At 60.8% G+C, this 57,671-nt stretch carries 51 protein-coding genes and 3 pseudogenes (2 of these 54 cut by a window edge); 21 read left to right on the top strand and 33 right to left on the bottom strand.

Going from position 1 to position 57,671, the window contains the following annotated elements; genetic code table 11:
* From HUK73_RS23765 to HUK73_RS23750, 3 genes are all read left to right on the top strand, one after another.
* Positions 1 to 86: the 3' portion of an MFS transporter gene (locus HUK73_RS23765; protein WP_176594233.1), read on the top strand. It extends 1,237 nt beyond the left edge of the window; only the last 86 of its 1,323 coding nucleotides appear in the window; the start codon falls outside the window, past its left edge; the stop codon is at positions 84 to 86.
* Positions 83 to 529, top strand: coding sequence for a nuclear transport factor 2 family protein (locus HUK73_RS23760; RefSeq protein WP_176594232.1), 447 nt, complete (start codon positions 83 to 85; stop codon positions 527 to 529). The genes HUK73_RS23765 and HUK73_RS23760 overlap by 4 nt, the downstream gene beginning before the upstream one ends.
* A 217-nt stretch (positions 530 to 746) precedes the next feature.
* Positions 747 to 2,162, top strand: coding sequence for an ISNCY family transposase (locus tag HUK73_RS23750; RefSeq protein ID WP_176592847.1), 1,416 nt, complete (start codon positions 747 to 749; stop codon positions 2,160 to 2,162).
* A 168-nt stretch (positions 2,163 to 2,330) separates the two neighbouring features.
* Here the strand turns inward: HUK73_RS23750 and HUK73_RS23745 are convergent, their stop codons facing one another.
* The gene (locus tag HUK73_RS23745) at positions 2,331 to 2,993 is read right to left on the bottom strand and encodes an SDR family NAD(P)-dependent oxidoreductase (RefSeq protein ID WP_176594231.1); all 663 of its coding nucleotides are present in this window, start codon (positions 2,991 to 2,993) and stop codon (positions 2,331 to 2,333) included.
* A gap of 175 nt (positions 2,994 to 3,168) precedes the next feature.
* Between HUK73_RS23745 and HUK73_RS23740 the strand changes: the two genes are divergently transcribed.
* Complete coding sequence (locus tag HUK73_RS23740; RefSeq protein ID WP_176594230.1) at positions 3,169 to 3,969, top strand: SDR family NAD(P)-dependent oxidoreductase; 801 nt, start codon at positions 3,169 to 3,171, stop codon at positions 3,967 to 3,969.
* A 182-nt stretch (positions 3,970 to 4,151) separates the two neighbouring features.
* Here the strand turns inward: HUK73_RS23740 and HUK73_RS23735 are convergent.
* The 10 genes and pseudogenes from HUK73_RS23735 to HUK73_RS23690 all read right to left on the bottom strand — a co-directional run.
* Positions 4,152 to 4,637, bottom strand: a pseudogene (locus HUK73_RS23735) (phasin family protein); the annotation flags it as partial.
* Positions 4,638 to 4,764: 127 nt separating this feature from the next.
* Positions 4,765 to 5,526 (bottom strand): SDR family NAD(P)-dependent oxidoreductase, encoded by a 762-nt coding sequence (locus tag HUK73_RS23730; protein ID WP_176594228.1) that lies wholly within the window; start codon positions 5,524 to 5,526, stop codon positions 4,765 to 4,767.
* 16 nt (positions 5,527 to 5,542) lie between these two features.
* Positions 5,543 to 7,282 (bottom strand): FAD-dependent monooxygenase, encoded by a 1,740-nt coding sequence (locus HUK73_RS23725; RefSeq protein ID WP_255326521.1) that lies wholly within the window; start codon positions 7,280 to 7,282, stop codon positions 5,543 to 5,545.
* Positions 7,283 to 7,376: 94 nt separating this feature from the next.
* Positions 7,377 to 8,354 (bottom strand): fumarylacetoacetate hydrolase family protein, encoded by a 978-nt coding sequence (locus HUK73_RS23720; protein ID WP_176594227.1) that lies wholly within the window; start codon positions 8,352 to 8,354, stop codon positions 7,377 to 7,379.
* Positions 8,355 to 8,444: 90 nt separating this feature from the next.
* Positions 8,445 to 9,215: a TetR/AcrR family transcriptional regulator gene (locus tag HUK73_RS23715; protein WP_176594226.1), complete on the bottom strand. Its 771-nt coding sequence runs from the start codon at positions 9,213 to 9,215 to the stop codon at positions 8,445 to 8,447.
* A 174-nt stretch (positions 9,216 to 9,389) separates the two neighbouring features.
* Positions 9,390 to 9,536 carry a hypothetical protein gene (locus tag HUK73_RS23710; protein ID WP_176593311.1) on the bottom strand — a complete coding sequence of 49 codons (147 nt, stop codon included), beginning with the start codon at positions 9,534 to 9,536 and terminating at the stop codon, positions 9,390 to 9,392.
* A gap of 347 nt (positions 9,537 to 9,883) precedes the next feature.
* Positions 9,884 to 11,137 carry an acyl-CoA dehydrogenase family protein gene (locus HUK73_RS23705; protein ID WP_176594225.1) on the bottom strand — a complete coding sequence of 418 codons (1,254 nt, stop codon included), beginning with the start codon at positions 11,135 to 11,137 and terminating at the stop codon, positions 9,884 to 9,886.
* A gap of 1 nt (position 11,138) precedes the next feature.
* Positions 11,139 to 12,287, bottom strand: coding sequence for a VOC family protein (locus HUK73_RS23700; RefSeq protein ID WP_176594224.1), 1,149 nt, complete (start codon positions 12,285 to 12,287; stop codon positions 11,139 to 11,141).
* Positions 12,274 to 13,200, bottom strand: a complete 927-nt coding sequence (locus HUK73_RS23695; RefSeq protein WP_369805603.1) for a 3-keto-5-aminohexanoate cleavage protein — start codon at positions 13,198 to 13,200, stop codon at positions 12,274 to 12,276. The genes HUK73_RS23700 and HUK73_RS23695 overlap by 14 nt, the downstream gene beginning before the upstream one ends.
* A gap of 58 nt (positions 13,201 to 13,258) precedes the next feature.
* The gene (locus tag HUK73_RS23690; RefSeq protein WP_176594222.1) at positions 13,259 to 14,269 is read right to left on the bottom strand and encodes an NADP-dependent oxidoreductase; all 1,011 of its coding nucleotides are present in this window, start codon (positions 14,267 to 14,269) and stop codon (positions 13,259 to 13,261) included.
* Between the two features lie 238 nt (positions 14,270 to 14,507).
* On the opposite strand from HUK73_RS23690, the gene HUK73_RS23685 reads away from it, so the two are divergent.
* The gene (locus HUK73_RS23685; protein ID WP_176594221.1) at positions 14,508 to 15,629 is read left to right on the top strand and encodes an aromatic ring-hydroxylating dioxygenase subunit alpha; all 1,122 of its coding nucleotides are present in this window, start codon (positions 14,508 to 14,510) and stop codon (positions 15,627 to 15,629) included.
* A 273-nt stretch (positions 15,630 to 15,902) separates the two neighbouring features.
* Here the strand turns inward: HUK73_RS23685 and HUK73_RS23680 are convergent, their stop codons facing one another.
* The 5 genes from HUK73_RS23680 to HUK73_RS23660 all read right to left on the bottom strand — a co-directional run bounded on the left by HUK73_RS23680 (position 15,903) and on the right by HUK73_RS23660 (position 21,805).
* Complete coding sequence (locus tag HUK73_RS23680) at positions 15,903 to 16,640, bottom strand: SDR family NAD(P)-dependent oxidoreductase (protein ID WP_176594220.1); 738 nt, start codon at positions 16,638 to 16,640, stop codon at positions 15,903 to 15,905.
* Entirely contained in the window at positions 16,634 to 17,077 is a 444-nt protein-coding gene (locus HUK73_RS23675) for a nuclear transport factor 2 family protein (protein ID WP_176594219.1), read from the bottom strand. The genes HUK73_RS23680 and HUK73_RS23675 overlap by 7 nt, the downstream gene beginning before the upstream one ends.
* 55 nt (positions 17,078 to 17,132) lie before the next feature.
* The gene (locus HUK73_RS23670) at positions 17,133 to 19,451 is read right to left on the bottom strand and encodes a TonB-dependent receptor (RefSeq protein ID WP_176594218.1); all 2,319 of its coding nucleotides are present in this window, start codon (positions 19,449 to 19,451) and stop codon (positions 17,133 to 17,135) included.
* Positions 19,452 to 19,588: 137 nt separating this feature from the next.
* The gene (locus HUK73_RS23665) at positions 19,589 to 20,842 is read right to left on the bottom strand and encodes an FAD-dependent monooxygenase (protein WP_176594217.1); all 1,254 of its coding nucleotides are present in this window, start codon (positions 20,840 to 20,842) and stop codon (positions 19,589 to 19,591) included.
* A 21-nt stretch (positions 20,843 to 20,863) separates the two neighbouring features.
* A complete protein-coding gene (locus tag HUK73_RS23660) occupies positions 20,864 to 21,805 on the bottom strand; it encodes an amidohydrolase family protein (RefSeq protein ID WP_176594216.1) in 942 nt (313 codons plus the stop codon).
* A 553-nt stretch (positions 21,806 to 22,358) separates the two neighbouring features.
* Between HUK73_RS23660 and HUK73_RS23655 the strand changes: the two genes are divergently transcribed.
* From HUK73_RS23655 to HUK73_RS23645, 3 genes are all read left to right on the top strand, one after another.
* Positions 22,359 to 23,180 (top strand): SDR family NAD(P)-dependent oxidoreductase, encoded by an 822-nt coding sequence (locus HUK73_RS23655; protein ID WP_218036701.1) that lies wholly within the window; start codon positions 22,359 to 22,361, stop codon positions 23,178 to 23,180.
* A gap of 145 nt (positions 23,181 to 23,325) precedes the next feature.
* Positions 23,326 to 24,618 (top strand): TonB-dependent receptor, encoded by a 1,293-nt coding sequence (locus HUK73_RS23650; protein ID WP_218036700.1) that lies wholly within the window; start codon positions 23,326 to 23,328, stop codon positions 24,616 to 24,618.
* 66 nt (positions 24,619 to 24,684) lie between these two features.
* Positions 24,685 to 25,743, top strand: a complete 1,059-nt coding sequence (locus tag HUK73_RS23645; protein WP_176594214.1) for a TonB-dependent receptor — start codon at positions 24,685 to 24,687, stop codon at positions 25,741 to 25,743.
* 106 nt (positions 25,744 to 25,849) lie between these two features.
* Here HUK73_RS23645 and HUK73_RS23640 read toward each other — a convergent pair whose 3' ends face one another.
* The 3 genes from HUK73_RS23640 to HUK73_RS23630 form a co-directional block, all read right to left on the bottom strand.
* The gene (locus HUK73_RS23640) at positions 25,850 to 26,266 is read right to left on the bottom strand and encodes a DoxX family protein (RefSeq protein ID WP_176594213.1); all 417 of its coding nucleotides are present in this window, start codon (positions 26,264 to 26,266) and stop codon (positions 25,850 to 25,852) included.
* A gap of 86 nt (positions 26,267 to 26,352) precedes the next feature.
* Positions 26,353 to 27,198, bottom strand: a complete 846-nt coding sequence (locus HUK73_RS23635; protein WP_176594212.1) for a pirin family protein — start codon at positions 27,196 to 27,198, stop codon at positions 26,353 to 26,355.
* Positions 27,199 to 27,395: 197 nt separating this feature from the next.
* Positions 27,396 to 28,244 (bottom strand): aldo/keto reductase, encoded by an 849-nt coding sequence (locus HUK73_RS23630; RefSeq protein ID WP_255326520.1) that lies wholly within the window; start codon positions 28,242 to 28,244, stop codon positions 27,396 to 27,398.
* A gap of 271 nt (positions 28,245 to 28,515) precedes the next feature.
* Here HUK73_RS23630 and HUK73_RS23625 point away from each other — a divergent pair, with 271 nt between their 5' ends.
* From HUK73_RS23625 to HUK73_RS23615, 3 genes are all read left to right on the top strand, one after another.
* The gene (locus HUK73_RS23625; RefSeq protein ID WP_176594211.1) at positions 28,516 to 29,412 is read left to right on the top strand and encodes a LysR family transcriptional regulator; all 897 of its coding nucleotides are present in this window, start codon (positions 28,516 to 28,518) and stop codon (positions 29,410 to 29,412) included.
* A 103-nt stretch (positions 29,413 to 29,515) separates the two neighbouring features.
* Complete coding sequence (locus HUK73_RS23620) at positions 29,516 to 29,815, top strand: hypothetical protein (protein ID WP_176594210.1); 300 nt, start codon at positions 29,516 to 29,518, stop codon at positions 29,813 to 29,815.
* 24 nt (positions 29,816 to 29,839) lie between these two features.
* Positions 29,840 to 30,283 (top strand): CBS domain-containing protein, encoded by a 444-nt coding sequence (locus HUK73_RS23615; RefSeq protein ID WP_176594209.1) that lies wholly within the window; start codon positions 29,840 to 29,842, stop codon positions 30,281 to 30,283.
* Positions 30,284 to 30,432: 149 nt separating this feature from the next.
* Here HUK73_RS23615 and HUK73_RS23610 read toward each other — a convergent pair whose 3' ends face one another.
* The 8 genes from HUK73_RS23610 to HUK73_RS23575 form a co-directional block, all read right to left on the bottom strand.
* Positions 30,433 to 30,810: a nuclear transport factor 2 family protein gene (locus HUK73_RS23610; protein WP_176594208.1), complete on the bottom strand. Its 378-nt coding sequence runs from the start codon at positions 30,808 to 30,810 to the stop codon at positions 30,433 to 30,435.
* Entirely contained in the window at positions 30,807 to 32,177 is a 1,371-nt protein-coding gene (locus HUK73_RS23605) for a DUF1214 domain-containing protein (RefSeq protein ID WP_176594207.1), read from the bottom strand. Before HUK73_RS23605 ends, HUK73_RS23610 begins: the two co-directional genes overlap by 4 nt.
* Positions 32,178 to 32,196: 19 nt before the next feature.
* Positions 32,197 to 34,458 carry a TonB-dependent receptor gene (locus HUK73_RS23600; protein ID WP_176594206.1) on the bottom strand — a complete coding sequence of 754 codons (2,262 nt, stop codon included), beginning with the start codon at positions 34,456 to 34,458 and terminating at the stop codon, positions 32,197 to 32,199.
* 63 nt (positions 34,459 to 34,521) lie between these two features.
* On the bottom strand, positions 34,522 to 34,971 hold the full coding sequence (locus tag HUK73_RS23595; protein WP_176594205.1) for an SRPBCC family protein: 450 nt from the start codon (positions 34,969 to 34,971) through the stop codon (positions 34,522 to 34,524).
* Between the two features lie 10 nt (positions 34,972 to 34,981).
* The gene (locus tag HUK73_RS23590; protein ID WP_176594204.1) at positions 34,982 to 35,752 is read right to left on the bottom strand and encodes an SDR family NAD(P)-dependent oxidoreductase; all 771 of its coding nucleotides are present in this window, start codon (positions 35,750 to 35,752) and stop codon (positions 34,982 to 34,984) included.
* Between the two features lie 125 nt (positions 35,753 to 35,877).
* Complete coding sequence (locus tag HUK73_RS23585; protein ID WP_176594203.1) at positions 35,878 to 36,657, bottom strand: helix-turn-helix transcriptional regulator; 780 nt, start codon at positions 36,655 to 36,657, stop codon at positions 35,878 to 35,880.
* 329 nt (positions 36,658 to 36,986) lie between these two features.
* Entirely contained in the window at positions 36,987 to 38,021 is a 1,035-nt protein-coding gene (locus tag HUK73_RS23580) for a metallophosphoesterase (protein ID WP_255326519.1), read from the bottom strand.
* Positions 38,022 to 38,043: 22 nt separating this feature from the next.
* Entirely contained in the window at positions 38,044 to 40,488 is a 2,445-nt protein-coding gene (locus HUK73_RS23575) for a TonB-dependent receptor (protein WP_176594202.1), read from the bottom strand.
* A gap of 213 nt (positions 40,489 to 40,701) precedes the next feature.
* Between HUK73_RS23575 and HUK73_RS23570 the strand changes: the two genes are divergently transcribed.
* On the top strand, positions 40,702 to 41,886 hold the full coding sequence (locus HUK73_RS23570) for a TetR/AcrR family transcriptional regulator (protein ID WP_176594201.1): 1,185 nt from the start codon (positions 40,702 to 40,704) through the stop codon (positions 41,884 to 41,886).
* 413 nt (positions 41,887 to 42,299) lie between these two features.
* On the opposite strand, the pseudogene HUK73_RS23565 reads toward HUK73_RS23570, so the two are convergent.
* Positions 42,300 to 42,935: pseudogene (locus HUK73_RS23565) on the bottom strand (Gfo/Idh/MocA family oxidoreductase); the annotation flags it as partial.
* Between the two features lie 7 nt (positions 42,936 to 42,942).
* Between HUK73_RS23565 and HUK73_RS26590 the strand changes: the two are divergent.
* Positions 42,943 to 43,073 (top strand): annotated as a pseudogene (locus HUK73_RS26590) (2-pyrone-4,6-dicarboxylate hydrolase); the annotation flags it as partial.
* Positions 43,074 to 43,087: 14 nt separating this feature from the next.
* On the opposite strand, the gene HUK73_RS23560 reads toward HUK73_RS26590, so the two are convergent.
* Both HUK73_RS23560 and HUK73_RS23555 read right to left on the bottom strand, forming a co-directional pair.
* Entirely contained in the window at positions 43,088 to 44,353 is a 1,266-nt protein-coding gene (locus tag HUK73_RS23560; RefSeq protein WP_176594200.1) for a dihydrolipoamide acetyltransferase family protein, read from the bottom strand.
* 1 nt (position 44,354) lies between these two features.
* Complete coding sequence (locus tag HUK73_RS23555) at positions 44,355 to 46,700, bottom strand: transketolase (RefSeq protein WP_176594199.1); 2,346 nt, start codon at positions 46,698 to 46,700, stop codon at positions 44,355 to 44,357.
* Between the two features lie 135 nt (positions 46,701 to 46,835).
* Here HUK73_RS23555 and HUK73_RS23550 point away from each other — a divergent pair, with 135 nt between their 5' ends.
* The 3 genes from HUK73_RS23550 (at position 46,836) to HUK73_RS23540 (ending at position 49,747) form a co-directional block, all read left to right on the top strand.
* Entirely contained in the window at positions 46,836 to 47,312 is a 477-nt protein-coding gene (locus tag HUK73_RS23550; RefSeq protein ID WP_176594198.1) for an Lrp/AsnC family transcriptional regulator, read from the top strand.
* A gap of 192 nt (positions 47,313 to 47,504) precedes the next feature.
* On the top strand, positions 47,505 to 48,521 hold the full coding sequence (locus HUK73_RS23545; protein WP_176594197.1) for a VOC family protein: 1,017 nt from the start codon (positions 47,505 to 47,507) through the stop codon (positions 48,519 to 48,521).
* 35 nt (positions 48,522 to 48,556) lie between these two features.
* Positions 48,557 to 49,747 (top strand): acyl-CoA dehydrogenase family protein, encoded by a 1,191-nt coding sequence (locus tag HUK73_RS23540; protein WP_176594196.1) that lies wholly within the window; start codon positions 48,557 to 48,559, stop codon positions 49,745 to 49,747.
* A gap of 124 nt (positions 49,748 to 49,871) precedes the next feature.
* Here the strand turns inward: HUK73_RS23540 and HUK73_RS23535 are convergent, their stop codons facing one another.
* Genes HUK73_RS23535 through HUK73_RS23525 form a run of 3 tightly spaced genes read right to left on the bottom strand, consistent with a single transcriptional unit; the run spans position 49,872 to position 52,577 of the window.
* Complete coding sequence (locus HUK73_RS23535) at positions 49,872 to 50,606, bottom strand: SDR family oxidoreductase (protein WP_176594195.1); 735 nt, start codon at positions 50,604 to 50,606, stop codon at positions 49,872 to 49,874.
* 4 nt (positions 50,607 to 50,610) lie between these two features.
* Positions 50,611 to 51,648, bottom strand: coding sequence for an SMP-30/gluconolactonase/LRE family protein (locus tag HUK73_RS23530; protein WP_176594194.1), 1,038 nt, complete (start codon positions 51,646 to 51,648; stop codon positions 50,611 to 50,613).
* Positions 51,642 to 52,577 (bottom strand): 3-keto-5-aminohexanoate cleavage protein, encoded by a 936-nt coding sequence (locus HUK73_RS23525; protein ID WP_176594193.1) that lies wholly within the window; start codon positions 52,575 to 52,577, stop codon positions 51,642 to 51,644. Before HUK73_RS23525 ends, HUK73_RS23530 begins: the two co-directional genes overlap by 7 nt.
* A 285-nt stretch (positions 52,578 to 52,862) precedes the next feature.
* On the opposite strand from HUK73_RS23525, the gene HUK73_RS23520 reads away from it, so the two are divergent.
* From HUK73_RS23520 to HUK73_RS23500, 5 genes are all read left to right on the top strand, one after another.
* Positions 52,863 to 53,639 carry an SDR family oxidoreductase gene (locus HUK73_RS23520; protein WP_176594192.1) on the top strand — a complete coding sequence of 259 codons (777 nt, stop codon included), beginning with the start codon at positions 52,863 to 52,865 and terminating at the stop codon, positions 53,637 to 53,639.
* Positions 53,640 to 53,692: 53 nt separating this feature from the next.
* On the top strand, positions 53,693 to 54,571 hold the full coding sequence (locus HUK73_RS23515) for an SDR family NAD(P)-dependent oxidoreductase (RefSeq protein WP_176594191.1): 879 nt from the start codon (positions 53,693 to 53,695) through the stop codon (positions 54,569 to 54,571).
* The gene (gene bktB / locus HUK73_RS23510) at positions 54,568 to 55,749 is read left to right on the top strand and encodes a beta-ketothiolase BktB (RefSeq protein ID WP_176594190.1); all 1,182 of its coding nucleotides are present in this window, start codon (positions 54,568 to 54,570) and stop codon (positions 55,747 to 55,749) included. Before HUK73_RS23515 ends, bktB begins: the two co-directional genes overlap by 4 nt.
* A gap of 33 nt (positions 55,750 to 55,782) precedes the next feature.
* Positions 55,783 to 56,847 carry an amidohydrolase family protein gene (locus HUK73_RS23505; RefSeq protein ID WP_176594189.1) on the top strand — a complete coding sequence of 355 codons (1,065 nt, stop codon included), beginning with the start codon at positions 55,783 to 55,785 and terminating at the stop codon, positions 56,845 to 56,847.
* An 83-nt stretch (positions 56,848 to 56,930) separates the two neighbouring features.
* A protein-coding gene (locus tag HUK73_RS23500; protein ID WP_176594188.1) for a LysR substrate-binding domain-containing protein crosses the window boundary here: on the top strand, positions 56,931 to 57,671 show its 5' portion. It continues 267 nt past the right edge of the window; the window shows 741 of its 1,008 coding nt (coding positions 1-741); its start codon is at positions 56,931 to 56,933; its stop codon lies beyond the right edge, outside the window.

Here is a 57,671-nt window from a genome sequence, read left to right as displayed (position 1 = left end):
TCTTCCTCCACCCTGACAATTCGCTCGAGAAAGTTCGGCGGCAATCTCCTGACACGAACCCAACGGCTTTGCGAGGCACTTCATGAACGACTATATGAGCAACAAAGACGCGTATGACTGCTGTATCCAGACCGTCACACTGGCGTCAGTCTATATGGACGCCAATGACGCGGATGCCCTGGTTCAGCTCTTCACGGAAGATTTGGAATTCGTCCGGCCCTCTACCTATCCTGATGTCGCGATAAGAGGGCGCTCGGAGTTGCATGCTGTGGTGACGGAACGTGACCCTTGCATGGTGAGCCGTCATGTCGCCAGCAATATCGCACCTCGCCGGGTGGACGACCGGCATATCGTGGTGAAGTCTTATTTCACGCATTTCCGCGGATGGCGCGACGTGGACTCCATTCAGGCCATTCCCATCGATGATACACTTCGCTCCATGGGAGAATATGAGGATAGTTTCGTTCTTATCGAAGGGAAATGGCTGATTGCCCGCCGTGTGGCGCGCTTTCTGTTTGGCGGCCTGTAGGTCCGGCCTTCGCCGCGTGCCGGATTTTCATTATTTCGCCAGATAGCCGCCGTCGACGACGAGATCGGCGCCAGTTACATAAGAGGCTTCATCACTGGCAAGGAATGTAAGCGCCGGATAGAAATGACACCCCTCTGCTAGATAGAAATGACACCGTCGGGCGTCCTTAGCAGAGCTCGGTGGCATGGTCCTCCTGGCAGTTCGGGAGGACGCGCTTATGCCGGTGGTTGCGATGAGCGATGGCGAGCTTTTGCGGTTTGATACATTGTCACGTGTGGAGCGCGGCGAACTTCGGGTTGAGGATGCGGCGCTTCTGCTGGGATTGCAGCGCCGGCAGATTTTCCGGTTGCTGGAACGGTTGCGGACCGATGGTGCTTCAGGCCTGGTGTCGCGCAAACGTGGCCGGCCGAGCAACCGGCGTCACAGCGAGGCCTTTCGCGGGCGGATTCTATCGATCGTGCGCGAACATTATCATGACTTCGGACCCACCCTGGCCCGAGAATATCTGGCGGAACGTCATGCTATCAGCATCGGCTGCGAGACATTGCGGCAGTTGATGATCGAGGCGGGCATTTGGCAGGATCGCGCTGCCCGTCGTTCTCGGCCCTATCAGCCACGCCATCGGCGGGAGTGCCGTGGCGAGCTGGTCCAGATCGACGGCTCGGAGCACGCCTGGTTCGAGACGCGTGGTCCGAAATGCACGCTGCTTGTCTATATCGACGACGCGACCAGCGAGCTGCTGCATCTCAAGATGGTCGAGAGTGAAAGCACCTTTTCCTACATGGAGGCGACACGCGAATATATCGAGCGGCACGGCAAGCCGGTGGCCTTTTATTCCGACAAGCATTCGGTGTTCCGCAACGCCAAGGCGACGGCGAAGGGTGATGGCATGACGCATTTCGGGCGCGCGCTCGATGCGCTGAACATCGAGATCATCTGCGCCAACTCGCCGCAGGCCAAGGGCCGGGTCGAACGGGCGAACGGCACCTTGCAGGATCGCCTGGTCAAGGCGATGCGCCTGGAAGGCATATCGACGATTGCGGACGCCAACGCCTTTCTGAGCAGCTATCGCCTAACGCACAATGCGCGTTTTGCGCGCCCGGCGGCAGGCAGTCGTGATCTGCACCGCCCTCTGGCGCCGCGGGATGATCTGCACTCCGTCATGGTCTGGCGCGAAAAGCGGAAGGTGTCAAAGGCACTGACGCTGCATTACAACAAGATTCTGTTCATTCTGGAGCCGACTGCGATCAGCAAGGCCCTGGTAGGTAAGCGTGTCCACATCTGCGAATATCCTGATGGCCAGGTCGAGATCCGTCATGAGGAGCGCTCCCTTCCCTATCGCCTGTTCGACAAGATGCCCCGGATCAATCAACCTGCCATTGTCGACAACAAGCATCTCGACGCGGCACTGATGCTGGCGAAGCAGATCCAGGCGATGGCGCCGCATCACCGGCAGCGGAACAATAATGCGCCTGCCCGCCGCGACCAGCCCATGCATCTGTTCCCCGAGCCGGAAGCGCCGGCAAAGGTCGATCGCCGTCGCCTGGGCGGTCCCAAGCTCAAGCGTGGCCCCCGGCTCAGCGAGGCCGAGTTGCAGGCGCGGGGCACGCTGGAGTTTGTGAAGGCCCGCTGAGCCTGTCCGACCGGCGTTGACCGAGCCCGCTGCCTGCGCAGCGGGTCCATGCCCCTCCCCTCCATGTTCCGCTCACAGCAGGGCCTGCGCTGCGCTAAGCCGATGGCTCCACGCAGCCCCTGCTGTCCTCAAAGGTGTCATTTCTATCGGGGACAGAAAGTGCCTTTTCTAAACAGCAGGAACAAGGAACAAGGCAGCGGCGGCGACTTCTTCAGGCCGACCGCGTCGGCCCAGGGCCGTCCGCACATTGCGCTCCGCTCGAACCTGTTCGGAATGTCCGGCTGTCGCGGGCGTGTCGATCACCCCTGGCAGGATTGCGTTAACCCTTATGCCATGCGCACCAAAACTTGCAGCAGCATTACGCGTCATCATGCGCACGGCAGCCTTGGTGGTATGGTAGCCGGTCATATGTTCAACCGATACGATCCCAAAGATAGATGACAGATTGACGATCGATCCGCCACCACGCACAATCATCTGAGGAATGACCGCGCGCATCCCCAGGAAAACAGAAGTCTGATTCACGCGAATGACATCGTCCCAATCGCGAAGATCGACATCGGTAAGCGCCATAGTGGGACCACGAACACCGGCATTGTTGACAAGTATGTCGACGCCTCCGGTTTCCTCGCAGACAATTTCCATCAAGGATCTCCAGCTTTCCTCATTACCGACATCCAGATGATGGAACGCCATTGCTGGATCGAAGTCTCCTTGCGGTGCTGTTATGTCCGTGGCAAATACTCTCGCTCCCTCCGCCTGGAAGCGCTGTGCGATGGCACCACCAAGTCCGCCCGCCGCGCCGGTGACGATGGCGATCTTGCCCGACAAGCGATTTCCCTCAGCAGTCATCAATCCCTACCCCCGACATTGTGAACCGGCCATAGGCGCATATTCTCCAGATGCCGCCGATATGATGCCGTTGAATTTATTCATTACATACGTAAAGTATTTAACTGTGACAAGCCGACGAATCAACGGATAGGAGAGAGCAATGGAGGGAAAAATGTCCGCAGCCAATTTATTCTCGGCCACCAGCTTTGCCGGGCATACCGCTGTGATCACGGGCGGCGCCAGCGGCATCGGCCATGCCATCGCTCGGCAATTGGCAGAAATGGGCTGCGCGGTCGCCATCTTCGATCGCGACGAAGCGGCCGCAGCCAAAGCTTGCGATAAGATCGCAGCATATGGCAGTGACGTGCTGCCCGTCATGTGCGATGTGACGGACTGCGGGTCGGTGGACGATGCCATCGCGCGACTGCTCAACTGGCGTCCGGCAGTCGATCATCTCGTCAATAGCGTCGGCTCAGTCATCGGAGGGGATTTGTCCACGATCGGCCTCGACATGTGGCGACGCAGCTTCGCAGTCAATCTTGATAGCGTGCTGATCATGAGCCAGGCCCTCCATGCCAGGCTCGCCGCGAGCCCATTTGGCAGCATTGTCAATATTGCCTCTCTTGCCGGCAAAGGCGCTTATCCGAAAGGCGGCGGATATGGCCCCAGCAAAGCGGCGCTCATATCGCTTTCCTATCAGCTTGCCATCGAATGGGCATCGGCGGGCATTCGCGTCAACGTCGTCAACCCCGCCACCACCCTCACTCCATTGGTGCACCAGCTCCACTCTGCTGAATCGCTCGCACAGAGGGCCAGCACCATGCCACTGGGCAGATTGGTCGATCCGGAGGAAGTGGCGGCCATGGCCTGTTTCCTGCTCTCACCCGCGGCTTCCGCCATGACCGCGCAAGCCATTGATGTGGATTGCGGCATGAGCCAGTCGCTCGTCACCGCTATTAAATCGCGAGTGTAGTCGGCCTTCATCATCATGGCAGGCTGGAACATCGCGCAAAAGGTTGAGAACTCGCAGATGTTCACCGCTACTCTGTGCGACCAGCTCCAAAGACCTTTCAAAAGGCTACCGATAGCAGAAAAATAACGGCCTCCGCCTGAAGCGGAAGCCATTTCCATGATTGCCGGCAATAATCGGGTTGATCAGGCGACGAGCGCCTTCACCTTGTCGGTCATGATGGAGACACGAGCGGTCAATGGCTGGAGCACTTCACTGCCCAGCTTGATCAATGCTCCGCTGTTCTTGGCCGATTCCTTGGTGAATTCATCAAAGCTGGCGGAAAAAAACTGGCTCTGCAAATGCAAGAATTCGGCCGGGGTCTTCACGCTCAAGAAGGTCTTGATCGATGCAGTTGCCTTTTCAAAACTCTTACGTCCATAATCGACAGCTTCCTGACCCATGCTTTCGAATCCTCCGTTTACGATCTTCCCGGATTCGATCAACGCTTCGACATTTCCCTTGGCAATATCTCTCAATTCCTCAACCGCCTTGGTCGATTTTTCGACGCTGATTTTTGCCTTCTCGTTCAGTTCGATATAGACTGCATCGAACTTGGCCTTGGCTTCTTCGATGAACTTTTTACCGGTTTCGATCACATCATTCATCAACTTGCTTCCTTCTATGGTGGGTCCTCATCTGGATTCTAATGGCTCAAGAGAGCGGCGACGATTTCGGACGCTCTGAAATGAAGGATCGAAGCCAGACGAAATCACGACCCCACACCGCATCACCAAACAGCGATCCGGCTGCACAATATCAACGGGGCGCCATGCGGATCGCACCGTCGAGCCGGATCGTCTCCCCATTCAACATCGGATTTGCAATGATCGCAGCGACGAGATCGGCATATTCTTCGGGTTTCCCGAGACGGCTCGGAAACGGCACCTGCTTGCCGAGCGAAGCCTGCGCTTCTTCAGGCAATCCGGCCAACATCGGTGTCCAGAAGATACCAGGCGCAATCGTGCAGACGCGGATCGCCGCCCCCGCAAGCTCACGGGCAATCGGCAATGTCATGGCGTGAACACCACCCTTCGAGGCTGCATAGGCGGCTTGGCCGACCTGCCCTTCGAAGGCGGCGACCGAGGCGGTATTGATGAACACGCCCCGCTCCTCGCCAACAGGTTCGGCCGTCACGAGGCGTGCGGCGACCTTCGAGATCAGGTTGAAGGTGCCCAGGAGATTGATTTCGAGCACCTTGCGAAACTGCTCCAGCGCGTGCGGTCGGCCATCCTTGCCGATCGTCTTCTGCGCGATCGCAATACCCGCGCAATTGACAAGGATTCGAGTCGCGCCATGCGCCGCCTCCGCTTCCGCAACCGCCTGAGCTACGCGCTCGTCATCAGTCACATCGACGCTCGCAAATCGCCCGCCGATCTCGGTTGCCAGCTGCTGTCCCGCATCCGCGTTAAGGTCGAACAGGGTCACCCGAGCGCCCAGGCCAGCCATACGCCGGGCTGTGGCACTGCCCAGTCCCGATGCTCCGCCCGTTATGATGACGCCGCTATTCTTCACATCCATCACCGCACCTCTCTATTCAACCGGCAAGGCCGAGGATCGACTGCATCGCCCCAGAAAGCGCCGCAGCAAGGTCACCGCTCGCGTCGGCACGGCGCCAGGCGACGATATGATCGGGCCGCACAAGGACGGCGCCATTCTCGTCGGTGCCGGCATATTGCGCCCACCATCCATAGGGGTCTTCATAGTCGCAGAAGGGACCGATCGACGTCACGCCAATCTCCACACCCGTTGCGACAGAGGTTTCGCGTGCGGCTTCCCGCCATGCTTCGCCTCCCGGACCGGTGAACAGCATGAAGCGGCCTTTGCCCGCCACGTCGAGCGTGGAGATTTTCGTCCCCGGTGTCCGGCGGGTCAGCCAGACATGCGGCACCACGGCACCCGGTCTGGTGCTGGGCCGATAGACGAGTTCGGGGTCGCCATCGATCACCGGCTCCGGGCTGCCATCGGGAAGAACCGCGCCCGATTCATAGGCGCGCGCCATCTCCACACCATGAGCGTGATACTCATATTTCATCCGATCCACTTCGGCGCGCAGCGTCGCGCGACCTTCAGGCGTATCGAATACAGCCGCATGCTCTTTGGGGCCCATGACCGTGCGCGTGCCGCCGCCCAGCAGGTCCCAGACCCGGTTGTTCTGGAGGAAGCTCTTGTTGGCGCGCGCCACGATCTGCTTGCCCACCGGCTGGCGCTCGGCCTCATAGCTGTCGAGCAGCGAAGAAGCCGCCTTGCCCTGCACGACCAGAGCCAGCTTCCAGGCGAGGTTGAAAGCGTCCTGAATACAGGTATTCGACCCAAGGCCGTTCGTCGGTGGATGCCGATGGACGGCATCACCCATGCAGAAGACCCGCCCCTGGGCATAGCGTTCGGCATAAATGTCGTTGATCGTCCACATGGATGTCGAGAGAATCTTGATCGGAAGGCTGTCATTGCCGATCGATTCCCGAATGCGCTGTTCGAAATCCTCCTCGGTCGGTTCGGGCTTGCCGGCCGCCTGGGGGACGATGAGGCCAACCAGCCACTGGTTCCAGGGCTTGACCATGCGGAAGACCGCGACAGGCGCCCAATAGGAGCTGCCCGGCTGAATGACGCTGTAGAGCGAGCCATGGCGATGCTCGACATAGGCCGAAAGGTCAACGTCGCACAGAACATTGAACACATTACCCAGACCGTGCTGACCGATCAGGGGCAAGCCGAGCTGCTCGACGATACGGCTGCGCGCGCCGTCGGCACCGACCATATAGCGCGCCTTCACGGTAACGGCCTGCCCGCTCAGTCGCTCCACGATGATGGCGGTCACACCATCATCATCTTGGTCAAACGACTGCAACTCCCAGCCGAAACGGACATCGACACCGATATGCGCCGCTTCCGTCACCAATATGGGCTCAAGCCGGGTTTGCGGCAGATCGCTCATCCGGCATGGACTTGCTGCGGCATAGTCACCGCTGCGGTGAGGATCATTGCCCCACGACCAGGTTCTGGCCAGTTCTTCCCCCGCCATGCTGCGCAGCCAGAAACTATGTTCGATATGCGCGCCGGGCGAACCGAGCTGCATACATTGCTGCTCAAGACCGGCATCGCGCAAGGCTTCCATCGCGCGCTGATTGGTGATGTGCGCACGGGGCGTTTCCGCCGTTCCGCCATGGCGCGAAATCATCAGGGTCCGGATTCCCTGCTTGCCAAGAAATACGGAGGTTGCGGCACCTGCCGGACCTGCGCCGACCACGAGCACATCGGTTTCAACAATCTTCGACATTCATGGCCTCCCAACATATCCTCTCATTCGGCCGATTTCCGCCTGGTTGCGGCACCCGCCTTTCTCGGACAGATGACCGCATTCAGGTTCGCCGCTAGCGCGCATCGACGATCCGATTGGCGATGCCGACCAACGCCAGCCCACGATTGTCCGCCAGCGTTGCAGTGACGATATCGCCCGGCTGGAGAAAGGGGCGTCCTTTGGTCATCTCGATCCTCAGCGCGTCGCGCCGGGCCTCGTCCGCCAGCAGATTTTCCTTGAGTATCTCGACCATCCGGAGCGTCGCCGGCGCCGTGACGCCTCCGGGCGTTCCCGTCAACAACAGGTCACCGCGCTTCATATCCATGCTTGAGGCAATATAGCTGAGTGTCTCTGCCGGACGAAAGATCAGTTGATCAGACGATGCCGACTGACGCAGTTCGCCGTTCACCCAGAGCTGGATGTCGAGATGACGCAGCGCCTCGGCAACCTCAGCGGGATCGAGCAGCCAGAGGACCGGTCCAGTCGGACAGAAAGTCCGATAACTCTTGCCACGGAACCATTGCAGGAAACTGGTTCCAAACATGGTATCGCGCGCCGACACATCGTTGCAAAGGACCACACCGGCAACCGCATCGCCGATCATCTCCTCCGTCACCACATCGCCCTCGCCCAGGTCGCGACGCAACAGGATGCCGAACTCGACTTCATAATCGAGCAATTCGACTTCGGCCGGCCGGACGATCTCACCATAGGGGCCGGTGAGCGTCGAACTTGCCTTGCCGAAGATCAGATTGGAGGTCCGCTTGGCGTGCTGCGCCTCGGCAGCGTGCTCCTTATAATTGAGGCCTTGCGCATAAATCGAACCATCAGACGTAACCGGACTGAGCAACTGATCACCGCTGATCTCGATTACTTCTTCTTCCTCCAGCGTCCTGGCCGAATGCGCCGCCAGAAATGCCGCGGTCGTCTGGACGTCTACAATCAGCGGCGCAAGCGTCACACTATCGGCAGCACTGAGCGGCGCCGCACCGGTGAGCCTGCCCCACCGAATTTCATTTCCCTGCCGGTAACGGACGATCAACTGGCCCATATATCTCTCCTGCCTGCGCGAGTCGGCGGGCAATGGCCGACCGGCTTTCTGATGAACCAAATGTCACTTAAATCTTTACGATCGTCAAGTTTAATTTACATTGGAATCCTGCGGATGAAAGACAGTGGCATTGATGATCGATAGATAGGAATCGACGGTCCGGGGATCGTCGGCTGCCAGGCCGATGCTTTCCCGAATCTCGTCCTTGAGTGAGGATAGGACCAGGACCATACCAATCATCATATAATGTACGAGCGCCGGCCTGCCGGAAGGCAGTTGGCCTGCAGCCTGCGCGGCTTCGATGTCCGGAAGGACGCGCTGCATCATAGGCCGAAGGATGGTTCTGACCAGCCAGGGAAGTCGCGGATTACCCGGTCGGCTTTCACGCAACATGAAATGATGAAAATCGGGATGGACAATGGAGAAACGTAAAAACGCCGAATATTCGACTTGCAACCGCTCAAGAGGCGGCATGTTCTCCTGACCCTGGGTGCGTTCATCCCACAAGCGCCGGATTGTCGCGAACGCGTCCTCCGCCACGGCTTTCCAAAGAGCTTCCTTGGTCCGGTAGTGATAGGTGATGAGCGGGTGTTGAAGGCCAGTCATTTCAGCAATGGTACGGATGCTGGCCGCTTCAAAACCGACATGCGCAAATTCCGTCAATGCCGCGCCCAAGATCATGCGCTTGGTATCAATCGCCCGTTGCTGTTCGCGACGTTTCCGGCCCGATTTGCCCTTGGCATCTCTGCTTGTTTCAGCCGCATCAACGGACCCGGCGCGCGCTTCGGCAACAGCGACGGACTGCATACCTTCCCGCGCGCCAGCCGCGTCCCATGTTGTGATCGAGCGCTTTTTCCGCATGGCCATGCGCAAGTTAATGGTTTGAACCCATTACAGACCGGCTGAGCCTGTTATCCTGACAATTGCCGGAGGATGATTCGATCTGCCGCCGTTCCATGTATCACTCCTTTCTCTCACCATTTTTGACTGTCGTGCTGCGCAGACCGCAAAGAGCGGGACATTCATGTCCCGTGATCAGAGCAACCGTTCGCTCACCACCTTTCCGCCCTGCGTCACGCGGATGGCATTGCCGATTTCCTCATCCAGCACCGGCGCATTCTGGTCCTTGTTCCATGATGAAGGCCTTGGCCTGGGACAGCGTGCCGGAAACGCGGCGCTCACCCTCGGCAAGCTCCTTGATGACAGCGATCTTCGCAGCCACAATTCTTCCCCAGTCTTCTCTGCAATCCACTAAGCGAAATTCGGTCGGCGTCTGTCGAGAAAGGCGGCAATCCCTTCACCAATCAGTCTGCGCGGGCGGCCCAGCGCTCGAAGAGAGGCTGCTGATAAATTTTGTGTCAGTTCACCTACAGTGGTTTCCAGCCGTTCGTCATCGACCACGCGCGTGATCAGGCCGAGACCAAGCCCCTCCTCTGCCGACAATTTGGGGTTAAGCAAGGCGATTCCCCGGGCGCGCCGATAACCGATAAGACATGGCAGAATCCATGTTGAAACTTGCGCACCATTTCTTACCCCGTGATATTTCGACCGAAGATATGCCGGGCGATGATCCATTTCTGAACCTCGTTGGCGCCTTCGTAGATTTCCCCGACCTTGGCATCGCGGTAGAGGGCTTCGAGCGGCCAATGCTGATTGGCCCCCGCCAGTTCGCGCACGAAACCATAGCCGCCGCACGCCTGGACCGCGTCGCGCGCCACATCGACGGCAAGAGCACTACCCTTGACCTTGGCCATGGCCGCCAACGCCCCGGCATCGCCGGTCTGGTCGACCAGTTGCGCGGCGCGCTGACACAGTGCCCGGGCCGCCTCGATCTCGGTGGCGTGCTCGGCAAAGCGATATTGCCAATATTGATTGGCCGCGATCGCTTTGCCATAGACCGTCCGTTCGCTGGTATAGGCCGCCGCGATATCGAGCGCGCGCTGCGCCATCGCCACGCCCACCACGCCGATCCCGATGCGGCCAAGCGCCAGCGCACCGAGCGCCGCGCGCAGCCCCCCGCCGACCGCACCGACGACATGGTCGGCGGGCACGAACACATCACGGAATTCGATATCCGCCGTCAGCTGGGCGTGATTGCCCATTTTGAGGTCCGGATCACCGACGCTGACCCCCGGAGCCCGCATGTCGGCAAGCAGGATCGAAAGCCCCTCCCCCGTCCGACACAAAAGCAGGATGCGATCCGCCGCCGGCGAATTGGTGATCCAGCGCTTGCGGCCATTGACGCGCCAGCCACCCTCGACCGGCTCGGCCAGCGTCTGGATCGAGGCAAGCGACAGGTCGGTGCTGGCCTCCGGCTCACTTGTGGCGAAGCTGGCGACGATCTCTCCGCGCACGATCTGCGGCAGATAGGTTTCGCGCAAGCGCCCGCCTGCCATGTCCAGCACCTTGCCGGCCAGCAATATCTGTGCGTCATACATGGCCGAGGCCACGCCCGGCGTATAATAGGCAAGCTCCTCCAGCACGGTGATGGTCGCCAGCGTCGGGGAAGCAAGGCCCCGTCCGCCTATATCCGGCGCGAAGGGCACGGCATAAAGGCCAGCGCCAGCGATCGCATCGAACACATCGCGGCGGAAACCGTCCCGCCGTTCCGGCGTCGTGTTGAGCTGATGGGCCAGCGGCGCCAGCACGCGGTCGGCAAAATCCCGTGCCTGCGTCCGAACGGCCAGGGTTTCATCCGGCAAAAGCCCGTCCAGTGCCGGTACAAGCGTCCGACGCGGAACAACCCAACCCTGCGCCGCCAGGCTCTCTGATGCGCGCGCCATGTCAGCGCATCCACGGACGGGCGGGCTTTTGCATCGCCTCGAAAAAGGCGCGCACCCGTTCTAGCGGCAGATCGCCAAAAGCGCCCTGCGCATGGAGGTCCGGCAAGGCTTCCAGCGGCAAATCAGGCCGCATCGAAAGCGGCAAGTCGTCGCCCCACTGCCAGAGCGTGCCGCGTCCCAGGCCATAATAGCCGGTCGGATGTGACGCATCCATCACATCGCCATCGGCATAATGCTCCCATTCGTCACCCGCCGGGTCCTTCCAATAGTCGAAGACCTGGCTCCCGAAATTGTGGCGGCCCATACCCCAGAAATGCGACCAGCCGCGCGCCTTGAGATATTGATGCCCCTGCCCCACGGAGTCGATGTCGAGGGTCTCGAACGACACATGGAGCAGGCCTGCCGCAAGCCCCCCGAGGATTCCGATGCTATGATGATCGGCAGGTTCCGATCCGCGATCAAGCCGGCAGAAGGCCAGCGCAGGGCTGCCATCCTCCAGAAGCTGGACATCGGTTGGAATAATGCCGACATGGCGCATATACCATTGGATCGCGCGGTCGAAGTCCGGCCGCTGCATCAATACATGACCCAGCCGGAAAATCGGCGAGGGACGAAGCGCGCGACGCACACCCTGATTGACCCGAACCTTGCTGAACGGCGTGTTGACAAGGGGAGCGTCTTCGGGCCGGTCAAGCGGCTCCACCTCGACAACGCCGTGCACGACATCGACCGCGAGACCATCGGGATCGGTCAGACGCAATCCCCGACCCCCGCCCGGCGTGTCAAGCTCAGTAACCGTGGCGCCCGTCGCCGCAGCGAGGCGATCCAGATCGTCCGACTGGGCCACCGTGACGCCAAAACCCAGAAATGCGTCCTCCTCGCCTTCCTCGACAGCAACGAGATAGGCAGCGCCACCAGCGCCGCGATAGAACCGGGTGCCGGTCTGGACAGCGCAGCGGACAAGACCGAAGTCGGCCAGGAACCGCTCCATGAGATCAGGCTCCTTGCGTGCGAAGCGCACGAAGGCCATGGCATCGGCCTTGATGATGGGGTCGGGCCGCGCGATGATCTGGTGATTTTGCGGTGGTTGGGGGGCGATATAATTCTGGTTGAGCGGCCCCGGATTATGGGTGAGTTCAGAAAGCGACATTATCACCTCCCTTGAGGCCGAGGATGGCGCGTGTTTCGGCCGGGGTCGCGATTTCGAGCGAGAGTTGCTCAAGGACGGAGCGAATGATGCGAACCTGCTCGGCATTGGACTGGGCGAGCCTGCCCTTGCCGGCATAGAGGCTGTCCTCCAGACCGACCCGGACATTGGCGCCGTTGAGCGCCGCCATGGTGGTGAAGGGCAGCTGGTGACGGCCGGTGGCCATCACCGACCAGCGATAATCGCTACCGAACAGCTTGTCGGCGATGCGCTTGGCATGGAGCAGATTCTCGGTGTCCGCACCCTGCCCGCCCAGCACGCCGAAGATCGACTGGACGAACAGCGGCGGCGTCACCAGCTTGCGGTCGAGAAAATGGGCCAGGGTATAGAGATGGCTGACATCATAGCATTCGAACTCGAACTTGGTGCCATGGCCCTGCCCCAGTCGCGACAGGATCGCCTCGATATCGGCGAAGGTGTTGCGGAAGATCCAGTCGCGCGAGCCCTCCAGATAGGCCGGCTCCCAGTCATGCTGGAAGGTCTGGTATCGGCCCAGCGCCGGAAACAGACCAAAGTTCATCGATCCCATGTTGAGCGAGGCAAGCTCTGGCGATGCCGTGAGTGCCGCCGCCAGACGGTCGTCAAGCGACATGCCCTGCCCGCCTCCGGTGGTGATGTTGACCACCGCGTCGGTCGCCTGCTTGATGCGCGGCAGAAACTCCATGAACAGCCTGGGGTCCGGGCTCGGTCGTCCATTCTGGGGATCGCGGGCATGGAGATGGAGCACCGAGGCGCCCGCCTCGACGGCCTCGATCGAAGCGGTCGCGATCTGGTCAGGCGTGATCGGCAAATGCGGGCTCATCGTCGGGGTATGGACAGAGCCAGTCACGGCGCAGCTGATGATGACTTTGGACACGGGTCTTGATCCTCTCGGCGGACCCATGGGCGCGGGTCCGTTCCATTGACTGTCGCCTTTACAGGCGGATGACGAGCTTGCCGCTGTTGGCGCCGCTATAGAGCGTCTCGATCGACCCCGGCGCGGCCTCCATGCCTTCCAGCATATCCTCGCGATAGTTGAGCTTGCCCTCCTGAATCCAGGTCACAAGGTCAGTGAGCGCCCGCCCATATTTATCCTCGAAGTCAGGCGTCAGGAAACCGCGCATGGTCGCGCGCTTGACGAGCAGATGGCGCTCCGGGCGCGGCCCTTCGGGCCAGGGGTCCCAACTCGCGAAGGAAGCGGTGCCGCAGATCGCGATGCGCGCATGCAGGTTGATCTGGCGCAGCACGGCGTCGTGAATGGCGCCTGAAGTATTGTCGAAATAGGCGTCGATGCCGTCAGGACATGCAGCCTTCAGCGCGGCATCGATGTCGGGCTCTGCCTTATAGTCGATCACCGCGTCATAGCCGAACTCATCAAGGCATTGCTGAACCTTCTCCGCCCCGCCGGTGATGCCGACGACCCGGGCGCCCTTGATCCTGGCGACCTGCCCGGCGGCCGAACCAACCGAGCCGGCGGCCGTCGACACCACGACCGTCTCGCCGGGCTTGGGCTGGCAAACTTCGGTCATTCCGAAATAGCCGGTCAGGCCATTAAGCCCCAGCACGCCCAGCCAGAGCGAAAGCGGAAGGCCATTATCCTGAACCTTGTAATAGACGGCGGGTTCGTCGACGGCGGCATAGTCCTGCCAGCCGAAAATCCCCATCACCTTCTCACCCGGCACATAGCGCGGATTGCGGCTCTCGATCACCTCGCCGACCGAATAGGCGCGCATCGTGTCGCCCACCTCCAGCCGCGGCCAATAAGTGCTCTTGTCCGCTATCCAACCCCGCATCGCCGGGTCAACCGACAAATAGGCATTGCGGACCAGAAACTGCCCCTCCTTCAGCGTCGGGATCGGCGCCGTCCGAAGCCCGAAATCCGAAGCCCGCGGTATCCCGTTCGGACGCGACTGCAACCATATCTGACGATTCTCACCACCGGTCATATCTCTCTCCAGCGATCACTCACATTCCGCTTACCGGGCCATCTTGTAGTTTATAATCTTTACGGTCGTCAAGTTTAATGGCTGCAGATTTGCAATTTGACGCCCATCACTGCGGACCGGGCAAGCCTCCATGCGATTCGCATTGGCTTTACGATCGTAAAGTAAACGTTGACAACTCACCCGGCAAGGCACAAATGACAGACGGAGACCAAAAGAGTCGAATAGGGAGAGCGCACCCATGGCAACCCGGATCGATCACCGTCCACCAGCTGGTGACCCATCATCTGCCATTCCGGACAACTCCACTTTCCTGCGCAACAGCTGGCATGCCGCGGCGTGGAGCGAGGAAGTGAGCGACACACCCTTTGCCATCACAGTCTGTGACGAGGCCATCATTCTGGTGCGACAGGATGATGGTGAAGCATCCGCGCTTTCCGGTATTTGCCCGCACCGGTTCGCCTCCTTGGGCCAGGGCCGCTGGCTTGCGGGACAACGCCTGCAATGCCCCTATCATGGGCTGGAGTTCGACGCCTCCGGGCGCTGCGTCGGCAATCCGCACGGCCCCGTCCCGCGCGTGGCACAATTGCGTCGATACCCGTTGGTCGAACGACATTCACTTTTGTGGATATGGCTTGGGGACGAGCAACGGGCTGATGTCACCCTGATCCCGGATTTCTCCCTGCTCGAGCATCCGGACCACAAGACAATCCGTGGAAGATTGCTCACCCGGGCCCATTTCGAGCTGATCACCGACAATCTCATGGACCTCACGCACGTCGCCTACATCCATGAGGGCGGCATAGGCAGCGACGCCATCAAGGACGGCAAGCATCAGGTGCTGCAGGAGAGCACTACGCTCTTCTCCAACCGATGGTGCCCCGACGGGATCGCGGCGCCGGTCTGGTCCGCCCTGTTCAACGATTATCGGGGTCGGGTCGATCATTGGCTGAACATGCGCTGGGACGCGCCCTCGACCATGTGGCTCGATGTCGGCGTCGCGCCGGCCGGTGTCGACCGCAGCGCTGGCATCACGGTGTTCGGCGCCCATATCCTGACGCCGGAAACCGAAATATCGACGCATTATCTCTGGGCTGCCTGCCGCGACTTCTCGCTGGCCGATACGACTTTGGACACCATGATCCGCGGACCAATCGAACATGCCTTCGTCAACGAGGACCGGCCGATGATCGAACAGGTCCAACAGAATATGCGTGGCCAGTCCTTCGCCGCCATGCGTCCGCTCATGCTGGCTTCAGATGAGGGCGCAGTGCGTGCCCGTCGTCTGCTCGACGATTTCCGTAGCGGGCGGAAGCAACAACAAGCCCCGGTCGCGTTCCCCCGCGAACTGCCCGAGACTTGATCCACACTGGATGGGCCAGGAGCGATGACGGAGCGATGGTCGAATTCTCGATCCATCCCATGAAACGCCGCTCAGTTGAAAACCTACAAAGCCCGCCAGAATGAAGACGAACAAATAATCCGGATTAAGTGCGCTCACCGACAATCCCCCGTCTCGGACAAATCAAGATCGTTTGAAACGCAAAACGAGGCGCGGTCCTCCGGGTACGAGTCCGCGCCATCGCCATATGGGTTTCAGCCATGAGGTCCCTTCCAACCGAAACCAATATACGCACTATTGGGCAAGATAACCGCCATCGACGATTAATTCAGACCCTGTGACAAAGCTTGCATCGTCGCTCGCCAGGAAGAGGACGGCACGCGCAATCTCGATCGGCTGCGCCATGCGGCCAAGCGGCGTCGCCGCGATGATCGCAGCCGTTGCCTCAGCCGGCTGGTCGACGACTACCGGCACTGTAGCGGTGATCCCGGGATGAACGGAATTCACGCGAACATTGTCGGGTGCATATGTGACCGCCGCATGTTTGGTGAGCGTGCGAACCGCGCCTTTTGTAGCGTGATAGGCAGCCATCGCGGCTACCGCGCTGTTTCCCCATATGGAGGAAAAATTGACAATCGAACCGGCCCGACGCGCCCGCATCAGCGGAAGAACCGCCTTCATGCCCAGCATCACCCCGGTCAGATTGACTTCCAGCGCCCGATTCCAGTCAGCCAGCCGCTCTTCCGCAAGGGGTAGGGTCGACCCGCCGATCGCTGCATTATTGACCAGAATGTCAATCCGTCCGTGCCGCGCCACGATCGCATCAACAAGATCGGCCCATGCTTCTTCGCTGGCAATATCATGAGCGGAATGATGAATGGCGGGATGATCGAATGCCGGTTCAGCCATGCTGATGTCGGCAATTTCGACCTGGGCACCTTCATCGGCGAACAGTTCCGCGGTGGCTCTGCCGATGCCGCGCGCGCCACCGGTGATCAATGCGACCTTGCCGTCCAGACGTCCCTTCACCATTGCCTACCCTCCCGGCCCCAAAGAAATGCGCTCTCGGCCTCGTTCAGATAGTCCGGGTCAAGATAAACGGCGACACGGGCAATCTTGCCGTCGCGAAATGTAAAGACGTTGCAAAAGCGCCCACACGGCGTTTCGCCTGCTGCCCATTTGTCGCCATTGCTGAGGACCCCGCGTGTAGTCCCTTCGACCACAACATGATCGCCTTCAGCCACGAAAAGATAATCGGAGACATCATGCTCCATCGTTTCAACACGGGCAGAAAGTCCCACGACAACGTCCATAAGCTGCTCGGCGCCGCCACCCCGTCCATATTTGGGATAGTAGAATTCGAAATCAGGCGTGAACAGCGAAAGCATATCCGGACTCTTGGCATCAAGGAGCCGGAAATAGTCGCGAGCGATCGCGACATTATCGATTTTGACGGCAGTATCAGTCATGATGAGTTTCCCACGCTTTGGCCTGCCCTTTGCAAAAGGGCCAGATACCCACTGATCAGAACTTGGCAGAAACTGTTACGCCATAGGTAGCAGGCTGGCCAGTGATACGGGCATATGTGTCATAGATGTGGACGACATTGTTCCAATATCCCTTGTTGGTGACATTCTTGCCCCAGATCTGCACCCTATAACCGTTCCCGAACTCGAGACCGGCGCGCAGGTCGAGAAGCGTATAGCCATCGATCTTGAACCAGTCCTCCGATCCCGCAGGCCCAGTGCGTGCTCCGAGCGCAGCATCGCTGGACGTGCGGAAGGAGATTGAACCGCCGAGGAAGGCTGAGAGATCCTTATTGATCGCGAAATCATATTCCGCGTCACCCTGGATCTGCCATTTGGGCGCATTGGGCAGCCGCTCGCCGCCTGCATCGACCGGTTCTCCGAACGGGCTGGCAACCGGAGCCGGACTTTTCACGCGGGTGTTGAGATAGGTGCCGCCCGCGGTAATGCGCAATCCGGTGACCGGGCGCAATGTTGCATCGAGTTCGAAACCGTAGATCCGCGACTTGGGGACGTTGACGAGATAGGGCAGGTTGCCGAACGGCGGGACGATGACCGATCCTTGTGTCTGCTTGTCACGATAATCATCGTAGAAGGCCGCACCCGACAGGTCGAGGACCCGATCGAAAAGGCTGAACTTGAAACCAGCCTCATAGGCGAGGACGGATTCCTGCGTCACCGGCTGCAACTGCTGGTAGCTGACCGCGGGCAATGTGCCGAAGCCGCCCGACTTGTAGCCCTTTGTGACGTTGGCATAGAGCAAGGCATCGCTGCTGGGCTTGTAGTTGAGGCTGACCCGCCAGGACACATTATCCTGATTGAGCGAGGTAACAACCTGACCCGGCGCGCCCGATGGCAGGAAAGTCACGCAGCGGTTGGGCGCGGTCAGCGGCAAGCCGAGGACGGCGCCAAAACCGGTCGGCGTGCCATTATCGGCGAGGCAGCCTTTGAAGTCGCGATCTTCCTTCGCATAGCGGATGCCGCCCTGGACGCTGAGCTGGTCGGTCAGCTTGAAGTCGACATTGCCGAAAACCGCCTTAGCATTGATCTTCTGGTCATTATAAAGGTCAAGGCCGTCGAACTGCACAGCCACGCCGGGACCGAAGACGAGCTGCGAGTTCGACCCCCTGAGGTCGGTTCGCTGCAATTCGTTGGCGGTATGATGCTCGTAATTGCCGCCAAACACCCATTTGAACCGGCCCATATCGCCTTCCAGGCGAAGCTCCTGGGTGAAGGTCTTGATCAACCCGTCCTGGGTCAGGAACAGCGCATGGTGATCCGTGCCGTCGACGTCGATCGGTGCGAAGCTCTTCAGATGCGAATAGGATGAGATAGAGATCAGCCGGATCTCATCCGAGACATCGTAGCGGATATTCGCCGCGACCTGATAAAATTCGTCGTCGCGGCGATAGTCGCGCCCAGGGTCCCAATCCGCCAGACGGTTGTCGTTGCTGGTGATGTAGGGATAGGCCGTAAGCGCGGCGTTCGTCGCAATGGTCTGTGGCGTCGCGGGCGGCGTTTCCGACACCGGCAGATAGCCACGTGCCTGGCTCTGCTGCGTGTCCGAACGGTCCCGCCAGCCGTTGATATTGAGTTCGACGTGCAACCGGTCGGACGGCTCCCAATCGACGAGCAGACGGCCCACCGTGAAATTATGTTGACCGCTCTTGTCGTCCCGCGTGCTGCTCTTCTGCCAGTCGTCACGGCTTTCATGACGCGCGGCGAGGCGGAACGTCAGACCCTCTGCGATCGGACCACTGACATAGCCCTCCGCATCGAACTGGTTGAAGCGGCCATAGGTCAGACTGAAGCCGCCTGTAAAATGATCGGTGGGTTTTGCCGCGACATAGTTGATCGCGCCGCCCGTGGAGTTCTGGCCAAAAAGCGTGCCCTGCGGCCCCTTGAGGACTTCGACCCGCTCGACATCGAGGGCCGCCCCTTCAGCCATGCGGGCGTAAGGCAGCGGAATCTGGTCGGTGTAGATGGTAACCGTCGGTGCGTTCGCAACCTGCTCGCTGTAGAAGCCAATGCCACGGATCGCAAAGACGGGCGTACCGTTCTGGCTCTGGCGATAGGTAAAGCCCGGTGCGATCTTCTCAAGGTCAGCGGCGCTCGAAATGCCCTGCTTGCCAAGCTGGTCACCGGTTACGGCAGTGATTGAAAGAGGAACGTCCTGCAAGCGCTCGCTGCGCTTCTGCGCAGTAACGATGATGTCACCGTCTCTATTTGCGCCATTATTATCAGCCTGCGCCTGCACCGATATTGAGTATATCGAAGACGCAACCAGAAGCGACGCGCGAATTACGGCACGTTTCATCTATTCCTCCCAATTTTTTGCGATTCAGTTTTTAGCGACTCTGATCTTTATATTCTTATTTTCTCTATTTCTGAGCAGCCCGTCAATAAAATACTTTACACTTTGATAGTTTAATTATCACCTGTGCCGCAAAGCGATCATTGCACCTTCCTGCTACCGTGATCCTCGCCGCGATGCCGCCCGAAAATACCAATCTCGGCATCGGGCGAATTACCGGGCCGTGGCCCGTCGCTACCAAATAGCCAGGCAATCGCTTCATAATCGTCGTCCCGACGGGTCGCGAGAAAGGCGTTACGGCGCTCCCGCTCAATCCCTGAAGCATGATTGATCATGCCTGTTTCGCGCGCGGCACGTTGAACGCTGGCTGTGCGGGCGAACCGTCCCGCTTCATAGGCCCCAAAAGCGGCAGACAAATTGTGAGGATCAGCGGCAACGGCATCGGCGAGGCTGACCGCGTCTTCGACGGCCATGCATGCTCCCTGGGCGAGATAGGGCAGCATCGGATGCGCCGCGTCGCCCAGCAGCGTTATGCGCCCTCGCGACCAGCCGGGCGTGGGATCGCGGTCACTCAGCGCCCAGATGCGGCCTTGTTCGACAAGGGAAATGATCCGTTGAACCGGTTCGCAGGCGTCGGCAAAGCCGCTCCGCAACTCGGCAGAATCACCCACCATGTCCCAGCCCCGGACGTCCCGTGCGCCATGGATGATCGCGACGATGTTAAAGATGGCGCCCCCGCGCATCTTGTAACAGACGAGATGGTGTCCCGGCCCGATCCAGAGCTGGACGTCATTCGTCGCAAGATCGATCGGCAACCGTTCCACCGGCAACACCGCCCGATAGGCAATATGCCCGCTCGATCGTGGTGGAGCCGCGCCGAACAAATGCTCACGCACCTGCGACCAGAGCCCGTCGGCACCGATCAGACCAGCACCACCGATCTTTCGCCCGCTCTCAAGCGTCACCGTCACGGCATCGCCGTGATCGGCTATCGCCCGCACCGCATCGCCCAGCGTAATCGTGATCCGGTCGGCATGTCGACGAACGGCTTCCAGCAATACCGACTGGACATCGGCCCGATAGCCGACACGGTAGGGATGCCCGAAACGACGTTCAAATACCTCGCCCAGAGTCTGCCGGGAGAGTTCGGCGCCATCGATACTGTCGATCAGCCGGATCGCATCTGGCCGGAAACTGACAGCGTCCATTTCCCGTTCAATCCCGAGGCGCTCAAAGGCCCGGAATCCGTTGGGGCCCAATTGCAGACCGGCACCGACCTCTGTAATTTCCGGCGCGCGCTCCACCAGATGGCATTGAAGGCCCTGCTGCGCGAGCGCGAGCGCCGCGCTCAAGCCGCCGATGCCCGCACCCGCGATGATGATCGGCGGAGACATGTTCCGTGCCCTGTTCCGCGCTCAGCCGGCCGCAGCCCCGGCCCGGCCGAGGAGCCTGGCCGCATTGCCGCGATAGACCTGTCCGCGATCGAAGCCAGTGATATCGGCCCGTTCCAGTTCGCTGCCGAAATGCGTGATCGCGCTGAGGGGCGCCATCGGGAAATCCGTGCCGAACAGGATATGGTCGGGATCAGCGATCAGGGAGAGGGCCGTCAACGTCGAAACGCCGGCCGAAAGCGCCGTGTCATAATAAAATGCGCGGAAGGCCGCAGCCACGTCGCCTACCCGCTCGGCCACCCCCGGCATCATCGAGATCGAGAGCGAAATGCGCGGCACCAGATAGGGCAATGTTCCGCCCGCATGGGACAGGATGAAACGGATACGCCTGTAGCGCTGAATCGCGCCCGAGATGATCAGGCTGGTTGCCGTGCGGGTGGTTTCGAACGGGAATTCCAGCACCGAAGCCGGCGCCACATTGGGAATGGCGTAGGCCGGTTCATTGGGATGAATGAAGACGACCGCACCACGCCGATCCAGCTCATCAAACAGCGGCACGAACCGCTCATCGCCCAGATACGCACCATCATAGCTGGTGAAGATGATGAAGCCGTCGACCTTGAGCGTATCGAGGCAATGAGCGACCTCCTTCAGACTCGCATCCACATCGGGCAAGGGCAGGCTGGCGAAAAGACCGAAACGGCCGGGATAACGCTGGCGCAATTCCGTGCCGGCGTCGTTACATCTGCGCAGCAGGACGGGCGCATCCGGAATGGCAGGGCCGGAGGAAACCGAAATAATGCCTTCGGCAATCCCGTTTTCATCCATCATGGTGATCGCACGCTCCGGCGACCATTCAGGCGCCTTCTTGTTGGGCATCTGCGCCGCCAGCCGGTCGAGACCGACCGCGTCGACATAGACTTGCGGGAAATAATGCTGATGCGTGTCAATCTTGCCGCCGCTCATTCTGTTTTTTCCTTCTCTCGTTAAAGGCCTGGCACCCGCTTCGTCTTCGCCAGTCCAGCCGGTTGCAGTTCCCAGTCCGATTGCCGCGATCCCCGCCGAGAATTGGCGGCGGTCCATTGCAAAGCTGGCATCATCCCCTTTATCCATGACCGGCCCTCACCCCCGCTTCGGATCGTATCTGGACAGACGGCCAACAGACAGGGTGGATGATCGCAATCGGGAAGACTGTCACCAGAGCAAGATCGCCAGCCGCGCGGCGGCATGAAAGGGGAAGCCGCATTTGCCCGGACACGAACACCCATCGGGTGCGGCGACCATGCTCTCGTTGCAGCCGGCATACACTCTCCTGTCAGCTCCTCATCCGGCAGGACCGGTTTATCAGCGAATCGGCCGAGCAGATCCGTTCGCCTGCCATGAAAGCTACACTAACCTTTACGTCTGTAAAGTCATAAATTCCAGAATTTATCCTTGACGACCGTAAAGCATTATGGGACGGTCGACTTGTCTGAGCGGATCGCCAGGACCATCTGCCGGAGAGGATGCGGGACGCGGCATGGATGTCGCGGGGGCGGGCAGCCACGGCCCGGTTGTCCGCCCATTTTCCTTCCGGCAGTTCACGGAAAGATGGAAGGAAGGATATATGGGACGGCTGGACGGAAAAGTTGCGATCATCACCGGAGCAGCAAGCGGTCAAGGCGCGGCCGAAGCGAAGCTTTTCGCTGCCGAAGGCGCGAAAGTGGTCGTTGCAGACCTTAACGCCGAGGGAGCCGCCGCGGTTGCGGCAACAATCGGCGAAACTGCCCTCCCCTTCTCGCTCGATGTCGCGGAAGGGGCAAGCTGGTCGGCGCTCGTTGAGAAGACCCTGGCGACGTTCGGCAAGATCGATATTCTCATCAACAATGCCGGCGTCTATCGGCCTTTGTCCTTCCAGGAAACCGACGCCGCGCTCATGGATTTTCATTTCCGGGTCAACGTCCTTGGCGTTTTTCTGGGAATGAAAGCGGTGGAAGGGGCGATGCTGGCCAATGGCGGCGGAGCCATCGTCAACACCGCATCAGGTGCTGGCGCACGCGGCTACCCCGGCATGTTCGCTTATGCTGGTTCGAAATGGGCCGTCAGAGGCATGAGCAAATGCGCGGCCATCGACCTGGCATCGAGCAATATCCGCGTCAATGTCTTGCTGCCGGGCCTCATCGACACGCCCATGCTGGGCTCCAACGACCCTGACTATCTCGCCCAGATCAGCAAATGGCCCCCAGCGCAGCGACTCGGTACGGTACAGGAGATCGCTGAGGCGGCGCTCTATCTTGCCTCGGATGCGGCCTCTTACACGATGGGCGCCGATCTCGCGATCTGCGGCGGGCTGATGGCCTGACGCGAAAATTGCAAGCTGTGCAAAAGAAGATTTGATCTTGCAGCAGTAAGGCATAGAATTCCTCCCGCGCTCCGGACAGGAAGGCGCGCGGGAGAGAGCATTATGCGAAGCGTGCGGCAGGGCGCCAACCTCTCCTGGTCGTCAGATGCGGTGCGGGAACAGCCGGCGGCGCTGTATCGCTTCCGGCCAATGTAGCGAGGTTCAAAAACCCAAAGATAACAGATATGTTTTATGCGTTGACGACACGATGCGGCGTGCGCCTTGGGGGAGAAGGCCTATGGGGAGTATCCGTACTGCGGGGATCACATATATTTTCGCGTTGCTTGTCGCTACCAGCCAGGTCGCCCATGCCCAAATAACGCTGGCCACCCCGCTTTCTTCAACCGAGAACGAGCCCGAGGCACTGCCGCAAGGCATCGCTGAAATCATCGTATACGCGCAGCGCCACGCGACCGGGGAAAGCGCGCAAAAGGTTCCCATGGCCATTACGGCCATCGACCGGCAGATGCTGGCCGCGACCAATAGTCTCAGCATACAGGATATTGGCGCACTCGCCCCCAATGTACAGACCACAGCTGTCGGCACCTTCCCCGGTTTCCCGAACTTTTCCATTCGCGGGATCGGGATCACCTCGTCGATACGCAGCGTCGATCCTGCCATCAATATCGTTCAGGACGGCATGGTGTTCGCCTATCAGGCCGGCGCAATCGTTCCCACATTTGATCTTGAATCGATCGAGATATTGCGGGGACCACAGGGCGCTCTGTTCGGCCGCAATGCGTCCGGCGGCGCGATCGTGCTGCGGACCCGCCGACCTTCCGACATGTTCGGACTGCGGTTCGATCTTGGCTATGGCAATTTCAATGAAGTCCGCGCGAATGCGAGTGTCGAAGGACCGCTCGGCACGCCCGACATACTGGGCAAGATTGCAATCCTCTACCGCTCCAACACCGGCATGTATCGCAACAGCAATGCCGGAATCTTCACGCCAGCCCTTGCCAATCCAACCGGTACGCCGAGCAATCATTTAACGGGTCATGTCGGCGATGCCGATGAGTTGACGATCAAGCCGACATTCCTGTTCAAGATATCCGACGGCACCAATCTGACCCTCTTCACGCAATATCAGCGCTTTAACGATGACGGCGCGATTCCGCGTAACTTGGCACCTCCGCCTGGATTACCATCGACCCAATCGGTCACCGATTTCGGTTATATACCGACGACCACCGGCTACGACACCAATTTAGGGGATGTCGGCTATTTGCGGCTTCGAGAAGGCCATGTCGTCGCCGAGCTGACCAACGATATCGGACCCGGCGTCCTGACAACGGTCGCTGGCTGGCGTCACCTGCGTTATGACAGCACCACCAACCTGGCCGGGACGCCATTTACCGGCTTTGTCCTGCCTGACAATATCGAACGCAACACCGAATAGTCGATCGAGTCACGCTATAATGTCAAGATTCTAGACAGTCTAGATCTCACCAGCGGCATATATTGGATGCAATCAGACATCCAGGTGACGGAGAAGCGCCATACGGCCGGACCTTCCGGCCAGCCACTCCTTGACCAGTTCGTCCAAGGGAGCTTCTTTCAGCGAACCCATGCCATCGCCGGCTTCACCAATCTGGACTGGCGGATCAACAGGCAACTCACACTGTCACTGGGCGGACGCTATAGCAGTGAGAAAAAGAGCATCGACTATATACCGCTCGCTCCCTGCACCGATGGCACCTTTAGCAACTGTGCCGTTCGATCGCTCAGTTCCTCAAAGCACTGGCACAATTTTTCACCGCGTATGGTACTGACCTGGACACCCGCCGAGCAGATCCTATTCTTCGCCAGCTATACCCAGGGCTTCCGCAGCGGCAACTTTAATCCGCGCACCAATGATGCCACCGGCATCGGGGCCGGTCCCGCCAACCCGGAAACTGTGAAATCCTATGAACTGGGTGCAAAGACCGACCTGTTCGAACGAAAGATGCGGCTGAATGTCAGCCTCTATCAAACGGATTATCACAATATCCAGCAAGTGTTGACGGCACCGGGCAGCACCATCATACAGACATTGCTAAACGCCGCCAACGCCCGCATGCGCGGCATCGAGAGCGAAATCACAATCAAACCGGATGCCGCGTTGGAGTTCAACGCCAATATCGGCTATATCGATGCCAAGTACCGCTCCTTTGATGTCCCGGTACCCGGCGTCTCTAATCCCACAACCCTTGCAAGCGCGAAGATTCCTAAATGGACGATCTATCTCGCCGGGACCTACACGCGGGATCTACCAACCCTTGATGCCACTTTATCGCTGCGTGTCTCCTATGATTGGCGTTCCCATTTCTCGACCGACTTCACCAACACGCCAGGGTTGGGACAGGATGCCTATGGTCTCACCGATGCCAATCTCACCTTAACCAAAGGCAATTGGTCAGCCTCGCTTTATGCCCGCAACCTGTTTAACGTGGTCTATGCGGAAACCAAGGCACGCAATTTCGCCTGGGTTGCCTATGGCGGCCAGCCGCGTACCTATGGCGTTCGCTTCGGATGGAAAATGTAGGCGGGCAATGCTGAACTCAAAACCGGGATGAAGACAAGTGCCTCCAAGGAGGAAAAGCGGACCGTCTATGAAGCTCTATGCTCCGATTATCCGCTTTTCCTGCCATTCACACCGCGATAGTGGCCGCCGTGCGCGCGCGCCTGATGCGATTGTCGAGGCTGATTGCACCGGCACCGAACGCCGCGATCTGCAAAAGCCCGCCCGCCATCATCACGTTCTTGAGGAAGTGGATCATCTGGTTCTGGTCGGCAAAGTTGCTGTGGAACGAGAAAGCCGTTGCAAGCGAAAAGACCGCCATGACGATGGCGACAGGCTTCACCCGATAACCAGCGACCAGCAGCAGGCCACCGCCCAGTTCGACGGCAACGGCGACCGCCAAGGCCAGATAAGGGAATGGCAGTCCGACTGCGGCGATCATGCCGGTGGTCGGCCCAACAGCACCGAGCTTGCTCAATCCGCTCATTGCAAAGGGCAGCCCGATGAGCAGGCGCCCGATAAAGGGAAGGTAACGGTTTGACATCATGTGATTCCTTTTCCGGTGAGATCTGATGAGAAACCGACGGCAAGAACGATCCCGGTCTCCCTGCCGACTTGGAACAATCCGGACTCCTAGAGCCGGCCCTGACGTTGAAGTTCGGCACGGATTTCCCTGATACGGGCTTCGCCCGCCCGAAGCGCGGCGGCGTTGGTGTGGACAGAATAATAGCCCAGTATAAGGTCATGTTGGTGCGGCACAGCCGAGCCGATCACGAACTCCGCATCCTCTTCGGCAACGAACTCGACCGCCTCTTCACCAGGGGCAAAGATGATCATCTCACCTTGCTCCACCGGAGCAGGGACATTGACCCGCCCCCTGCCCAGCGCCGCCCACAATATTGTGTGACCGGGCGCCGGAACATAGCGCCAACGCTCACCGGCGCGGAGCGAAACCGCAAGATAGCTGATCGGCGACGGCGGATCGATCTCGTTCGACATCCCTACATATGTGCCAAGCAGCACCTTTGCGGGCCCGACCTGAGGAATATCGGTCGCGCTCTGATAAACGCTCTCCGACGCCCCGAGTTCGAGTTCGGGCGGCAGTGCCACCCAGAGCTGAAAGCCGCGCGTGCGTTCGGGATCGCCCGCGCCGCCGCCATGCCATACGCCCTTTCCGGCGCGCATCCATTCGACGCCTCCGCTGCGCAATATGCCCGTGGCGCCATTGGTATCCTCGTAGAAGACGCTTCCCTCGGCAATATAGGTGAGGGTTGCGATGCCCGAATGGGGATGAAGGCCAAAACCAGTGAATGGACGGTCGTCATTGTCGAACAGGTCGAGAAAGACGAACGGTTTGAGCAATCCGCCCAGATCCCCGGGACTCATGAGACGGGTGATCATCCCGTGTTTGTGGCCGCGGGTGCGGTGCATGATCGGACGGTTAGCGACATTGATCGCAACTTGAGTGGTGGTCATCATATCAATTCCTGATTTCCTGAGGTCTGCATGGCGACCTCGTGATCTGTTGAGCAAAATCTATCGCTCGCGATCTTCCAATTAAACCGGCAAAAGACCGGATATATTGTTCAATATCTTTGATCATGGGACATATGGCGAACAGGCTCGGCCGGCGCAGAAAACCTGACTCGCTGTCCCCGGCCGAACGAAGCAATGTGTCAGGTCGGATCCCAGACCGGCGAAAGTCCTGAAGGGCTTACAATCCGTGAATATGGGACTGCGAGTCCATATATCTCCTCCATTTCGGAGGCCGAGAGCGCAAAATCGAACACCGAGAGATTTTCCGGGAGCCGTTCAATATTGGTTGTGCGCGACAAGGCCGCCACATGATCTTGCTGAACCAGCCAGCGCAGAACAATTTGAGCCACAGAGCGGCCATGGGTAGCGGCGATACGTTGCAGAACCGCTTCTTCGAACACCCGCCCCACGGCCATGCCGCAATAGGCCGTCGCCGTCATGCCCAACTCGCGCGTCGCCTCAAGGAGCAGCGACTGGTTCAAATAGGGATGATACTCAAACTGGTTGGTGGCGAGCGGTTCGTCCGACAATCGCACCGCCTCGCGCATGAGCGCACGATTGAAATTGCTGACGCCGATATGGCGGACCTTGCCTGCCCGTACCGCTTCATTGAGCGAACCAATCTGATCCGCCAACGGAACATTGCTTCCGCCGGGCCAATGGAGAAGGAGGAGGTCGATATAATCCGTCCTGAGACAAGCCAGACTCTCGTCGACCGACCTTGCGAAATCGCGGGCGCCGTAATTGGCGGACCAGACCTTGGTGGTCAGGTAAAGGTCGCCGCGCGCAATTCCCGAGGCCTCAACGCATTCGCCCACTTCCGTCTCGTTGCGGTATAGCTGCGCGGTATCGATGTGACGAAAGCCTGCCTTGAGAGCGGCGGGGATCATCCGCAACATCTGCTCGCGGTTCATCCCATAGGTACCGAACCCAATGGCCGGAATGGCAGAACCGTTGGCCGGGGTACGAATTTCGCTGCTCATTGTCATTTACGCTTCTCCCAGTCCTTGATCCGACAGCTTGCAGGCGCAAGAATAAAAGGGCACCGCATGCTGACCTAGCTGGAAAAGCCCGGATATTATGTTCAGGATTCTTGATCAGTCATAAGCTGCGATTGTCATTACAAATGGCGCTACTCCCACTGGTGCGGGAGCAGCTTGATCCGGCAGGAAGAACAGGCGATCACATCGGCACGGTTTACTTTCCAAACGACCAATTTATTCGTAAGATAAAATGCCTTTCGTTCGGGGGTTTTGAACCTTGCCTGCCATCGGTACGCCAAGCATCGACCAGATTCATGTCTTCCTGACTGTCGTCGAAACGGGGAGTTTTGCCGGCGCCGGGCGGAAGCTCGGCCGCGCGACATCAGCGGTCAGCTACACTATCGCCAATCTTGAAATGCAGCTCGGGGTCCAGTTGTTCGATCGCGAACATACAAGAAAGCCTATGTTGACCGATGCCGGCAACGCCATCCTTTCCAAGGCCAGGGAAGTCGCAAATGGGGTCGATGATCTTCGGGCAACGGTAAAGGGCCTCAATGAGGGTCTCGAATCCGAAGTGGCTGTTGTTGTCGACGTCATGTTGCCGCCCGACCGCCTTGCAGAAGCGGTGCAGGCATTCGAAGCCTGCTATCCCACGGTCAAACTCCACCTCTTTGTCGAGGCGTTGAGCGCTGTCTCCCAAATGGTCCGCAAGGGCGGGGCTATGGTCGGCATAGGCGGGGGGATGGACGGCACCACTCCCGAGCTTGAAATGATCAGCATCGGCGCGGTCGATATGTTTCCGGTCGCCGCCCCGTCGCATCCTCTGGCGCAGATCAGGAGCGGAAAGCCCGGAGAAGCACGGCGCTATCGCCAACTCATCCTGACTGTCCGCTCGGCGTTCAACGAGGGTCGGGATGCCGGTATATTTTCATCAAACAGTTGGCGCCTCGCCGATCTGGGGGCCAAGCACGCTCTGCTGCTTGCAGGGGTCGGTTGGGGCAACATGCCCGAACCCAGCGTGCGCGAGGATCTGGCGAACGGCCGGCTGGTTCGTCTCGACATTCCAGAAATCGGAACGGGCAACTATCCGCTTCACGCGATGTACCGCACGAACAACCCGCCCGGCCCCGCGGCGCGCTGGCTAATCGAACATTTTGTCGGCCAGGCACGCTGAAAAATGCAAAACGTTCAGATTTATTGAATGGTTCGATCATTCTTTTAGCAGTTTTACTGATCGCTTGTCCGCCTATCTTGTCTCCCATGATTGGAGACAGGCAATGCAGACGTTCAACGTGGAAAAGCTGATCCTTTCGGCAGAGGATTGGGCGGTCGTTTCATCAGCCTTCGAAAAGGCCGGATCGCCGCCGCACTACCCGCCTTGGCGGGAGCGTCTCTGGAATGCCTTGACCCGGAACACCCCCGCGCCGCGGAAACTCACCCGGGAGGACATGCTGCGCACCTTCGTGGCGAGGAGTCGCTTCCTGCGCCACCCGGCCTATGAATATTGGCCGGAACTCAGTGCACTTGGCCTCACCGACCGACAGATCAACGGGCTTGCGGCCCTGGCGATCAACTGACACGCCAAATCCAGGAGAAACCCAATGCTCATCAATGATATCTTGCAACGCAAGGGCGGCATCGTCATCAGCATCGATGCCGATGCCAGCGTCGCACAAGCCGCATCCATCATGGCCCGCGAGGAAATTGGCGCGCTCATAGTGGCCGACGCAGATCACCGCCTGCTTGGCATCCTTTCGGAACGCGAGATCGTCGCGTCGGTGGCGCAGAATGGAACCCTGGCCTTGTCCGCGACCGTCGGGAACATCATGATCACGCACACTCCTGTCGCCGCGCCAAATGACAGGATTGAGGAAATCCAGCGGACGATGACGGTAGGTCGCGCGCGGCATATGCCCGTTGTCGCGAACGGACATGTGGTCGGCGTGGTGAGCCTCGGTGATATCGTCGAGTCACGCCTCCAGGAAAAAACCTATGAAAATATCGTGTTACAGGATCTGGCACGCGCGCACGTCCTGGCCGCCTGATCGCTCTCGACTGTCCCTCCTCGGACGCCTCGATCCTGGCGGGAGTATTCGGACCCTGGGGCACCGCCGCCATCGGCAACGGGCACAGGGCGTGGCGATCGATAGTGGACGCGTCATCGATCATCCTATGGATTGAAGGCCCTACCGACTCAGTCAGGAAATTCCCAGAAACCACGGATCGAGGCGATCCGGCCGTCCTCCGTAAAGCGATGGATGATGACGAGGTCAAGGTCCCAGGGCTGACCGGCCATGGTGGTGATCGCGAAGCGCGCGACGCTTGCCACTTCACTGCCGCAGACATGCGACTGGCTGATCACATAGTCGAAGCTCTTGTTCTGTGCGATCACCTGATCCCAGAAGCGCCCGATCGCCACATGCCCCCTGTGTCCCAGACCGACCGGATCGAAAGGCGATTTGCCCACCGGGTCCTCAACCACAGCGTCCTCGGCAAAGAGCGACAGCCAGTCTTCCCTTCGTCCCGCGCGGACGGCATTGAGCGAGGCATGGACACGTTCCTGCAAGTTCATCGACTTTCCCCCTTGCGGCATTGTTCGGCACCCCAAAGCCCGACCGGATAGCGCTGCCTCTGCGCAATCTGCGCGGCGCGTTCGGCAGGGGTGACGCGCTTGACATGGGCCGGCAGCATACTCGGCAGATCAGCAAGCTTGACCAGCCGCGTCCGTACCGAGGGGCCAGTCCCCCTCTCTCCTTCCGGCGGCAGTTCCTGCCAGCGCAACGTCAGATGGCCTTCATGCCAGCCATTGGTCGACAGCCAGTTGTAAATGCCGGGATCGCGTGATGAGAGGACATAAGTGAACGATCCATCGGGATTGGCCAGAGTCTGTCGGTCGTTCAGGCTGCTCGGAGAGGCGCGGTAATCGCCGGTCACGCCCCAGATATTAGTGACCGGCATGGTGAAATAGCGGGCGCCACCCAGGGCGACATCAATGATCAATGCTTCATCGTCTGCCAACAGAAAGCGCCCCAGCGACATGGCCTGATTGGGCAGCCCCTGCTTGTCGGTCGGGAAGGACGGGTCGCGAATGACATTGGCCGGGCGGTTGGCATATAGCGTGGGCTGCCAGCGTGCGATGTCGGCGGCCATGCCCGTGATCACGCCGGCCGCAAGAACCGGCAGCGGCCGCTGCGACAGCGGCGACTTGCCGCCGCCGGTCTTCTCGATCCGCATATAGACGGGCCGGTCCTGCCGCCAGTCCGCCAGCGTCTCCCGCAGCGTGATGCCAACGGTCGTGGGGTCGATCCGGATGTGATTGTCGGCCGGGGAACCCTCGGCCTTGCTCAGCGTGATGCGGAAACGCCCGTCCGCATCGGGCCTCAGGTCGCGCATCGACACATTGCGGCTGATCCCGTCACTTGCATCCGCCAGCGAAAAATGCAGCTGCATGTCGCGCCGGGGCAGCCAGCCGCTGATCACATAGGACGCGTCGGGATCGATCGCGATCTTGCCGTAGATGACGTCCGGATTGTCCCAGCCGAAGCGCGATCCCGGCACCATCCTGCCGTCCAGCCGGTGCGGCAGGTTGAAGGTCGACACCAGCACCGGCGGGTCTTGCGCGATCGCCGCCGCACGCAACAGCCCGTCGAACACCAGCTCGTCCAGCGCCGCCGGGAACAGCGCGTCCATTTCGGGGCTGGCCGGCCCCACCGCTGCGCGCCATTGGCGTTCCGCATCGGCGCGGGCCTTGCGCACCTCCGGCGTCTTGAGCAGGTCGAGCGCGATCCGTTCGATACGTTGCTGGGTGCGAAAAGTGTCGCAGGCTCCGATGCGGTAATCGCGCTCCAAGGCAGGAGAGGAGGCACTCGCACCCGAGGGGATCAGCATCCCTCCGAAAAAGGCGAGCGTTGCGGCGGTCAATACTCGATGGGTGAACATGATCCTGTCTCTCCCTATTCTAGAATTTGATGCCAAGGTCGACGCCATAGCTCGCCGGCTCACCATAAATGTTGCCGGCAAAACCAAGCTGGCCGAAATCGATACCAACGACCTTGTATTTCTTGTCGGTGATGTTCTTGCCCCAGACCGACAGCGTCACATTACTCCCGCCGATGGGCAACTCCGACAGGGTCAGCCGCGCATCCAGCAAGCCACGAGGCGCGGCGGCCATCTGCTCACTGAAGGGCGCCGACAACGGGTTGGGATTGAAATAGCGCTTCGACATATAATTATAATCGAGCTGCGCGGCGAGCTTCCCAAAACTGAACGCGGGAAATTCATATTTCGCGCCCGCATTGAAAGTGGTCGATGCCGAATAGGGAAAATGCGCGATGCCGGCAATATCGACCGTCCGCCCCGCCACCGTGTCGAAGAAGAGAAATTCCTTATATTTGCGGTCGACATAGCCCAGCGTCGCATAGGTGGTCAGACCCCGCACCGGCGCGGCGTTCACCTCCAGTTCGATCCCCTTGTAGCGCGCCTTGCCAGCGTTCAGCGTGACCGCCGTCGCGCCCGCAGCCCCCGCCTGGAAAGACGTCACCTGCACATCCTTATGATCGGCATAATAGGCTGTCGCGTTGAAGCGCAGGCGGCGGTCGAACAGTTCGGTCTTCAGGCCGATTTCATAGGATGTCAGATTTTCGGGATCAAAGCCGGTATCGAAAGAGCGCGCATTGAAACCACCCGCCTTGTAGCCGGTGGCCACGCGAGCATAGGCCATGACATCGTTGCTGACCTTATAGTCGGCGGTTGCCGCCCAATTGAACTTCCTGAAGGATTTTTCGAGCGTGCGCACGACCGGCGAAACCTGATCGAGCGCCTTTTCATCCCAGGTATAACGCGCGCCGCCGGTCAGGCTCAGCCGGTCGGTTACGTGCCAGGTGCCCTGCGCGAACAGCGCCTTGGTCGTCGATTCATGATCGTAAGTCAGAAGCGAGATACGCGGCAATGCCCCGCCGGGCAGGATGACACTGAACCGCTGGGGATTGGTCTCGTCGGACTCCTCCTTGAAATAATAGGCACCCAGGACATAGTCGAGCGTGGCGCCGACCTTGCCGATCAGATTGAGTTCCTGCGACCACTGATGCTGATGGCGCAGCGCCGATGCGCCGAACAGCTCGACCGGCATCAAAGCGCCGCCCTGTCCCATGACGCGCCCCAGCAGCCCCGCATTGCCGTCAAGATCGCTGTCGGCCACAAGCTGCCGCCATTTGCGATAGCCGGTGAGCGACTTGAGCGTCGTGTCCGTGCCGATATCCCATTCAAGGGTCAGCGTGTGGCCCTGCACCTTGTCGGTGACCGCACCATTATGATCGAGCGCGATGCGGTCGAGCCGGGTCGGCGACACGGTGAAGCTGCCGCCGCCCGCCACCGGGGACCCCGCGAAGAAGGCCGTGATGTCAGGCCGCGCCGCCGTCAACTGGAAGGCGGAAGGATAGCCCTTGTTGCGGTTATAGTCATAGGCATAGCTGGCGCGAAAGGCACCACCCCGATCGAACGCCAGCGCAGCGCGCAGCCCGTCGGTGCGATACGCCCCCGGATCGCGCTTGTCGGGCGCGTTGACATCGTCGACATAGCCGTCTCGCTGCTTGTGCATATAGGTGAAGGCCCCGCGCAGGCCGGTTTCACCCAGTTCGCCGGTATCGACCACGGTACGCGAGAGAAATTCGCCATAATTGCCAAGCGTGAATTTCTGCCAGACACCGAAACTGTCGGCAGGCTTGCGCGTGATCAGGTTGATCGCCCCGCCGATGGTGTTGCGGCCGTACAGCGTGCCTTGTGGCCCGCGCAGCACCTCGATCCGTTCCAGATCCGCCATCTCGAAGGCCGATCCCGCTGACCGCGCAAGGATCACGCCGTCGACATAAAGGGCGACCGGGCTGTCGGCGGTCAGGATCGGGTCCTGATTGCCGATGCCGCGAATGAAGACGCTGGCATTGGTCGGACCTGCTGTACCCCGCGCCACGGTCAGGCTGGGCGCGATGGCCGACAGATTGGCGACGCTGGTGATCGATCGCGCCTCAATGGCTTCGGCCGACAGCGCGCTGATCGCCAGCGGCGTGGACTGGAGATTTTCGGCACGCTTCTGCGCAGTGACGACGATCTCCTTCAGCCCCATGTCGGATGTGCTTTCGGCCTGCGTGGCGTCCTGCGCATGGGCTGTCGCCGGTACAAGAACGGCAACCAGCGCCGCCACGGCGGTCGTGGTCAGATAGGTCATGGCATTCTCTCCCTCATATATCTCCCGGCCTTCTCTGTTTTTCGAGCCAGGGCTTTCTTGAACTCAGCTGAAGTGGCGCCTCGCATTATCGCAGGCGCCCTGGACGATCGCGTCGAGCATCGCCTGCAACGCCTCGGACGCGCCATCGACAGGATTGCCTGCGGTCATCCAGGAGAGGATGCACTGATCTGGTCCGGCCGGGATCACCTGTCCCATGCCGATCTGATGCGCGACGCCTACCGGCCCCGCATCCGCGACACGGTAGATATAATAGCGCTCTTCCTCCGATCGTTCGACCAGCGTCTCGCGCACGCAGGCGCCGCCGCCCAGATGCAGCAGGCGGCACATGCCGATCCCTTCACCCTCGGTCTCGATCCGCTCCACCATGCCGCGCGACAGGATCGCCTCGCCGAAATCACCGATTTCCGCCCAAACGGCGTCGGCGGATCGGGGAAGCCGTGTCGCATGATGGGCGGTAACGGCGCGCGGAAACAGGTCTCTCATTGCATTCATCCTCGCCTCCTCAGATCCCGAACCCGCCGGAGACGTTGATCTGCTGGCCGGTGATATAGGCCGCGTCGTTCGACGCGAGGAACACGGCGGCGCGGCCGATTTCCCGCGGCTTGCCCCAGCGCTTGATCGCCAGCATCTTCATTGTCTCATCGATCCATTTCTGGTCGAATTGCCCCTGTTCCAGAAGCTGTGGGAACATCCCCGCCTCGATGACCCCCACCAGGATCGAATTGGCGCGGATATGGTGGCGTCCCTCCTCCCTCGCGATGCCCCGAACGAGAGATTCATTGGTCGCCTTGGGTGCGACCGACAGTCCGTCGCGATCCGGCCAGCGCAGATGTCCCGCCGAACCCAGCGTCACGAAGGAACCGCCGCCCGCCGCCCGGAAATGGGGCAGCGCAGCCTTCACGGCGTTGAAGAAGCCGATCACCTCGACCTCGATCGCGCAGCGCCAGTCGTCGCTGGACATCTCAGCAATATGAAGCTGATTCACGAAAGGACCGGCCGCCCAGACAAGGGTATGGACGCGGCCATGTGCGGCAACGGCCGCAGCCACTGCCGCTTCCACCTGCGCGGGATCGGTCACGTCCAGTTGGTGGGTGCTGGCCTGCACACCCTTCTCGCGGATAGCGCCGGCGACATGGTCCGCGACCTCCGCCTTACTGCGATAGCCGATCGCGACGTCGCTGCCGGCCCGCGCGAATTCCAGCGCGACCCCCTGGCCGATGCCGCCGCTGCCGCCGAAGACAAGCGTAGCGCCTGCGGGAAACAAATCGTTCATTCCATCCTCTCGCAATGACTGGGTTGTTGCAGCCAAGGCATCACGAAATGGGCGGCATGTGCAATAGAATGCCCAGAACTAATCACAAAGGACCACGAGATGGTCCTTTTGTGTAGCGCGCGACGCTACCGATGCGCTTTCGCCGCTCCGGCACCGCCTTCCTCCTCCCAAAAGACTCGGGGATCGATGGGACGCGCCACGCAGAGCATGCTGTACCATTCGGTCTGGTCGAGCGGCAGCGCCCGATCCTCGGCAGCGAGTTCCCGCATGCGATGCGCGAGCGTCGTGATCATTGTGCGCAACTGGGCGATCGAACCGACCGACAGTTTGACCGTTTCAAGCTCCCACACCGCTTTTGGATCGTGAAAATCCATCTTCTCGAAATGGCCCCGGATGGTTGCATCGATCACCCGGCGCAACGGCCCGCCAAAGAGCCATTCGGGATAGCGGACCGTCAACAGCCGCACCCGATTACCTGGAAATAGATCGAGCAGCCGCATCTTCTCAAGCCGCCGCAAGTGCAGGACGAGTTCAGGTTCTCCCAGTCGGAATTCGGTCTGGATATCCTGGGGCGACCAGTCGTAACGCAGCAGCAGGAAGATGAAGGCGGTGAAGATATTGTTCGCCAGTCCCTGTTCCTGCTCGGCCGTCAGTGCGCGCGCCTTGCTGTTGCTGCGCCGTGCCGCCATTTCGGCGAGATCGATCAGCCGAATCCCCACAACACCGCACATCGCCTCCAGCGCGGCAAGGGTCAGTCCCCGGCCAGCCAGATTGCGCTTGATGGTAGTCTCGCTGAGCTTCAACTGCTCAGCAAGATCGCGATAGCGGATGTTCCGGCCCTTGAGCACGCGCTTGAGTTCAGCCAGCAGAAGTGCCTGATCGCTCGATCCATCCTGGTCCTTCAACGATTTGTCCTCTTCGTGACCGGCAACTCGAACCCAATATTCAAAGATTGCTTTTGCCAATTAGCCGTTCACCCGATCACCGTCTTATAAATTTTAGACGCTCCGTCTTCCTTCTTTCGCAACCAAGCAAACCGGCGCTGGTAAAAAGACACCCCGGCAACAGAAACGCCCCTTCCCAGCCGTTCAAGAGCCAATTTCGCACTCCTGATTCCTGCCGTTTGTTCATGATGTCGATCTGGCCCTTCGCCACAATGAAGGGCCAGCGATTTTCAGATTTCCGTTCCCTCTGCACGTCGGCCAAAGGCTGAATGCGCGTATGTTGCCTCTATCTATCGTGCCAGCGGCTGCCCGCTTTCGCCATTCTTGTCTAAAATGCCATTGAGCCTCAACAGTGAGACGTTGGGCGCGTCCCTGCCCAACGTGATCCATGCGAGATGATCCATCTCGCCTGGACCATGCTGATGCGAGACGGCACCGGCGGTACCCATGCTGATATAGTCCCGCCCCCGGCGGACCTCATGCTTGTAATAATGATTATGACCCGCGATCACCGTATAGCCGCGTGTGCCCAGCGCCGTTTCGATCTCCTCGAACTCCCTGGAACCGAGCGCCCAGGCGGGTTTGTGCATCAGCACGAAGGTCCAGCGGACATGAGCATTGGCCTTGAGCGTCTTCAACGCCCAGTCGACCTGCCCGCGGCTGAACCGCGCCTTCTCGATCTCGGCCAGCTTGGGGTCGGAGGCGCCCTCCGCGCGTTTGGCGTTGACCTCCGCCAGCGAGGCCTTGAGCTTTTCCTCGGTGCCCTTGGGATCGACCTTTATCGCTGCTGCGAGCTGGTGGAACTGCGCGGCATAGTCGGCGGGCATGTCGCGCGGCGGATCTTCAGTGTCGAGAATCAGAAATAGCGCGCTCTTGTAGACGAAACTGTAATAGGGTTCGCCCCGCTTGTGCCGCCACATGTCGAGCATCGCCTGATTGCCGAGATCGTGATTACCCGCGACATAGAAGAAAGGCACGGTCATCTGGCCGATCGCCGCCTCAATCTCTCCCCACTCGCGCGTGAGTTCGGCGGTGTCCGATGTATAGCCCTCGATCAGGTCGCCAACATTGATGAGAAATTCGGGTTGAAGCCCGCTCGCCTGTTTCACGGCCTGCTCGAACACGCCGGGACGGGCAAGCCCCGTGCGGTCACCAATCACCGCGAAGCGGATCGTGTCCGGGTCGGCAACGGGGGCATGCGTCCATGGCGCGGGTTTCGCGCCGGGCGTGCCGGGCTGGAAGGCGGGACTGCCCGCATTCGCGGCGATGGGAAGCGCGGCCGCCGCGAGCAGGGCAAGGTGCAACATTGTGCTCTTGGTCAACATCTCAGGATACTCTCTGCTTGGATCAAAAGGCGAAGCGCGCTTCGACCGCGAAGGTGCGAGGCTCGTTGATGAGCGACAGGATCGTCCCCGGATCGCGCGCATTGGCGGCACGCTGCACCATCAGCGCCCCCCGCTCGTTGAGCAGGTTCTTGGCCGTGACCGCGAGCGAAAGGCCGCTTTTCGTCTCGACCGCGATCCGGCCGTTGACGGTCACCAGCGAATCCGCGCGTTGCTGTGGGGTGTCGGTGATTTCGGTATAAAAGGCCGACTTCCAGCCCAGATTGGCCGATGTCTTGAGCGTCAGCGTATCGGTGAGCGACGTTTCCGCATCAGCGAAGAGCGATACCGAATGGTCGGGCGCATTGGGCAGAGACCGGCCCGTCAGATCCTGCGAGCAGCCCGTCGGCTGGGCATGGAGCTGGTCGATGGTGCAGGGCGCGTTGACGAAGTGGCGATAGTGCGCATCGAGATAAGCATAGGACGCACCCAGGCGGAAGCCGGGCACGGGCCGGACGGAGATTTCGGCCTCGACGCCTTGCGACACGGCCTTGGCAGCGTTCAGCGTGTCGACCGCGCCGGTCGTGTTGGTGGCCGAAACCTGAAGATCGTCGAAATCGGTCCGATAGGCGGCAAGCGTCGCATAGCCGGCGCCGAATTCCACCTTCGCACCCAATTCGAAGGCGCGAGCCTTTTCCTTGTTGAAGGCCGTGGCGGGCAACAGGCTGCTGGCGTTGAACCCGCCCTGTTTGGTGCCGGTCTGGAAGGCACCATAGAGCAGCACGCCGTTCGACGGACGAAATTCGATGCGCGCGGCGGGCTGGACATTGCCGTCCTGCATCGACCCCCTGTCCGCCGGACTGCCGGGGAGCGCCATGAAGCCGCGATAAACGCCCGCAAATGTCCCTGCCAGCAATTGTTCAACCGTAACGCCAGGCATGATCTGGAAGCCCGGCACCGGCACGACGCCCCCATAGCTGGCGACCGAGGCGAAGGATCGGCCGTTCAGGTCTTGCGACTGGTCAAACCCACGCAATATGCTGGTCTTGTCCCAATTATAGCGCAACCCGCCGGTCAATCGCAGCTTGTCGGTCAGGTCGTAGCTCAGTTCCCCGAACACCGCCCAACTCTTGCCCTTCTGATCGAAGGGATTGGCGATGATGAGCGTGTTGGCTGCATCGAAACCCGCGACGCTTGGCAAAAGCGACGCGGGAATACCGCGCCCTATCAGCGCGCTGCGCACACCACGGCCGATGCCCGTGAAGTCGAGCGCCGAGAAACCGCGCCGCTTGAGCCAGGTGAGGTCGCCATATGCGCCGACGATATAGCGCAAGCGGCGATCTTCGGCCGAGGTCAGCCGCAATTCCGCCGTCACCGCCTCATTGCGGGTCGGATTGGCCTGAAGCAGCGTATTGATCGGCAGCGCATCGCCGCGTCGCAGGACATGGTAGAAATTGGTGTAGCCCGCGACGAGCGAGAGCGTGTCACCATTGCCCAGTTCCTGTTCCAGATCAGCGGCCGCGATATGGGCACGGGTGCCGACCAGGGAATCAACGTTGAAGATGCCCGACTGGCCCGAATAGACCCGGTCGTCGAGCTTCGTCTCGATGCCGTTGAAGGCAGGGTTGACGGCATCGGCTGGGCCAACCGCGGTCAGCTGCCGCGTATAACCATATTCATAATCCTTGAACCATTCATATTTGAGTTTGAGCTTCGTCGTTTCACTGAGGTCGAGCGTACTCTTCACCCGGATCGCATAGGTGCGCTGTTTGCCGCCGTCGCTCTTGCCCGGCGCCAGATCGTCAAGATAGCCGTCACGCCGCCGCGCCAGACCGGCAATGCGCAGGCTGACGCCATCGGCAACCGCGCCGGTCACAGCGCCCGATGCCTCGACCAGATCGAGGCTCCCCGCCTGCACCTGTGCAAAGCCGCCGAAATCGGGATCGGGATCAGCAGTGTGGATGCTGAGCACGCCGGACAGCGCATTCTTGCCGAAAAGCACGCCCTGCGGCCCGCGCAGCACTTCAATGCCGCCCATATCGTAGAAGGGCGTCAGCGCATTGCGCGATTTCGAGGTGTAAACGCCATCGGTGTAGAAGCCCACTGCGCTTTCGAAATCATCGAGGCCGGGCGAACCCAGGCCGCGAATGGCGATCTGGTTGATCTGCGCGCTTTTGACGAAAACGAGGCTCGGCGCGAACAGCGCAAGATCTCGCGGGTCCTGCGCATCGATCGCTTCCAGCCTTTCTGCGGAAAAGGCGGCGACAGAGGCCGACGTGTCGGTGAGTGCCTGCTCGCGGCGCTGCGCGGTAACGATGATTTCGTCGGCAGGCATAGCGGTCGCCGGCCCGCTTCCGGTGGCGCCTTCCGGTGTGGCGGCTCTCGCCGCGCCAGCACCCAGAACCATTAGCGCCACGCCACAGAGCAGCATTGGCAGAGGCGCACGCCCCTTGGCCTTGTCAGTCATCATCCCCTCCTGGTCTATTTGCATGCAGCATCTCATAACCATACATCCGTATCAATAGTGATTCTGGCGATGGGGCGTGCTGGTAAGACGCATACTCTACATTATTGTGACAATATCTGAGCCATAGCGCAGATTCTCCGGCCACAAATCCTCATATGCAATACATATGTATTGATGGCCTTGGCCGCGCTCGCACGTCCGGCTATGGGTGCGGGCATGACGGGGACGTGCACTGCCGAACTGATTCTTGATGCCGGGATCGCGCTACTGGCGGAGGCGGGGCCGCGCGCTGCGACCGTGCGTAGCGTCGCCGAGCGTGCAGGCGTACCACCGCCGACATTGCAACATCATTTCCCCACCAAGATGCTGCTGCTTCGCGGCATCTATGGGCGCGCCATCGCGCGGCATGTGCAGATGTCGGAGGATGGGCTCGCACGGTTCGCCGATCTGACGGAACGGCCCGAATTGATCTGTGAGATCGCCATCGCGCTGCTCGGGGAATGGCGGGGGCGCGCGGGCGAGGCGACCGCGGTCGTGCTCCATATGCTCGCTCAGGCGGTGCGTGACCCAGCATGGACTGACCTCGCCCGCGACTGGGCGGGGCGCAGCATCGCCTGTATGGCGCACACACTCAACTGTGGCGACAACCGGGCCGAGTTCCTGATTGAGCTTCTCGCCGGTCTTGCTCTCACCAGCGCACCCAAAGGCTTCCGGCTGGAAAGCGACATTCTCAATCGCGAACTGATCAACTTCGTTTGCGATACGCGGCACAGACAGACGCGCGGCCAATGGCGGCGACTGTTCCGATCCCAGATCGCAACATCGCTCGCCGCCTCATCATCGACGGACGATCTGAGCGCCTCGCGCATGGTGGTTCGCGCCGCACTCGATGCCGGGATCACGATCATGGCCGAGGCTGGAGCCGAAGCACTCAGCTATCGCGCGATAGCCACGCGCGCCGGGGTCGCACTTTCATCGGTACTCTACAACTTCCCAACGCACGGCGCGCTGGCAATGGCAGTTTATAACGAGATTCATCGCCGCTTCGCCATGCAGACAACGGGGCAGCAACTGCCCGTCACGAACCTTGACGAGCAGATCGTTGCCCTGTTCACGCCGATGATCGTCGACGACAAAGCCGGCAATGCGCCACTGGTGCTGGCATCTTGTGAATTGTTCCTGACGGCATGGTGGGACAGCGAACTAACGGAGCAGGCCTGGACGATGCGGCTCGCCCGCGGGACACGGGGTGAGAATGAAGGTGATTTCACTGCACACTTCCTGTCGTTATGGTCGATCGGCCTTAGCCTTGTGCAGCTTGCTCGCCATCATGCCGACCCGCGCGCCGAAGTCGCAAACAGGCTTCGCGCCGGGCTGATCTGCAGCGGATTTGCAACCTGACGACAATCGACATGCCCGAATCTTTGGTTTGAAAAATTGAAGCACAACGAGTGTTCAATCCAGCGCAACGATCGCTTCGTCACGAACCCTGACGGTATTTCCTGATCGGTGATCCGCAGTTCGATCCGGGCACGGCGTTCGCCGTACTCGGCATAACTCCATCCCCCAGATTCGAGAGCGACAATTGACCCTTTCCCGGTCGCTCAGCCACAAATTTTCGGTCCCTAATTACGGACGGGGAACTATTCTGCCGAAGTGCTTGGGATTGGTGGATTGGGCCCGGCGTTAGCTTCCGGCCTAACCTGCCCCGATGGAGGCAGGCCGAATTCCTGATCCGGCAAGATATTCCGCCGGCGTCAGATTGCCAAGAACCGAGTGAGGACGGCCCTCATTATCCTCCCTGTATCTCGTTGAGGCCCGTCATTGTTGAAGCTCAAGGACAGAGGCAGATCGCGCCGCTCTCGCTTTTGAGCTGAATCGACATGTCAATGGCAATGCCGAGTTCGGGATAGATCGGCCCCTGCATGGCGTGGCGGAGACAATCTTGCCAGCCTGATAGGCGAACAGGTCGATCGAATGCGCAGTATTGTGCCAGAGTAGATGGTCGGTCCACGACCAGGCTTCACCCTTGGCATTGACGTTCTTGCGGCGGAAGAAATAGGTCTGGACGTCCATCTGCTGGATGTTCAATTCGCCCGCGCTGATCAGGTTGTGGACATATTGGTGCGACGGGTTGAAGCGGTGGGTGTGGCCGACCATGCAGACGAGGCCCGTTTCCTCCTGCTTCGCCAGCACCGCCTGTGCGTCGGCCCACTGTCGGCGAGCGGGATTTCGACCTGCACATGCTTGCCCGCATTCATACAGGCGATCGCTTGGCTCGCGTGCATCTGGAGGGTGCAGAGGATGACCGCGTCAACATCGTCGCGGGCCAGCGTCTCAGACAGGTCGGTGGTCGCGCGGCCGATGTCGTATTGGTCGGCAATCGCCTGGGTCGCGTCCAAACGGCGGCCGACCAGCGAGGCCACGGTCAAGCCGTCGACATTCTTCAGGCCATAAAATTGTCATGTCTTTGGGCCGATGGCGGACTTCCCCCTTTTCCGCCAAGGCCAAATATCTGCCCGAGGACGCCGGCCCGGACATGCTGTTCGCGCTACGCGACCATCTGGGTTTCGCGCGCAATATCATCCACCGGAGCCTCATCTTAGCCAAGAAGGAGAAGCGGGTTTTCAATCAGATCGCGGAATGCCGCCATGAACTGCGCAGCGACGGCCCCGTCGATGGCGCGATGATCGAAGCTGGCCGTAGCCGCCATGATCGGCGCCAGCGCAATACCGCCGTCGACCTTCCAGGGCTGCTCCACGCCCGCGCCAACGCCCAGGATCAGCGACTGTGGCGGGTTGATCACCGGCACCATCTCATCGATCCCGAACATGCCGAGATTGGAGAGAGAGGCCGTCCCGCCCTGATAGTCTTCCGGCAGCAACTTGCCCTCCCGCGCCTTGGTGGCCAGCATCTTGCTGGTCTGGGCGATGGCCGAGAGCGAGAGCGAAGCTGCATCCTTGATGACCGGCGTGATCAGGCCGCCATCGATCGCCACCGCCATGGAGATGTCGACACGACCAAAGCGATGCAGTTCCTCGCCGCCAAATTGCACATTGGCGTCGGGCACCTGCACCAGTGCCAGCGCCATGGCCTTCACAACCATGTCGTTGACGCTGAGCTTCACCCCTCGCGCGGCCAGGCTGACGTTGAGTTCGCCGCGCAGCTTCAGCAACGCATCCAGATTGCAGCGCACGGTCAGGTAGAAATGCGGCACCGTCTGCTTGGATTGGGTGAGGCGGCGCGCAATCGTCCGGCGCATATTGGAGAGCTTCACCGTTTCCACCGGCACGCCCGCAGGCGGCGGGGCGATGACCGGCGCGGACGCAATGGCAGCAACAGGCATCGCTTGCGCGAGCGGCGCGATCTGCAGCGGCAGGCCGAGATCGGCCTTGACGATCTTGCCGTACGCACCGCTTCCCTTGATAGCGTTGAGCGCCATGCCCTCCGCCGCCGCGATCCGGCGCACCAGTGGCGTCGCATTGATGTCCGTGGCCAGCGCAAGCGGGACAGGATCATGCCAGGACACAGGAACCGGCGCGACCAGGGCCACAGGCTGCAATTCCACCGTCACCTCGACCGGTGCTGGCGCAGCAACAGCCACCACCGGTTCGGCAAGCGCTTCACCCTCCTCCGCCAGCAGAGCGATCACCGTGCCGACCGCGACATCGTCCGTGCCTTCGGCGATGACCAGTCGGGCAATGCGGCCTTCCTCGACGGCTTCGAACTCCATCGTCGCCTTGTCCGTCTCGATCTCCGCGATCATGTCCCCGGCCTTGATACTATCGCCGACCGCAACCAGCCATTTGGCCAGCGTCCCCTTTTCCATGGTCGGCGAAAGGGCGGGCATTTTGAGTTCAACGGCCATGTCAGTTCCTCAAAAACAGTTCGGCGGCCGCATCGACGATCGCGTCGGCATCCAGCCTGTAGGTGCGGTAGAGATCGGGCAGGTCGCCGGTCTGGCCGAAACGATCCGTGCCCAGCGGGCTGACCCGCATGCCCAGCACACCGCCCAGCCAGGACAGCGCGCCCGGTGAACCATCCAGCACCGTGATCAGCCCGGCTCCCGGCGCGAGTACGGAGAGCAGCTCTTCGGCATGGCAGGGAGCGTGCCCCTCCCCGGTCCAGCGAGCCGCACGGCGTGCCGACCAGCCGCGATGCAGCAGATCGGGTGACGTGATGTTGAGCAGGCCCAGACCCGGAATATCCTCGGCCAATATCTCCCACGCGGCCAGCGCCTCGGGCGCGACCACGCCGGTAAAGACGATCGCCGCTTCCGCCTCGACCGCCGGACGCCGCAGCCAATAGCCGCCCTTCAAAGCATCAGCTTCCCAACCGTCATCGCCATCGCGCGCCACCTGCGGGATCGAACGGGTCGACAGCCGCAGATAGACCGAACTGCCATCCGGTTGCTGCATATAATCGAACGCCCAGCGCATGATCAGCGTCAACTCATCGGCATAGGCCGGTTCGAAATAGCTGAGATTGGGCTGGCCCATACCAATCAACGGGGTGTTGATCGACTGATGCGCGCCGCCCTCCGCCGCCAGAGTCAGGCCCGACGGCGTGCCGACCAGCAGGAAGCGACTGTCCTGATAGCAGCCATAGTTGAGCGCATCCAGGCCGCGGGAAATGAACGGATCATAGACGGTGCCGACCGGTAGCAGCCGCGTACCGAAATGCGGCGCGGCCAGCCCCAGCGAGGCGAGCATGATGAAGAAATTATTCTCCGCGATGCCCAGCTCGATATGCTGACCCGCCGCATGCTGCGACCATTTCTGCGCCGAGGGGATGCGCGCCTTCTGGAACACGTCCGCCAGCTCCCGCCGTCGGAACAGACCGCGCTGGTTGACGAAGGCGCCCAAATTCGTCGTCTGCGTGACGTCCGGTGCCGTAGTGACGATGCGGTCGGCCAGCGGCTCACCCGATTTGGCGAGATCAAGCAGGATGCGCCCGAAGGCCGCCTGCGTCGATTGTTCCGCGCCCTCCGGCGTCGGCAGACGCGCGGGCACGGGGACGGCGGGTGCAACCGGCTCTGCCGCCTTGCGCGACAAGGGGCTGGCATCGACAAAGGCCTGCAACTGCGCCGCCGAATTGTCGCCCAGACCACCCCAAGGCTCCCATTCCTGCCCCTCGCTGATGCCCAGGCCCGTGCGGAACGTCTCCATCTGGGCCAGGTTCATCATACCCGAATGATTGTCCTTATGCCCAGCGAGCGGCAGGCCAAAGCCCTTGACCGTATAGGCGATGAACAGGGTCGGCCTGTCATCATTGGCACTGTCGAACGCCTCGATGAGCGATTCCATGCAATGGCCGCCCAAATTGGTCATCAGCGCGGCCAGCGCCGCATCATCAAAGCTGTCGAGCAACTTCTTCACATTAGGTTTCCTGCCGATGTCGGCCATCAGCCGATCGCGCCAGGCCGCCCCGCCCTGATAGGTGAGCGCGGCAAATTCCGCATTGGGGCAATTGTCGATCCACTCTTCCAGCGTCTTGCCGCCCGGACGCGCAAAGGCTTCGCGCTGGCGCTTGCCATATTTGAGCGTGACGACGCGCCAGCCGCAGGTTTCGAAGATATCGTCAAAGCGCCGGAACATGCGGTCCGCCGTCGTGCTGTCCAGCGACTGTCGGTTATAGTCGACGATCCACCAGCAATTGCGCAGGTCGTGCTTATAGCCTTCAATCAGACACTCGTAGATATTGCCCTCGTCCAGCTCCGCGTCGCCCATCAGCGCGATCATGCGGCCGGCATCCTCTTCGCGGATGGCGTCATGGGCGATGAGATAATCCTGTACCAGGCTGGTGAAAGCCGTCACTGCAACGCCCAGACCGACCGATCCGGTGGAGAAGTCGACCGGAATCGCATCCTTGGTGCGCGAGGGATAGCTTTGCACGCCGCCCAGCCCACGGAAACGCTGCATCCGGTCGAGCAACTGGTTGCCCAGCAGATAATGGATCGCGTGCAGGATCGGCCCGGCATGGGGCTTCACCGCCACCTTGTCCTGCGGGCGCAGCGCATGGAAATAGAGTGCGGACATGATCGCGGTCATCGATGCGCAGCTTGCCTGATGCCCGCCAACCTTCAGCCCATCGCGCTTGGGGCGGATATGATTGGCATTGTGGATCATCCACGACGAAAGCCAGCGCAACCGCGTATCCAGCTGTTCCAGATTGCTGATCAGCGCATCCTCATCCTTGGCGATAATATCTGTCATTGGCGCAGTTCCATTAAGTTTATGCGCTATGATTACCGCAAATGACCTCGGCATGTCCTTGCAAAAACATGCGCCATATGCTTCATGATTGACAGATTATGCTCAATTCAAACGCACAAAAGGCACATTCTTCCAATGATGAAGATAGACGATCTGGACCGGAAGATTCTGGCCGAACTTCAGGACAATGGCCGCATGACCAATCAGGAACTGTCGGAGCGGGTCGGCCTGTCCCCCAGCCCCTGCCTGCGCCGCCTGAAACAGCTGGAGGCGGACAAGGTCATCACCCGCTATGTCGCGTTGGTTGACCCCGACAGTGTGGGACTGGGCGTCACCGCCTTTGTACGGATCAGGCTTGACCGGCAGGATGATCGGCAACTTACCATTTTCGAAGAAGCCGTCGCCGGATTTCCCGAGGTCATGGAATGCTACCTCATGACTGGAGATGCCGATTATCAACTCCGCGTCCTGGTCGACGATCTGCGGGCTTTCGAAGATTTCCTGCGCTACAAGCTGACCCGCATCGCAGGCGTGTCGCAACTGACCACCAGCTTTGCCCTGCGCCCCGTCGTCTACAAGACCGCCCTGCCGCTCAACGCGCCCGGGCAATAGGACAGGCAGCGCCGATTTGATCCGGCTTCGGCGGTATATCTCCCCGCGCAATGGGTCCGATAGCCACTAGTTATTTCCGCGAAGCAAAACATGCCTCTAGCGTCGGATGACGGAGTCCGCCGGATGGGCGGGCCACAAACGGCATCGGGCCGATGGCCATCGACTCCAGCCGGAACAGGAAGAGGACCGATAATGGCAATCATCGGAATTGAGCGGCTGATCTATTGTGTCGAAGATGTCGAAAAGAGCGCGCAGTTCTTCGAGGATTTCGGCCTGAGCCCGCAAGAACGTACCCCCGATTCAGCGCGTTTCCAGTTACCCGACAATTCACGCGTCTATTTTCGTTCGCTGGCAACCCATCCCGTACCGGGTTCGCGCGTCGTCGGGCAAGGTGTGCATGAATTGATATGGGGCGTCGATAGCGCCGACAATCTCGAAAAGCTGGTCACAGGCATCGCCACCGACCGCGAGGTTCGTCGCGACGAAGAAGGCATAGCCCATTTCGTCACCGATGAGGGCATCGCAATGGGCCTGCGTCACTGGTCCGAAAAGCGCCTGGTGTTCGCCCCGACCGATCCGGTCAATTCTCCGGGCAATATTCGCCGCATGAATGCGCATCGCCGCTGGATCGCGCGGGCCTTTCCCAAGGGGATCAGCCATATCGGCCTGCTGTCCCCCGATCTGGAAGGACTGGTAAATTTCCTCCAGACCCGGCTCAATTTCCGACTGAGTGATCGCCAGCGCCATTTTGCCGTCTATTGCCGCGCCGATGGCGTAACCGACCATCATAATATCGCGCTCCTCAACGCCAATGCGGGCCTGCCCGGCATGGATGGCCAGCTTCGCTTCCACCACGCCAATTTCGCGGTGACGGACCTCGACGAAATCATGGCCGGGAAAAATTATATCGAACGGCGCGGCTGGCCGAAATCGGATCTGGGCATCGGCCGCCATCGCATCGCATCGGCGCTGTTCTGCTACTTCCCCTGCCCGGCTGGCGGCGAAGCCGAATATGGCGCCGATTCCGACGCATTGGACGACGGCTGGATACCGCGTGATTTCGATCCGATGTTCGGCCTGGCCCATTGGATGCATGATCTGCCGGAATGGTGGGACGGGGCCGATTGGGACGTGCGCTTCGCCGAAGGCTCCGCCCCGTCCAAGGGAAGCGTGCAGCGCCGTCCCAACCTCGCCGCCGCCGAGGACTGACCTCAACATCTCTTTGAAGGAAATGGATGCCGGTCATGGTCAATCCTCCCCAGAATCTCGCCACGCTCAGCCCGCCGGGCAATATTCCTACGCCCGCGCAATGTGTCGACCTCGCCTATGATCTCGCCGGGGACATAGCCCGTTATGTCGAGGAGACCGAGCGGGACCGGCGCGTGCCCCGCGCCGCCGTCGATGCACTGGTCGCTTCCGGACTGATGCCGCTGGTGCGGCCCGCGCGCTATGGCGGCTATGAACTGGGCTGGATGGCCTTCACCGACGCGCTGGTTCCGCTGGCGGCGCAATCCGGCTCACTCGCCTGGGTGCTGGGCTTCATTCTGCACCATCAATGGGCGCTCGCTTTCTTCCCCAAAGAGGCGCAGGATGAGGTCTACAGCCAGGCCAGCGATCCCCGTATCGCGTCGATGTTCGCCCCCTGCGGACGGGCAGAGCCGGTCCCCGGCGGGCTGCGGCTTTCGGGCGAATGGTCCTTCTCTTCCGGTGTCGACAATTGCGACTGGGTGATCCTATCAGGGTTTGTCGGCAAGGGCGACGGCGTGCCGCGCGCCAATCACTGGTTCCTGCTGAAGCCCGGCCAGTTCGAGGTGAAGGATGTTTGGCACAGCGTCGGTCTCGCCGGAAGCGGATCGAACAATGTGCTGGTGAAGGATGCGTTGATCGAAGACGCCTATACGCTGGACATCGCCGGCTATGGGATCGGCGATGTCGGCACGGCGGTCAGCGGCCACACCCATCCCCTGTTCAGCAGCCCGCCGATGGGCCAGTTCCCCTATGGGCTGATCGGCCCCATGTATGCGATCGCACGCGCCTTGCAGGAAGCGATCACCGGCTTCAACCGCACGCGCGAAGGGCTGTTGGTGCCCGGCCGCCTCGCGGACGATCCCTATCTGCAATCGGGCGTGGGCGAAGCCGAAGCCGAGATCACGGCCGTCCATGCGCTGATGGAGCGTTTCGACGAGTTGATCCTAAGGGGCGGGATGAAGACGCCCGATGCGATCCTGCGCTGTCGCGGGGCGATGGGCTTTGCCGCCAAAACGCTCACGCGGGCGGGCGAACGCCTATTCTATCAGGCTGGCGGACGAGGCCTCGACACACGCAATGCGATCAGTCGGCACTGGCGCGACCTGCATGCGGTCACCAATCATGGTGCGCTCAAATATGACAGCATGTTCCAGGGACTGGGACAATATCTCCTGTCCCCGCGCTGATCGCATTGGAAGGTTACATATGAATATCCGGCCGCTTTCCTTAGGAAAGCGGCCGGATATTCATATTGGGACTGATGATTGGTGGCGTTCTCCTGACAACTGTCCCCAGACGAACTGCCGGACCTCAGCCGTTTAGCTGTGCGAGTATCCCTGCCAGCTCTTCTCGGCTAGCGGTGCGGAATTTCTCGGACATGTCATAGCCAATCTCCAACTCTCCAGCGGCGAGGCGATCAACCACTGCCTTGACGAAGATATCGACCGGCACACCCGCGACATGGAGTCCCTGCCCACCCAGCCCGGTATTGACCATTGGCGGAATAATCTCCGCCACCTTCACCCTGGTACCACGCAGATCGTCGCGCAGCGCGATGGTGAAGCTGTGCAGCGCCGCCTTGGTCGCGGCATAGACCGGCGCGAAGGTCACCGGCAGGAAGGCCAGCCCAGAACTCACATTGACGATTGCCGCACCGGGACAAGCGAGGAAATGAGGCAGGAACAACGCCGCCAGATGCACCGGCGCCTCGAAATTGATCGCTATTTCCTGCGCACGCTCCGTCCAATCGGCAGCGTCCGCATGAAATTTTGCGCGACGCTGGATGCCTGCATTGTTGACCAGCATGTCGAGGTCCGGCAGCCGAGCCAGTGCATCGGCCAGCAGCGCATCACGCCCCGCCGCTGTCGCGACATCGGCGCGCACGGGTATCAGACCCGGCGTCTCCCTTACAACCTCGCCCAGACGCGCTTCATCGCGCCCGCAGATGATGACCCTGTTACCCTTGGCGTGCAGCGCGCGGGCAAGCGCCAGCCCTATGCCTGCGCCGCCGCCGGTGACGAGAATATTCCTGCCTGACAGGTCCATGATATTACCAGTGCACCATCGGCAGGCCCGCCACCGGCGAGCGGAAGGCGGGCAGCCTGTTACCACGCAGGCTGCCAAGATAGACAGTTGAAAGGTCCGGCCCGCCGAAGGTGATGCTCGCCATCCATGGCGCCAACGTGCCGCCGCATTGCATCATCGTTTCGAACTTCACTATATTACCGCTTGCAAATTCGGCTTCGAAAGCCGCCGTCGCCTGCGCATTGCCATCGTCGAGAAGCGTCAGCACCTCGCCATCGGGGGTAATGGCGATCAGCCGGTCGGCCAGGATCATTGCCGCCCAGAGATTGCCATAGGCGTCGAAGCAGATGCCGTCGACCACCCCGCTACCCAGATTGTCCGGCCCGAATATCTCGCGGTCGATCAGCGATCCGTCGGGCTGGACCCGCAGACGCGACACGCGCTTGGCAGTCGTTTCCGCGACATAGAGCCACTCCTCCTTCACATCGAGCCGGATCTCATTGGTAAAGGCGAAGCCGTCTGCGACGATACGAAACCCCTTTTCGTCAAGCAGGGCGATATAGCCATCGGCCAGCCCCAGACGCGTGGCGTCGCTCCACGGATTGACCATCGTGGAAATCGTCACCCAGATGCGGTCCTTGCTGTCGCGCAACACGAAATTGACCTTACCCAGCGGCTTGCCGTCGATGCTGTCGGCCAGCACCCGGGTTTCTCCGCTGCGGGTCATACGTTCCAGCCGGTCGTTACCGAAATTGGAGATCAATATGTCGCCGTTGCGCGCAAAGGCGAGACCATTGGGCAATGTGCCGAACAGCAGGCTCTGCGCCGCATCGCCGGACAGGTCGAAATGGCCGTCCACCTCCTGCGTGATAAGCTGCTGCTTGCCATCAGGCGCGATGCGCATCAGCCCGCCCCGCGCGTCGGCCGACCAGAGCGTGCCATCACGCTCGGCAAGGATGCATTCGGGGCGTTGCAAATCCTTGCCGACGAAATGGATGTCGGCGGGATCGACGGTGAAGCCCTTGAGCGGATTGGGGCCGCGTCCCTCACGGATCATCACCATGACGTTGCCCCCACATCGGTCGATCCCTTGAGTTGCAGCATCCGCCGCGCGTCCTCAGGCGTCGCGATCTCCAGCGAGAGCGCCTCCAATATGGTGCGGATCTTCGTCACCTGCTCGGCATTGCTCTTCGCCAACTGGCGCGGCTCGCCCCATAGCGAATCCTCAAGACCCACACGGACATTGCCGCCCAGAGCCGCCGATATCGTCGACAACGGCATCTGGTTGCGCCCGGCACCCAGCACGGACCAGACATAATCGTCCGGGCCGAAAAGCCGGTCGGCGGTGCGCTTCATCATCGCCACATCCTCATAATGCGCGCCGATGCCGCCCCGGATGCCGAACACGGTCTGGAGGAAGATCGGCCCGGTCAAAAGGCCCCTGTCCCGGAAATGGGCGGCGGTGTAGAGATGGCTGACATCATAGCATTCGATCTCGAACCGCGTTCCCTGATCACCGCAGCTACGCAGAATGTGCTCGATATCGCGATAGCTATTGCGGAAGATATTCTGATCCGAATGACGCAGGAAAGGGTCTTCCCATGCATGTTGGAACGTCTTGAACCGGTCCAGCATCTCATAAAGCACGAAGTTCATCGACCCCATGTTCAGCGAGGCGATCTCCGGCTTGAAGGTCAAAGCGGGACGCAACCGTTCTTCTATGGTCATGGTCGCCGCGCCGCCCGTGGTGATGTTGATCACCGCGCCGCATTCCTGCGCGATACGTGGCAGGAAACGGGAGAAAAGCGCCGGGTCCTGGCTCGGCTCGCCGGTTTCCGGGTTGCGGGCATGCAGATGGACGATCGCCGCTCCGGCCTGCGCCGCGCCGATCGCAGCATCGGCAATCTCGTCGGGCGTCTTGGGCAAATAAGGCGACATGGACGGCGTATGAACCGATCCCGTCACTGCGCATGTGATGATGACTTTCCGCACAAACCCTCTCCTTGAATATCGACGGGAGCCGCCGCCTCGCGGGGCGATTTTCAGGAAGGGAGTGTAGGGAGGGGCTATCGCGGCGGAAAAATCGAGAGATGTTATGGGTCCTATCGCCCTCGCCTATGTTCCCGCGGGCAGCAGATATGGCTGGCGGTTATGCATCCAATCATGATTGGCGATTTTCCTCTCTCTGCCCTTGGGACTAGCAAGACAGGCTAAAGCCAAAAAGGGAGGAACGGAGCAGATGACCAGTAGAACCGACCGGCCATGGGGCAGGGAAATATGAGCCTGACCCGATTGTTCGACCTGAGCGGCAGGGTAGCGGTCGTCACCGGCGCATCGCGCGGGCTGGGATTGCAGATCGCCGAGGCGTTGGGCGAATATGGCGCGAAGCTGGCGCTGGTGGCGCGCAAGGCGACCGATCTTGACGGCGCCGTTGCCCGCCTTGCCGCCCTTGGGGTGGAGGCGCTGCCCTTCCCCGCCGATCTCGGCGCGCCGGGCGCCGCCGAAGCATTGGTAACGGCGGTGCGCGAAACCTATGGCCGTATCGACATTCTCGTCAACAATGCGGGCGCAACATGGGGCGCCCCAGCCGAAACCTATCCGGAGGACGGGTGGGACAAGGTGATCCACCTCAATGTCACCGCCCTCTTCCGCCTGACGCAGGCGGTGGGCCGCGACTGTTTCCTACCGCAAGGCAAGGGCGCGGTGATCAATATCGCCTCCATCGAAGGACTGATGGGCCATCACTGGTCGCGTCCCGGAACCATAGCCTATAACGCCTCCAAGGGCGCGGTGGTGAACATAACCCGCGCGCTGGCCGCCGAATGGGGGCCGCGCGGCGTGCGCGTCAATGCCATCGCACCGGGCTATTTCCCGTCGAAGATGACCTATGCCGTACTCGATGCCCATGGCGATACCCTTGCCGGCCAGACCCCGCTCGGCAAACTCGGCGGCGAGGAGGATATGAAGGGCGCTGCGTTGCTCTTTGCTTCGGACGCGGGCGGGCATATCACCGGCCAGATTCTCGCCGTCGATGGCGGCTTCACCATCATCTGATCCCAAAAAGCTGACGCCTGCGCCGGATATGCGGCGCGACCAGGAGAAATTCCATGACCTTGTCCCTTTCCCCCCTTACCGCCATCGTCACTGGAGCAGGGGGGGGCCTTGGCCGCTCGCATGCGCTGGCACTCGCCCGCCACGGCGCGCGGGCGGTGGTGAACGATCTGTCGGAGGAGGCCGCCACCCGTGTCGCGAAGGAGATCACCGCCGCGGGAGGCGAGGCCATGCCTTTTGCCGCCAATGTCACGGACGAAACGGCCGTCGCCGCGATGGTCACGGCCACGACCGACCGCTGGGGTTCCGTCGATATCCTCGTCAACAATGCGGGCATCCTGCGCGACAAGAGCTTCGCCAAGATGGACCTCGCCGATTTCCGGCTGGTACTGGAGATCCACCTGATGGGGGCAGCGATCTGCGCCAAGGCGGTGTGGGACCAGATGCGCACGCAGGGTTTTGGGCGAATCGTCTTCACCACATCATCTTCAGGCCTTTACGGCAATTTCGGCCAGTCCAACTATGGCGCAGCGAAAATGGGGTTGGTGGGCCTGATGCAGACGCTAGCACTAGAGGGCGAGCGTTACGGCATCCACGTCAACTGCCTTGCGCCCAGCGCCGCGACAGGCATGACCGAGACGATCTTTTCCGACGATGATTTCGCCCGGCTGTCGCCCGATCTGGTGAGCCCGGCGGTGGTGGCGCTGTGCGGCCGGGACGCGCCGACGCGTCGCATCCTGCTCGCCGGAGCGGGCAGCTTCGAACAGGCGAACATCACCATGACGCGGGGCATATATCTGGGCGAAGGCGAAGATGTGGCCACCGCCCTTGCCGATCGTCTCGACCAGGTTGCCGACCGCGATGGCGAAGTCATCCCGGCAACCGGCTTCGATCAGTTCCAGTGGGAAATCCGCAAGTCCGGCGTGACGGCATGACCGGCGTCTATATCGTTTCCGCCGTCCGTACCGCGATCGGCACTTTCGGCGGCAGCCTCAGCGGCTTTCGCCCGGCGGAACTCGGCGGCCTTGTCGCCGCCGAAGCGATCCGGCGCAGCGGGCTGGAAGCCGGCGCCATCGGCCATAGCATCTTCGGTCAGGTGATCCCGACCGAACCCGCGGATGCCTATGTCGCGCGAGTGGCGGCGATGCACGCGGGCGTTCCCGAAAATGCGCCCGCACTCACCGTCAACCGGCTGTGCGGTTCCGGTCTACAAGCGATTGTCTCGGCTGCGCAGGGCCTGATGCTCGGCGATTATGAAGCGGCGTTGGCCGGCGGCACGGAAGTGATGAGCCGCGCCGCCTTCTTCGCCCCGGCGGTGCGCTGGGGACAGAAAATGGGCGATTGCGCATTAGTGGACGGGCTGAACGGCGCGCTGACCGATCCCTTCGACAAGGTGCTGATGGGCATTACGGCGGAAAATGTTGCCAACCGCTACGGCATCTCGCGCGAGGAACAGGATGCGCTGGCGCTCACCAGCCAACAGCGCGCCGCCGCCGCCATTGCCGAGGGTCGTTTTCGCGAACAAATCCTGCCCATAGAGTTGATGGTGAAGCGCAAGCCCGCGCTGTTCGATATCGACGAACATGTCCGTCATGATGCCAGCCCCGAAAGCCTTGCCAGCCTGAAACCGATCTTCCGGAAGGAGAAGGGCACGGTGACCGCCGGCAATGCGTCCGGCATCAATGACGGCGCCGCCGCGCTGATCCTCGCCAGCGAGGCCATGGTGAAACGGAAGGGCCTGACGCCGCTGGCGCGGCTTGTCTCCTATGGCCATGCGGGTGTGCCGCCGTCGCTGATGGGCATCGGCCCGGTGCCCGCCAGCCGCATTGCACTGAAACGTGCCGGTCTAAAGACAAAAGACATCGACGTGATTGAGGCCAATGAAGCCTTCGCCGCGCAGGCCTGCGCCGTGGCAAGGGAACTGGACCTCGACCCGGCACGGGTCAATCCCAATGGCAGCGGCATTTCGCTCGGCCATCCGGTGGGCGCGACCGGCGCAATCATCGCCGCCAAATTGATCCACGAGCTGCATCGCAGCGGCGGCCGCCATGGCCTGGCCACCATGTGCATCGGCGGCGGACAAGGCATCGCCGCGATTTTCGAGAGACTCTGAAAGATCATCATAACCGCGAGAGGAAGAGAAACCATGTTCGGATGTCTGCGCTGCGCGCTGTCACGGCGCGCGATGATGGGAGGGTTCGCCGCCGCGGCCGCAGGGGCCGCGCTGGCCCCCAGGGTCCGGGCGGCCACGGGGGGAACCGATGGCGCAGCTTGGAAGGCTATCGACTTCCACACCCATATGTTCGATCCCGCCCTCCCCAATCTCATCACCGGCGCGCTGACCAGCACTCATGTCGACACCTGGCTGAAAGCGATGAAATCGCCCGAGGAGCATGTCCGCCATATGGACCGCCATGGCACAGGCAGCCATGTCGTCGGCTATTCCAACGCGACCCATGGCATCAGTTGGGGCGATGCCGCGCATGACCTGAAGCTCTACCGCGCTACCAACGATCGCATCGCGGGCGATTGGGTGGCGGCGCATCCCGGTCGCTTCCATGGCGCCTTCAGCCTACCGATGCAGGATGTCGGACTGGCGATGGGGGAACTCGTCCGCTGCGTGACCCAGCTGGGCATGCGGGTGCTGCAGCTTTCCTCCTGCACGCCCGACGGGGTCTATTTCGGCGACCGCCGCTTCGACCCGATGTGGGAAGCGGTCCAGCATCATGGCCTTGTCGTGTTCATCCACCCGCATGGGCAGGACAATCGCCCGCCCTTCGACGATTTCGCGCTCAGCAATTCAGCCGGACAGGGCGTGGAGGAGATCAAGGTCATGGCCTCGATCATCTACAATGGCGTGTTCGACCGCTTCCCCGGAGTCAAGATCGTGATCGCGCATGGCGGCGGCTTCCTGCCCCATTATTACGGGCGGCTCGATCGCAACGCCGTCGAACGCCCGCAGACCATGCGCAACATCCACCGCATGCCGAGCAGTTATCTCAAGGATTTCCATTATGACAGCTGCGTCTACAGCCCGGAAATCCTGGCAGCGCTGATCCGCATCGTCGGGGTGGACCGCATCGTGCTCGGATCCGATTTTCCGGTGGGCGAGGAGGACGGTCTTGCCGAATTGCGCAAGACGCCCGGCCTTACATCGGCGATGGTCGACAGGATCGCTCATGGCACCCCCTCTCAGCTGCTGGGTATATAGGGCTTATCAGAAGGGGCGTTAAGCTGTTAGGCTCGGAACGCCGCGGCAGACGGCACGAATGAACAACGGGCGGGAGAGTTGCCTTGCACCTTAAGGGGCTGGACCTCAATTTACTGATCGCGCTCGATGCGCTGCTGAGCGAGCATAATGTCACGCGCGCGGCGGAGCGGGTGCATATCTCTCAGCCGGGCATGAGCGCGGCGCTGCAAAAACTGCGCTGGCATTTCAAGGACGAACTGCTCGAACGCATCGGCCGCAAGCTGGAACTGACTCCGCGCGCCCGCGCACTGGTAGACCCGGTGCGCGATGTGCTCCATCGGGCGAGGGCGCTGACCGCCGCCGATCAGGACTTCGATCCCTCGACCGCCGAACGCCTTTTCCGTCTGGGCGGATCGTCGCTCTGCAGTGAATTGCTGGCGCTGCCGCTAGCCCAGCGCTTGATGCGCGAGGCGCCCGGCATCCGCTTCCAGTTCGACGATCTTCTCGCCGATACGCTGACGCGCCTGTTTGAGGGCGGACTCGATTGCGCGATCACCGTTACCCAGATGCTGGCGCTCGATCCGACCTGCCTCGACCGATCATTTAGCGAACGGCCGCTGTTCACCGACCGACTGGTCATCGCCGTGGCGAAAGACAATCCTCTGGTGGAGGAAAGTCTCAGCTATGAGCAATTCTGCTCGCTTCCCTATATCGAGACGCGGTTCGGCAGCCATTCCACCTCCATCGCCGAACAGATATTGCGGCGGCAGAGCCGGAGGCCAGTCACCCGTTTCTGGTTTCCGAGCTTCCACCAGTCGCTGAACGCCGTGGCGCAGACCGACATG

It is taken from the genome of Sphingobium sp. EM0848 (genome assembly GCF_013375555.1).
Classification (GTDB): domain Bacteria; phylum Pseudomonadota; class Alphaproteobacteria; order Sphingomonadales; family Sphingomonadaceae; genus Sphingobium.
Note: the sequence above shows the minus strand (reverse complement) of the source record. Positions and strands in the feature narration are given on the sequence as shown.

Coding starts and splice junctions, on each gene's coding strand:
- HUK73_RS23760 (WP_176594232.1), top strand. CDS start 83: ATGAACGACTATATGAGCAACAAAGACGCGTATGACTGCTGTATCCAG.
- HUK73_RS23750 (WP_176592847.1), top strand. CDS start 747: ATGCCGGTGGTTGCGATGAGCGATGGCGAGCTTTTGCGGTTTGATACA.
- HUK73_RS23740 (WP_176594230.1), top strand. CDS start 3,169: ATGTCCGCAGCCAATTTATTCTCGGCCACCAGCTTTGCCGGGCATACC.
- HUK73_RS23730 (WP_176594228.1), bottom strand. CDS start 5,526: ATGGATGTGAAGAATAGCGGCGTCATCATAACGGGCGGAGCATCGGGA.
- HUK73_RS23725 (WP_255326521.1), bottom strand. CDS start 7,282: ATGTCGAAGATTGTTGAAACCGATGTGCTCGTGGTCGGCGCAGGTCCG.
- HUK73_RS23720 (WP_176594227.1), bottom strand. CDS start 8,354: ATGGGCCAGTTGATCGTCCGTTACCGGCAGGGAAATGAAATTCGGTGG.
- HUK73_RS23715 (WP_176594226.1), bottom strand. CDS start 9,215: ATGCGGAAAAAGCGCTCGATCACAACATGGGACGCGGCTGGCGCGCGG.
- HUK73_RS23705 (WP_176594225.1), bottom strand. CDS start 11,137: ATGGCGCGCGCATCAGAGAGCCTGGCGGCGCAGGGTTGGGTTGTTCCG.
- HUK73_RS23700 (WP_176594224.1), bottom strand. CDS start 12,287: ATGTCGCTTTCTGAACTCACCCATAATCCGGGGCCGCTCAACCAGAAT.
- HUK73_RS23690 (WP_176594222.1), bottom strand. CDS start 14,269: ATGACCGGTGGTGAGAATCGTCAGATATGGTTGCAGTCGCGTCCGAAC.
- HUK73_RS23685 (WP_176594221.1), top strand. CDS start 14,508: ATGGCAACCCGGATCGATCACCGTCCACCAGCTGGTGACCCATCATCT.
- HUK73_RS23680 (WP_176594220.1), bottom strand. CDS start 16,640: ATGGTGAAGGGACGTCTGGACGGCAAGGTCGCATTGATCACCGGTGGC.
- HUK73_RS23675 (WP_176594219.1), bottom strand. CDS start 17,077: ATGACTGATACTGCCGTCAAAATCGATAATGTCGCGATCGCTCGCGAC.
- HUK73_RS23670 (WP_176594218.1), bottom strand. CDS start 19,451: ATGAAACGTGCCGTAATTCGCGCGTCGCTTCTGGTTGCGTCTTCGATA.
- HUK73_RS23665 (WP_176594217.1), bottom strand. CDS start 20,842: ATGTCTCCGCCGATCATCATCGCGGGTGCGGGCATCGGCGGCTTGAGC.
- HUK73_RS23660 (WP_176594216.1), bottom strand. CDS start 21,805: ATGAGCGGCGGCAAGATTGACACGCATCAGCATTATTTCCCGCAAGTC.
- HUK73_RS23655 (WP_218036701.1), top strand. CDS start 22,359: ATGGATGTCGCGGGGGCGGGCAGCCACGGCCCGGTTGTCCGCCCATTT.
- HUK73_RS23650 (WP_218036700.1), top strand. CDS start 23,326: ATGCGGTGCGGGAACAGCCGGCGGCGCTGTATCGCTTCCGGCCAATGT.
- HUK73_RS23645 (WP_176594214.1), top strand. CDS start 24,685: ATGCAATCAGACATCCAGGTGACGGAGAAGCGCCATACGGCCGGACCT.
- HUK73_RS23640 (WP_176594213.1), bottom strand. CDS start 26,266: ATGATGTCAAACCGTTACCTTCCCTTTATCGGGCGCCTGCTCATCGGG.
- HUK73_RS23635 (WP_176594212.1), bottom strand. CDS start 27,198: ATGATGACCACCACTCAAGTTGCGATCAATGTCGCTAACCGTCCGATC.
- HUK73_RS23630 (WP_255326520.1), bottom strand. CDS start 28,244: ATGACAATGAGCAGCGAAATTCGTACCCCGGCCAACGGTTCTGCCATT.
- HUK73_RS23620 (WP_176594210.1), top strand. CDS start 29,516: ATGCAGACGTTCAACGTGGAAAAGCTGATCCTTTCGGCAGAGGATTGG.
- HUK73_RS23615 (WP_176594209.1), top strand. CDS start 29,840: ATGCTCATCAATGATATCTTGCAACGCAAGGGCGGCATCGTCATCAGC.
- HUK73_RS23610 (WP_176594208.1), bottom strand. CDS start 30,810: ATGAACTTGCAGGAACGTGTCCATGCCTCGCTCAATGCCGTCCGCGCG.
- HUK73_RS23605 (WP_176594207.1), bottom strand. CDS start 32,177: ATGTTCACCCATCGAGTATTGACCGCCGCAACGCTCGCCTTTTTCGGA.
- HUK73_RS23600 (WP_176594206.1), bottom strand. CDS start 34,458: ATGACCTATCTGACCACGACCGCCGTGGCGGCGCTGGTTGCCGTTCTT.
- HUK73_RS23595 (WP_176594205.1), bottom strand. CDS start 34,971: ATGAATGCAATGAGAGACCTGTTTCCGCGCGCCGTTACCGCCCATCAT.
- HUK73_RS23590 (WP_176594204.1), bottom strand. CDS start 35,752: ATGAACGATTTGTTTCCCGCAGGCGCTACGCTTGTCTTCGGCGGCAGC.
- HUK73_RS23580 (WP_255326519.1), bottom strand. CDS start 38,021: ATGTTGACCAAGAGCACAATGTTGCACCTTGCCCTGCTCGCGGCGGCC.
- HUK73_RS23575 (WP_176594202.1), bottom strand. CDS start 40,488: ATGATGACTGACAAGGCCAAGGGGCGTGCGCCTCTGCCAATGCTGCTC.
- HUK73_RS23570 (WP_176594201.1), top strand. CDS start 40,702: ATGACGGGGACGTGCACTGCCGAACTGATTCTTGATGCCGGGATCGCG.
- HUK73_RS23560 (WP_176594200.1), bottom strand. CDS start 44,353: ATGGCCGTTGAACTCAAAATGCCCGCCCTTTCGCCGACCATGGAAAAG.
- HUK73_RS23555 (WP_176594199.1), bottom strand. CDS start 46,700: ATGACAGATATTATCGCCAAGGATGAGGATGCGCTGATCAGCAATCTG.
- HUK73_RS23550 (WP_176594198.1), top strand. CDS start 46,836: ATGATGAAGATAGACGATCTGGACCGGAAGATTCTGGCCGAACTTCAG.
- HUK73_RS23545 (WP_176594197.1), top strand. CDS start 47,505: ATGGCAATCATCGGAATTGAGCGGCTGATCTATTGTGTCGAAGATGTC.
- HUK73_RS23540 (WP_176594196.1), top strand. CDS start 48,557: ATGGTCAATCCTCCCCAGAATCTCGCCACGCTCAGCCCGCCGGGCAAT.
- HUK73_RS23535 (WP_176594195.1), bottom strand. CDS start 50,606: ATGGACCTGTCAGGCAGGAATATTCTCGTCACCGGCGGCGGCGCAGGC.
- HUK73_RS23530 (WP_176594194.1), bottom strand. CDS start 51,648: ATGGTGATGATCCGTGAGGGACGCGGCCCCAATCCGCTCAAGGGCTTC.
- HUK73_RS23520 (WP_176594192.1), top strand. CDS start 52,863: ATGAGCCTGACCCGATTGTTCGACCTGAGCGGCAGGGTAGCGGTCGTC.
- HUK73_RS23515 (WP_176594191.1), top strand. CDS start 53,693: ATGACCTTGTCCCTTTCCCCCCTTACCGCCATCGTCACTGGAGCAGGG.
- bktB (WP_176594190.1), top strand. CDS start 54,568: ATGACCGGCGTCTATATCGTTTCCGCCGTCCGTACCGCGATCGGCACT.
- HUK73_RS23505 (WP_176594189.1), top strand. CDS start 55,783: ATGTTCGGATGTCTGCGCTGCGCGCTGTCACGGCGCGCGATGATGGGA.